This is a genomic window from Burkholderia sp. Bp9031 (genome assembly GCF_003857965.1).
Classification (GTDB): domain Bacteria; phylum Pseudomonadota; class Gammaproteobacteria; order Burkholderiales; family Burkholderiaceae; genus Burkholderia; species Burkholderia ambifaria_A.
In genome coordinates this window covers 56,728-112,257 of sequence record NZ_QTPW01000004.1, presented here as the reverse complement: position 1 = coordinate 112,257, position 55,530 = coordinate 56,728, and the positions used below count along the sequence as shown (strand labels likewise).

At 68.8% G+C, this 55,530-nt stretch carries 53 protein-coding genes and 1 pseudogene (1 of these 54 only partly in view); 27 read left to right on the top strand and 27 right to left on the bottom strand.

Going from position 1 to position 55,530, the window contains the following annotated elements; genetic code table 11:
• The first annotated feature begins 4 nt into the window (after nt 1–4).
• Nucleotides 5–589: a putative glycolipid-binding domain-containing protein gene (locus DIE15_RS07190; RefSeq protein WP_057923860.1), complete on the top strand. Its 585-nt coding sequence runs from the start codon at nt 5–7 to the stop codon at nt 587–589.
• A gap of 20 nt (nt 590–609) precedes the next feature.
• Here the strand turns inward: DIE15_RS07190 and DIE15_RS07185 are convergent, their stop codons facing one another.
• Nucleotides 610–1,602, bottom strand: coding sequence for a sulfonate ABC transporter substrate-binding protein (locus tag DIE15_RS07185; protein ID WP_057923859.1), 993 nt, complete (start codon nt 1,600–1,602; stop codon nt 610–612).
• 210 nt (nt 1,603–1,812) lie between these two features.
• Nucleotides 1,813–2,220 (bottom strand): DUF427 domain-containing protein, encoded by a 408-nt coding sequence (locus DIE15_RS07180; RefSeq protein ID WP_057923858.1) that lies wholly within the window; start codon nt 2,218–2,220, stop codon nt 1,813–1,815.
• 367 nt (nt 2,221–2,587) lie between these two features.
• Here DIE15_RS07180 and DIE15_RS07175 point away from each other — a divergent pair, with 367 nt between their 5' ends.
• Entirely contained in the window at nt 2,588–4,249 is a 1,662-nt protein-coding gene (locus tag DIE15_RS07175) for an ABC transporter substrate-binding protein (protein ID WP_124832779.1), read from the top strand.
• Between the two features lie 47 nt (nt 4,250–4,296).
• Here the strand turns inward: DIE15_RS07175 and DIE15_RS07170 are convergent, their stop codons facing one another.
• The 6 genes from DIE15_RS07170 to DIE15_RS07145 all read right to left on the bottom strand — a co-directional run bounded on the left by DIE15_RS07170 (nt 4,297) and on the right by DIE15_RS07145 (nt 10,214).
• Nucleotides 4,297–5,244 (bottom strand): TauD/TfdA family dioxygenase, encoded by a 948-nt coding sequence (locus DIE15_RS07170; RefSeq protein WP_124832778.1) that lies wholly within the window; start codon nt 5,242–5,244, stop codon nt 4,297–4,299.
• Between the two features lie 173 nt (nt 5,245–5,417).
• Nucleotides 5,418–6,374, bottom strand: a complete 957-nt coding sequence (locus DIE15_RS07165) for a TauD/TfdA family dioxygenase (RefSeq protein WP_057923855.1) — start codon at nt 6,372–6,374, stop codon at nt 5,418–5,420.
• Between the two features lie 162 nt (nt 6,375–6,536).
• Entirely contained in the window at nt 6,537–7,391 is an 855-nt protein-coding gene (locus DIE15_RS07160) for an ABC transporter ATP-binding protein (protein ID WP_057923854.1), read from the bottom strand.
• A 35-nt stretch (nt 7,392–7,426) separates the two neighbouring features.
• Nucleotides 7,427–8,251, bottom strand: coding sequence for an ABC transporter permease (locus tag DIE15_RS07155; RefSeq protein WP_057923853.1), 825 nt, complete (start codon nt 8,249–8,251; stop codon nt 7,427–7,429).
• Between the two features lie 22 nt (nt 8,252–8,273).
• On the bottom strand, nt 8,274–9,116 hold the full coding sequence (locus tag DIE15_RS07150) for an ABC transporter permease (protein WP_057923852.1): 843 nt from the start codon (nt 9,114–9,116) through the stop codon (nt 8,274–8,276).
• Nucleotides 9,117–9,131: 15 nt separating this feature from the next.
• Complete coding sequence (locus DIE15_RS07145; protein WP_124832777.1) at nt 9,132–10,214, bottom strand: ABC transporter substrate-binding protein; 1,083 nt, start codon at nt 10,212–10,214, stop codon at nt 9,132–9,134.
• Nucleotides 10,215–11,024: 810 nt separating this feature from the next.
• Here DIE15_RS07145 and DIE15_RS07140 point away from each other — a divergent pair.
• The 12 genes from DIE15_RS07140 to DIE15_RS07085 all read left to right on the top strand — a co-directional run bounded on the left by DIE15_RS07140 (nt 11,025) and on the right by DIE15_RS07085 (nt 21,557).
• On the top strand, nt 11,025–11,204 hold the full coding sequence (locus tag DIE15_RS07140; protein ID WP_057923850.1) for a Flp family type IVb pilin: 180 nt from the start codon (nt 11,025–11,027) through the stop codon (nt 11,202–11,204).
• A gap of 88 nt (nt 11,205–11,292) precedes the next feature.
• Nucleotides 11,293–11,772, top strand: a complete 480-nt coding sequence (locus tag DIE15_RS07135; RefSeq protein ID WP_057923849.1) for a prepilin peptidase — start codon at nt 11,293–11,295, stop codon at nt 11,770–11,772.
• 19 nt (nt 11,773–11,791) lie between these two features.
• Nucleotides 11,792–12,808 carry a Flp pilus assembly protein CpaB gene (cpaB, locus tag DIE15_RS07130; protein ID WP_124832776.1) on the top strand — a complete coding sequence of 339 codons (1,017 nt, stop codon included), beginning with the start codon at nt 11,792–11,794 and terminating at the stop codon, nt 12,806–12,808.
• A gap of 54 nt (nt 12,809–12,862) precedes the next feature.
• Entirely contained in the window at nt 12,863–14,245 is a 1,383-nt protein-coding gene (locus DIE15_RS07125) for a type II and III secretion system protein family protein (protein ID WP_124832775.1), read from the top strand.
• Nucleotides 14,246–14,259: 14 nt separating this feature from the next.
• Nucleotides 14,260–14,643, top strand: coding sequence for a CpaD family pilus assembly lipoprotein (locus DIE15_RS07120; protein ID WP_057923846.1), 384 nt, complete (start codon nt 14,260–14,262; stop codon nt 14,641–14,643).
• A 30-nt stretch (nt 14,644–14,673) separates the two neighbouring features.
• The gene (locus DIE15_RS07115; RefSeq protein ID WP_057923845.1) at nt 14,674–15,897 is read left to right on the top strand and encodes an AAA family ATPase; all 1,224 of its coding nucleotides are present in this window, start codon (nt 14,674–14,676) and stop codon (nt 15,895–15,897) included.
• Nucleotides 15,879–17,330: a CpaF family protein gene (locus DIE15_RS07110; protein ID WP_409364292.1), complete on the top strand. Its 1,452-nt coding sequence runs from the start codon at nt 15,879–15,881 to the stop codon at nt 17,328–17,330. The genes DIE15_RS07115 and DIE15_RS07110 overlap by 19 nt, the downstream gene beginning before the upstream one ends.
• Nucleotides 17,327–18,304, top strand: coding sequence for a type II secretion system F family protein (locus DIE15_RS07105; protein ID WP_057923844.1), 978 nt, complete (start codon nt 17,327–17,329; stop codon nt 18,302–18,304). Before DIE15_RS07110 ends, DIE15_RS07105 begins: the two co-directional genes overlap by 4 nt.
• Nucleotides 18,301–19,245, top strand: a complete 945-nt coding sequence (locus tag DIE15_RS07100) for a type II secretion system F family protein (protein WP_057923843.1) — start codon at nt 18,301–18,303, stop codon at nt 19,243–19,245. Before DIE15_RS07105 ends, DIE15_RS07100 begins: the two co-directional genes overlap by 4 nt.
• On the top strand, nt 19,242–20,099 hold the full coding sequence (locus DIE15_RS07095) for a lipopolysaccharide assembly protein LapB (RefSeq protein WP_124832773.1): 858 nt from the start codon (nt 19,242–19,244) through the stop codon (nt 20,097–20,099). The genes DIE15_RS07100 and DIE15_RS07095 overlap by 4 nt, the downstream gene beginning before the upstream one ends.
• Nucleotides 20,096–20,524, top strand: a complete 429-nt coding sequence (locus tag DIE15_RS07090; protein WP_057923841.1) for a TadE/TadG family type IV pilus assembly protein — start codon at nt 20,096–20,098, stop codon at nt 20,522–20,524. The genes DIE15_RS07095 and DIE15_RS07090 overlap by 4 nt, the downstream gene beginning before the upstream one ends.
• Nucleotides 20,517–21,557 (top strand): TadG family pilus assembly protein, encoded by a 1,041-nt coding sequence (locus DIE15_RS07085; RefSeq protein WP_124832772.1) that lies wholly within the window; start codon nt 20,517–20,519, stop codon nt 21,555–21,557. Before DIE15_RS07090 ends, DIE15_RS07085 begins: the two co-directional genes overlap by 8 nt.
• On the opposite strand, the gene DIE15_RS07080 is transcribed toward DIE15_RS07085, so the two are convergent.
• Together DIE15_RS07080 and DIE15_RS07075 are read right to left on the bottom strand one after the other, a co-directional pair.
• Nucleotides 21,521–22,801 (bottom strand): glycosyltransferase family 87 protein, encoded by a 1,281-nt coding sequence (locus DIE15_RS07080; RefSeq protein WP_409364291.1) that lies wholly within the window; start codon nt 22,799–22,801, stop codon nt 21,521–21,523. The two genes, DIE15_RS07085 and DIE15_RS07080, sit on opposite strands and share 37 nt — an antisense overlap.
• A gap of 16 nt (nt 22,802–22,817) precedes the next feature.
• Nucleotides 22,818–23,894: a glycosyltransferase family 2 protein gene (locus DIE15_RS07075; protein WP_057923838.1), complete on the bottom strand. Its 1,077-nt coding sequence runs from the start codon at nt 23,892–23,894 to the stop codon at nt 22,818–22,820.
• 288 nt (nt 23,895–24,182) lie between these two features.
• On the opposite strand from DIE15_RS07075, the gene DIE15_RS07070 reads away from it, so the two are divergent.
• Nucleotides 24,183–24,557: a phage protein NinX family protein gene (locus DIE15_RS07070; protein WP_057924128.1), complete on the top strand. Its 375-nt coding sequence runs from the start codon at nt 24,183–24,185 to the stop codon at nt 24,555–24,557.
• 28 nt (nt 24,558–24,585) lie between these two features.
• On the opposite strand, the gene DIE15_RS07065 is transcribed toward DIE15_RS07070, so the two are convergent.
• Nucleotides 24,586–25,575: an ABC transporter substrate-binding protein gene (locus tag DIE15_RS07065; RefSeq protein ID WP_124832771.1), complete on the bottom strand. Its 990-nt coding sequence runs from the start codon at nt 25,573–25,575 to the stop codon at nt 24,586–24,588.
• A gap of 233 nt (nt 25,576–25,808) precedes the next feature.
• Nucleotides 25,809–26,687, bottom strand: coding sequence for a LysR family transcriptional regulator (locus DIE15_RS07060; RefSeq protein WP_057923836.1), 879 nt, complete (start codon nt 26,685–26,687; stop codon nt 25,809–25,811).
• A gap of 100 nt (nt 26,688–26,787) precedes the next feature.
• Between DIE15_RS07060 and DIE15_RS07055 the strand changes: the two genes are divergently transcribed.
• Both DIE15_RS07055 and DIE15_RS07050 read left to right on the top strand, forming a co-directional pair.
• A complete protein-coding gene (locus tag DIE15_RS07055; RefSeq protein WP_124832770.1) occupies nt 26,788–28,356 on the top strand; it encodes an MFS transporter in 1,569 nt (522 codons plus the stop codon).
• Between the two features lie 88 nt (nt 28,357–28,444).
• A pseudogene (locus DIE15_RS07050) lies at nt 28,445–28,675 on the top strand (AEC family transporter); the annotation flags it as partial.
• 57 nt (nt 28,676–28,732) lie between these two features.
• Here the strand turns inward: DIE15_RS07050 and DIE15_RS07045 are convergent.
• The 4 genes from DIE15_RS07045 to DIE15_RS36895 form a co-directional block, all read right to left on the bottom strand.
• Nucleotides 28,733–29,905 carry a LysR family transcriptional regulator gene (locus DIE15_RS07045; RefSeq protein WP_124832769.1) on the bottom strand — a complete coding sequence of 391 codons (1,173 nt, stop codon included), beginning with the start codon at nt 29,903–29,905 and terminating at the stop codon, nt 28,733–28,735.
• Between the two features lie 24 nt (nt 29,906–29,929).
• Nucleotides 29,930–30,658 carry an aspartate/glutamate racemase family protein gene (locus DIE15_RS07040; RefSeq protein WP_057923832.1) on the bottom strand — a complete coding sequence of 243 codons (729 nt, stop codon included), beginning with the start codon at nt 30,656–30,658 and terminating at the stop codon, nt 29,930–29,932.
• A gap of 26 nt (nt 30,659–30,684) precedes the next feature.
• The gene (locus DIE15_RS07035; protein ID WP_124832768.1) at nt 30,685–32,217 is read right to left on the bottom strand and encodes an NCS1 family nucleobase:cation symporter-1; all 1,533 of its coding nucleotides are present in this window, start codon (nt 32,215–32,217) and stop codon (nt 30,685–30,687) included.
• 329 nt (nt 32,218–32,546) lie between these two features.
• Nucleotides 32,547–32,756: a hypothetical protein gene (locus DIE15_RS36895; protein ID WP_162492260.1), complete on the bottom strand. Its 210-nt coding sequence runs from the start codon at nt 32,754–32,756 to the stop codon at nt 32,547–32,549.
• Nucleotides 32,757–32,929: 173 nt separating this feature from the next.
• Here DIE15_RS36895 and DIE15_RS07025 point away from each other — a divergent pair, with 173 nt between their 5' ends.
• Complete coding sequence (locus DIE15_RS07025; protein WP_124832767.1) at nt 32,930–33,478, top strand: DUF3005 domain-containing protein; 549 nt, start codon at nt 32,930–32,932, stop codon at nt 33,476–33,478.
• 51 nt (nt 33,479–33,529) lie between these two features.
• Here the strand turns inward: DIE15_RS07025 and DIE15_RS07020 are convergent, their stop codons facing one another.
• Entirely contained in the window at nt 33,530–34,294 is a 765-nt protein-coding gene (locus tag DIE15_RS07020; protein ID WP_057923830.1) for a DUF4397 domain-containing protein, read from the bottom strand.
• A gap of 456 nt (nt 34,295–34,750) precedes the next feature.
• On the bottom strand, nt 34,751–36,058 hold the full coding sequence (locus tag DIE15_RS07015; protein WP_124832766.1) for an MFS transporter: 1,308 nt from the start codon (nt 36,056–36,058) through the stop codon (nt 34,751–34,753).
• A gap of 535 nt (nt 36,059–36,593) precedes the next feature.
• On the opposite strand from DIE15_RS07015, the gene DIE15_RS07010 reads away from it, so the two are divergent.
• Nucleotides 36,594–37,040 carry a MarR family winged helix-turn-helix transcriptional regulator gene (locus DIE15_RS07010; protein WP_057923828.1) on the top strand — a complete coding sequence of 149 codons (447 nt, stop codon included), beginning with the start codon at nt 36,594–36,596 and terminating at the stop codon, nt 37,038–37,040.
• A 36-nt stretch (nt 37,041–37,076) separates the two neighbouring features.
• Here DIE15_RS07010 and DIE15_RS07005 read toward each other — a convergent pair whose 3' ends face one another.
• From DIE15_RS07005 to DIE15_RS06985, 5 genes are all read right to left on the bottom strand, one after another.
• Nucleotides 37,077–39,344 (bottom strand): molybdopterin cofactor-binding domain-containing protein, encoded by a 2,268-nt coding sequence (locus DIE15_RS07005; RefSeq protein WP_124832765.1) that lies wholly within the window; start codon nt 39,342–39,344, stop codon nt 37,077–37,079.
• A gap of 216 nt (nt 39,345–39,560) precedes the next feature.
• A complete protein-coding gene (locus DIE15_RS07000) occupies nt 39,561–40,208 on the bottom strand; it encodes an isochorismatase family protein (RefSeq protein ID WP_124832764.1) in 648 nt (215 codons plus the stop codon).
• Nucleotides 40,209–40,227: 19 nt separating this feature from the next.
• The gene (locus tag DIE15_RS06995; protein ID WP_124832763.1) at nt 40,228–41,268 is read right to left on the bottom strand and encodes a 2,5-dihydroxypyridine 5,6-dioxygenase; all 1,041 of its coding nucleotides are present in this window, start codon (nt 41,266–41,268) and stop codon (nt 40,228–40,230) included.
• Nucleotides 41,269–41,314: 46 nt separating this feature from the next.
• Nucleotides 41,315–42,145, bottom strand: coding sequence for an alpha/beta fold hydrolase (locus tag DIE15_RS06990; protein ID WP_124832762.1), 831 nt, complete (start codon nt 42,143–42,145; stop codon nt 41,315–41,317).
• 27 nt (nt 42,146–42,172) lie between these two features.
• Nucleotides 42,173–42,925, bottom strand: a complete 753-nt coding sequence (locus DIE15_RS06985) for an Asp/Glu racemase (protein WP_057923824.1) — start codon at nt 42,923–42,925, stop codon at nt 42,173–42,175.
• 298 nt (nt 42,926–43,223) lie between these two features.
• Between DIE15_RS06985 and DIE15_RS06980 the strand changes: the two genes are divergently transcribed.
• The 4 genes from DIE15_RS06980 (at nt 43,224) to DIE15_RS06965 (ending at nt 48,098) form a co-directional block, all read left to right on the top strand.
• Nucleotides 43,224–44,399 (top strand): FAD-dependent monooxygenase, encoded by a 1,176-nt coding sequence (locus DIE15_RS06980; RefSeq protein WP_124832761.1) that lies wholly within the window; start codon nt 43,224–43,226, stop codon nt 44,397–44,399.
• A gap of 199 nt (nt 44,400–44,598) precedes the next feature.
• Entirely contained in the window at nt 44,599–45,105 is a 507-nt protein-coding gene (locus tag DIE15_RS06975) for a (2Fe-2S)-binding protein (RefSeq protein WP_057923821.1), read from the top strand.
• Entirely contained in the window at nt 45,095–47,533 is a 2,439-nt protein-coding gene (locus tag DIE15_RS06970) for a c-type cytochrome (protein WP_124832760.1), read from the top strand. The genes DIE15_RS06975 and DIE15_RS06970 overlap by 11 nt, the downstream gene beginning before the upstream one ends.
• Before the next feature lie 232 nt (nt 47,534–47,765).
• Nucleotides 47,766–48,098 (top strand): hypothetical protein, encoded by a 333-nt coding sequence (locus DIE15_RS06965; protein ID WP_124832759.1) that lies wholly within the window; start codon nt 47,766–47,768, stop codon nt 48,096–48,098.
• Nucleotides 48,099–48,210: 112 nt separating this feature from the next.
• Here the strand turns inward: DIE15_RS06965 and mmsB are convergent, their stop codons facing one another.
• From mmsB to DIE15_RS06950, 3 genes are all read right to left on the bottom strand, one after another.
• On the bottom strand, nt 48,211–49,101 hold the full coding sequence (gene mmsB, locus DIE15_RS06960) for a 3-hydroxyisobutyrate dehydrogenase (protein WP_057923818.1): 891 nt from the start codon (nt 49,099–49,101) through the stop codon (nt 48,211–48,213).
• A gap of 14 nt (nt 49,102–49,115) precedes the next feature.
• On the bottom strand, nt 49,116–50,642 hold the full coding sequence (locus DIE15_RS06955) for a CoA-acylating methylmalonate-semialdehyde dehydrogenase (RefSeq protein ID WP_124832758.1): 1,527 nt from the start codon (nt 50,640–50,642) through the stop codon (nt 49,116–49,118).
• A 122-nt stretch (nt 50,643–50,764) separates the two neighbouring features.
• On the bottom strand, nt 50,765–52,084 hold the full coding sequence (locus tag DIE15_RS06950) for an MFS transporter (protein ID WP_057923816.1): 1,320 nt from the start codon (nt 52,082–52,084) through the stop codon (nt 50,765–50,767).
• Nucleotides 52,085–52,240: 156 nt separating this feature from the next.
• Here DIE15_RS06950 and DIE15_RS06945 point away from each other — a divergent pair, with 156 nt between their 5' ends.
• The gene (locus DIE15_RS06945) at nt 52,241–53,200 is read left to right on the top strand and encodes a LysR family transcriptional regulator (RefSeq protein WP_057923815.1); all 960 of its coding nucleotides are present in this window, start codon (nt 52,241–52,243) and stop codon (nt 53,198–53,200) included.
• An 87-nt stretch (nt 53,201–53,287) separates the two neighbouring features.
• Here the strand turns inward: DIE15_RS06945 and DIE15_RS06940 are convergent, their stop codons facing one another.
• Nucleotides 53,288–54,010 (bottom strand): haloacid dehalogenase type II, encoded by a 723-nt coding sequence (locus DIE15_RS06940; protein ID WP_124832757.1) that lies wholly within the window; start codon nt 54,008–54,010, stop codon nt 53,288–53,290.
• Nucleotides 54,011–54,322: 312 nt separating this feature from the next.
• Here DIE15_RS06940 and DIE15_RS06935 point away from each other — a divergent pair, with 312 nt between their 5' ends.
• The 3 genes from DIE15_RS06935 to DIE15_RS06925 all read left to right on the top strand — a co-directional run.
• Nucleotides 54,323–54,550 carry a hypothetical protein gene (locus tag DIE15_RS06935; protein WP_057923813.1) on the top strand — a complete coding sequence of 76 codons (228 nt, stop codon included), beginning with the start codon at nt 54,323–54,325 and terminating at the stop codon, nt 54,548–54,550.
• Between the two features lie 67 nt (nt 54,551–54,617).
• Nucleotides 54,618–55,061 (top strand): LysR substrate-binding domain-containing protein, encoded by a 444-nt coding sequence (locus DIE15_RS06930; protein WP_260428203.1) that lies wholly within the window; start codon nt 54,618–54,620, stop codon nt 55,059–55,061.
• Between the two features lie 256 nt (nt 55,062–55,317).
• On the top strand, nt 55,318–55,530 hold the beginning of the coding sequence (locus tag DIE15_RS06925) for a bifunctional diguanylate cyclase/phosphodiesterase (RefSeq protein ID WP_124832756.1). 2,037 nt of this gene lie beyond the right edge of the window; the window shows 213 of its 2,250 coding nt (coding positions 1–213); its start codon is at nt 55,318–55,320; the stop codon falls past the right edge of the window.

The window sequence follows — 55,530 nt, the reverse complement described above, 5'->3', positions numbered from 1 at the left end:
CGACATGGCGCAACCGGACGAAGCGGCGCATACGCGGTGCGTCGCATGGCAGATCACGCAGACCTGGCAGGCGGCCGAATGGTGCAGGCTCGTCGAGACGCGCGCGGGCATCGATCTGTCGGGGGCGGTCGCGGGCGCGATCGACGGCACGCCGTTTCGCGTCGACTATGCGATCGTGTGCGGCGCCGACTGGCTGACACGCTCGGCGCGCGTGACGCACTGGCTCGGCGCGGCGCCGCCCAGGCAGCTCGAGATCGAATGTGAAGCGGGGCGCTGGACGGTCGGCGGCGCCGACGCGCCGGCACTCGCGGGTGCGACCGACATCGATCTCGGCTTCAGCCCGTCGACCAATACGCTGCCGATCCGGCGTCTCGGACTTGAAGTCGGCGCGTCGGTCGTCATCCATACCGCATGGCTGCGTTTTCCGGAGTTCGAGATCGTGCGTGGCGAGCAGCGCTATGCGCGCACCGCGCAGCGCGTGTACCGCTACGAGAGCGGCACGTATGCGGCCGACATCGCGATCGACGGCGCGGGCCTCGTCACCGATTACGACGAATGGCGGCGGATCGGCGCGACGCGTGAGCCGTAACGCGTCGCGGCAGCGGTGCGTCAGCGCGCGTTGGCGACCGTCACCTTGCCGGGAATCAGCTTCAGCGTGCTGAACGCGTCGGCGATGTTCTGCTGGTAGGCGAGCGTCGCATCGGTAACGGGCTGCACGCCGTAGCCGGTCCGCTTGAGCGCGACTTCGAGCGTCGGCGCGTCGAGGCCGACGAGCGGCGACAGTTGCGCGGCGACTTCCGGAATGTGGTCGCGTCCCCAGCGATCGACCGCGTCGACTTCCTCGAGCAGCGTGCGCAGCACCTGCGGCTGCGCGGCCGCATACTTGCGCGCGGCGAGGTAGTACTGCGTGTTGCGCACGAGTCCGTCGCCGTTCGCGACCACGCGCGCGCCGAGCTGCCGTTCGGCGGCCGCCAGATACGGATCCCAGATCACCCACGCATCGACGCTGCGCTGCACGAATGCGGCGCGCGCGTCGGCGGGCGTCAGGTAGATCGGCTGGATGTCGGCATACGTGAGGCCCGCATGTTCGAGCGCCTTCACGAGCAGGTAGTGGACGTTCGAGCCCTTGTTGAGCACGACCTTCTTGCCGCGCAACTGCGCGACGGTGCGGATCGGTGAATCGGGCAGCACGACGATCGCCTCGCCGTGCGGTGCGGGCGGTTCGTTGCCGATATAGACGAAATCGACGCCTGCGGCCTGCGCGAAGATCGGCGGTGTCTCGCCGACCGTGCCGACGTCGATCGCGCCGGCGTTCAGCCCTTCGAGCAATTGCGGGCCGGCCGGGAACTCGAGCCATTGCACCGCCACGCCCTGGCTTGCGAGCCGCTTCTCGAGCGTGCCGCGCGCCTTGAGCACGACGAAGTTTCCGTACTTCTGGAAGCCGATGCGCAGCCGCTTGTCGCTGCCCTGGGCCCGTGCGGGCAGGCCCGCGAGCGGGCCGAGCGCGAGCCCGGCCAGCCCGGCGGCCGCGCCGTGCAGCCAATGGCGGCGGCGCGGGTTTGCCGGGGTCGTTTCAAGGTCTGCGTGCGGTGTGTCGTTCATCGAGGCGTCCTGCTGGCGGGTTCACGGGTCGCGCTTGCGGCGCGATCGGCGCAGGACACGGCCGGATGCGGGCGAGGCGCGCGACCGGCCGGCCCGCGCCGGATTCACGACGATACGGCCGCGCGGGCCGGCGGCCAACCAATGAATCCGCATATGCAAATCAGCGCCCGGACGATACGCGAACGACAGGCCGGCAGGGCGCCGATGCGCTCAATCGGTGCCGAGCGGGCTTTCCTCGATCGAGTCGACGCGGTCCGGATAGAACGCGAGATGCGCGCGGATCGATTCGACGGCCGGGTACGGATGCTCGTACGTCCACACCGCGTTGATCGAGCGTTCGCCGCCGGCGGGGATCGAGTAGTACGCGCAATCGCCCTTGTACGGGCAGTACGTCGCATGGTCGGTGCGTTGCAGCAGCGACATGTCGGCGTCTTCGCGCGGAATGTAGAGCACGGCCGGATAGCTGGCTTCGCGCAGCGCCAGCGCGTGGCGCGTGTCGGCGACGGTCTTGCCGGCCACCTTGACCACGACGCGCGACGGATGCGGTTCGATCGTGATCGGATGATCGGGGCCCGGCGACTTTACGGGGCGAGAGGGCGTATCAGGGCTGATCGACATCGTGGGTCCTCCAGGAAGGGGCGGCGCGCGGGCTGGCGCGCCGTGCCGGAACGCGCGCCGGGCGGATCCCCGCGCGCCGGTGCTGGCGTCGGCCAACCGATACGATGCGCCAATTCCCGAGAACCTGCAGGGGGCCGGAAGGCGGCGCGCGGTGCCGGACGAAGGGTGTCGATGTGCGACGCAGGGTGGGCCGCCGCTGCGGTGTTCGCCGGCATGTCCGCGGCGCTCGCATGAACATTTCGATGCAGTGGCAGCGAGATGTATCCGCCGCGATAAGCAACGCGGAATTAATTGGTAAGCGATCGGCGGGTGGCGCGCGAAGATCGGCAGTCGTCATTTGCATGACAGTCCTTCCTCGACCACCACCATGAAGATTCCATTCTCCTCATCCGCCGCGCATCGCGCGCGGCGCACGTCCGTTGCCGTCGTGGCGTTGCGCGGCATGGCCGCGTCGCTGCTATTCGCCGGCGCGCTCACGCACGCATTCGCGGTACCGGCCGGCAAGACGCTCGTGTACTGCAGCGAGGGTAGCCCGGCCGGCTTCGATCCGGGCCAGCACACGACCAGCACCGATTTCGACGCGAGCACGTACACGATCTACAACGGGCTCGTGCAGTTCAAGCGCGGCACGCTCGATCTCGTACCGTCGCTCGCGACGAGCTGGGACGTGTCGTCCGACCAGCGCGTCTACACGTTCCACTTGCGGCGCGGCGTGAAGTTCCAGACGACCGCGTGGTTCAAGCCGACGCGTCCGTTCCAGGCGGACGACGTCATGTTCACGTTTCGCCGGATGCTCGATCCCGACGATCCGTTCCGCAAGGCATACCCGGTCAGCTTCCCGTATTTCAGCGATCTCGGTTTCGACCGCAATATCGAGCGCATCGAAAAAATCGACGACGATACCGTGCGCTTCGTTCTGAAATCGCCCGACGTCGTGTTCGTGCGCAATCTCGCGATGGCGTTCGCGTCGGTCCTGTCGGCAGAATATGCGTCGCAGCTGGCGGCACGCCATCGCGAGGCCGACATCAACCAGTTCCCGGTCGGCACCGGGCCGTTCCAGCTGCGTGCGTACCAGAAGGACGCGGTGATCCGCTACGACGCGAACTCCGATTACTGGAAACCGGACGACGTGAAGCTCGCGCATCTCGTGTTCGCGATCACGCCCGATCCGGCCGCGCGCCTGCAGAAGCTCACGGCTGGCGAGTGCCAGGTGTCGGTGTTCCCGCGGCCGGCCGATCTCGAGACCGTGCGGCGCGATTCGAAGCTGACGCTGTTTTCGGGGACGGGCTTCAACGTCGGCTTCGTCGCGTACAACACGCAGCATCCGCCGCTCGATCGCGTCGACGTGCGGCGCGCGCTCGACATCGCGGTCGACAAGACGGCGATCGTCAAGACCGTGTTCAACGGCGATGCGACGATTGCGACGAACCCGATGCCGCCCGCGCAATGGTCGTACAACCCCCGCCTGAAAGACGCCCCGCGCGATCCGGCCGCCGCGAAGGCGTTGCTCGCGCAAGCGGGGTTCCCGAACGGCTTCGACCTGACGCTGTGGGCGATGCCGGTGCAGCGACCGTACAACCCGAACGCGCAGCTGATGGCGCAACTGATCCAGCAGGACTGGGCGAAGATCGGCGTGCGCGCGAAGATCGTCAGCTACGAGTGGGGCGAATACAATCGCCGCGCGAAACGCGACGGGCAGCACGACGCGATCCTGTACGGCTGGTCCGGAGACAACGGCGACCCCGACAACTGGCTCGGCACGCTGCTCGGCTGCGATGCAGTGCACGGCAGCAATCTCGCGAAGTGGTGCAACGCGGATTTCGAGCGGCTCGTCAGCGCGGCGCGCTCGAACGCGGACGTCGCGAAACGCACGTCGCTTTACGAGCAGGCGCAGGTCGTGTTCAAGGATCAGGTGCCGTTCACGCCGATCGCGACGTCTATCGTGTCGCTGCCGGTCTCGAAGCGTGTGCACGGGCTGACGTTCTCGCCGCTCGGCGGACACCGGTTCGACGGCGTGTGGCTGGATTGAAGCAGGGCAGCCGGCGCGTGCGGGCGCGCCGGCTATCGAAGCGATGGTCAGTTCAGTGCGACTGCGCCCGCTGCCTCGACCGACGAGCCTTCGAGCGCGACGGATGCCCGGCCGTCGGGGCCGACCGGCACGTCGCCGACGAGCGTCGTCCGGTAGAGCTGGCGATCGAAGTCGAGGTCGAAGATGTCGACCGGCGCGAGATGCGCGGTCGTGCGGTTGTCCCAGAACGCGATGCTGCGCGGTTCCCACTTGAAGCGGATCGTGAATTCCGGCCGCGTCACGTGTTCCCACAGCAGTTCGAGCAGGGCCTGGCTCTCGCGCGGCGTCAGCCCGACGATCGACTTCAGGAAACTCGGGCTCACGTACAGCGCACGTTCGTCGGTTTCCGGATGCACGCGCACCAGCGGATGCTCGGTCACGAGCGGGCGGCGCTCGACAGCTTCGTCGAACGCGCCGGTCGCGCGCGCACCGGCCGGCGGCGTGAAGCGATGGATGCCGCGCAACCCGTCGACGAAGCGGCGCAGCGGCGCGGACAGCGTTTCGTATGCACGCACGAGGTTGGTCCAGTACGTGTCGCCGCCGTACGGCGGGATCGTCACGCCGCGCAGGATCGACGCCCACGGCGGATTGACGGCGGCGGTCACGTCGGTGTGCCAGCCCGTCCACGGCCGGCGCACCGGCTCGCCTTCGAAACGCGTCGCCTTGCGATGCTTCGCGATCGAATAGACGGCCGGATGACCTTCGACGTGGCCGAACACCGGGTGGCCGACGGTCGGCTCGCCGAACTGCGCGGAAAACGCAACGTGCTGCTCGTGCGTGAGGAATTGTTCGCGGAAGAAGATCACGCGCCATTTCAGCAGCGCGGCGCGAATTGCGGCGATCTGCAGCGTGGTCAACGGTTGGGTGAGGTCGATGCCGCGAATCTCCGCGCCGATGTGGGCGGACAGCGGGATCACGTCGACCGGCTGGGCGGCGGGTTCGGGTAGTGCGCTCATGCGACGCTCCTGGCGGAAGTGAACGAGACGGACGGGCGGCGACATCGTTGCGCATGAATGCGCTGACCCGGTAGCGGGAAGGTCATGATCGGATCCTCCGGTCGGGAATGCGGGAATGCAGGCGTGGCGGCGCGCACGGCGGCGGCTGACGCTACCACCGTGCGCGGCGAACGTCATTGCAGCGTCGCGCCCGGCCCCTTCAGCACGACGCTGCGGCGGCCGTCGATGCCGACCGGCACGTCGCCGTGGACGGTTGCGCGACGCACGACGCGGCGTGCATCGCCGTAGTCGTTGATCGCATAGTGCTGCGTCGCGCGGTTGTCCCAGATCGCGACGTCGCCTTGCTGCCAGCTCCAGCGCACGGTGTTCTCGAGGCGCGTCACGTGTTCGTGGAATACCTGCAGCAGATGCGCGGAATCCTGCGACGACAATCCCTTGAGCTTCTGCACGAAGTGTCCGAGCACGAGCGTGCGCTCGCCGGTCTCCGGATGCACGCGCACGACCGGGTGCTCGGTTTCGTAGACGGTCGACGTGAACACCTCGCGGTAGCGCTTCAGTTGCGTGTCGTCGGCGTGCACGTGCGTCGACGCGTAGTCGTAGGCGTTCGTGTGCACTGCCCACAGCGTGTCGGCGAGCGCACGCAGCGGCTCCGGCAGATGCGAATAGGCGGCCGCCGTGTTGGCCCACACGGTGTCGCCGCCGAACGGCGGAATCACGACTGCGCGCAGGATCGACACCTTCGGGTACGCGTCGACGAACGTCACGTCGGTGTGCCACGAATTGGCGCGCGCGCCGTGCGCGGAGTCGAGTTCGAGCAGGTGCGCGCTGCCGTCGACGGACGGTACGGTCGGATGCGCGACGGTGTGGCCGAAGCGACGCGCGAATGCTTCCTGAGCGGTGTCGTCGAGATGGCCCTGGTTGCGGAAGAACAATACCTTGTGGCGCAGCAGCGCGGCCTGGATCGCGTCGAACGTCGCGTCGTCGAGCGTGCTCGACAGTCGGACACCGGCGATCTCGGCGCCGATCCGGCCGGCGACCTGGCGAAGCTGAAGCGGAACGGCGGCCGTGCGCGGCGCGGCGGTGTGCGAAGCATGCGATGACGGGTGGGCGGCGTGCTGGACGTCGGACATCGGGAGTCTCCTGGGTCGGGTCGGTCGAGTCTCCATTCAAACAGGGCGCGCGCGAAACCGGAACCGATGAATCGTCACAACCTTAGCGTGCGCCGTGATGATCGATATGTATCGTCATGCTGAGCGATTCGCGAGCGGCATCGGGCCGGCCGCGTCATGGCGTTACCACGCGAGCCGCCATGCGCCGATCCGGTGCGCATCGGACGCATCGACGTGTTTCGCGCCGCCGCTGTCGCTGCCGCTGCCTCCGGGCGGTTCGCGATCGTCGAAGTCGGCGAGCACCGTGTCGCGCAGCCGCGCGAATTCCGGTGAGTCGCGCCGGCGCGGCCGAGGCAGCGCGACATCGACGATACGCTCGATGCGCCCCGGGCGCGGCGCCATCGTGACGACGCGATCGCCGAGATACACGGCCTCGTCGACATCGTGCGTGACGAGCACCATCGTGATGCGCTCCTGCTCCCAGATGCGCAGCAGTTCGTTCTGCATCCGCGCTCGGGTCTGTGCATCGAGTGCACCGAACGGTTCGTCGAGCAGCAGCACGCGCGGCCGGTTCACGAGCCCGCGCGCGATCGCGACGCGCTGCGCCATCCCGCCCGACAGCTGGTTCGGGTACGCATGCTCGAAGCCGTTCAACCCGACGAGTGCGATGTGCTCGGCCACCGCGCGCCGCTTGGCAGCCGCATCGAGCGGCGCGTTGCGCAGCGCGGCCTCGACGTTCTGCGCGACCGTCAGCCACGGGAACAGCCGGTGATCCTGGAACACGATCCCGCGCTGCAGTGACGTGTCGCGCACCCATTCGTCCCCGGCGCGGATCTCGCCCGCGTAGTCGGTATCGAGCCCGGCGATCAGCCGCAGCAAGGTCGACTTGCCGCAGCCGCTCGCGCCGACGATCGTGACGAACTCGCCGGCACGCACGTGCAGCGACACGTCGTCGAGCACGGCGAGCGATGTGCCGCGTTGCGCATAGCGCTTGCTCACGTGGAGGATATCGAGCGAATCGGAAGCGAGGGTCGTCATGGCAGAGAAGGCGGCAACAGGAAAGAGGAGGGCGATCAGCGGCGCAGGTCGCCGCGCCGGGCCAGCACCTTGCGTTCGATCGCGCGCGCGATCGCGTTCAGCGCCCAGCCGGTCACGCCGACGACGATGATCCCGAACAGCACGAGGTCCATCCGGAACTGCTCGCTGCCGTCGATCAGCGTGTTGCCGATCCCGCTGCCCGCGACGAGCAGGTATTCGGCGCCGAGCGTCGCGAGCCACGAGTAGATGAGGCCGAGATACAGCCCGGTGAAGATCGACGGCAATGCGGCGGGCAGGATCACGTAACGCACCAGCTGAAGCCGCGAATAACGCAGCGCGCGGGCGACGTCGACATACGCGCGCGGCACCGCATGGATGCCGTCGCACGTATGCGCGGCGACCGGCAGTAGCGCGGCGAGCGACAGGAACACGACCTTGGCGACGTCGCCGAGGCCGAACCATACGGAAATCAGCGGAATCCACGCGAACAGCGAGATCTGCTTGAACGTGTCGAAGCTCGGGCCGACGACGCGCGCGGCGATGCGCGACAGCCCGAGCGCGGCGCCGAGCAGCAGACCGCCGGTCGCGCCGATCGCGAAGCCGCATGCTTCGCGTGCGAGCGACGCGGACAGTGCGCGCGCCAGCGCACCGCTGGCCGCCTGGGTCCACGCGGTGTGCAGCACGTCGGCGGGGCCGACCAGCAAGCCGCTTTTGACGAGATGCGCGGACGAGACGGCCCACCAGAGCGCGAGCGCGGCGAGCGGCAGGACGAAGCCGCGCCAGTCGGGCACGGGAAAGCGGCGGGCGGCCGCGATGGCAGGCGATGCGGTGTCTGGCGTCGACGTGGAGGCAGGCGGCACGGAAGGGCTCCTTGAATCGGGTTCAGCCGCGGAACGCGGACGGCACGCCGCGGCGCAGCCGTGCCTCGAGCGCGTCGAGCAGCCGGTTGATCGCGAGGCCGACCGCGCCGACGACGATCACCGCCGCCATCACGAGATCGAGCTGGAACAGCTGGCGGCCGTACACGATCAGGTAGCCGAGCCCTTCCGACGACGCGACGAGTTCGACGACGACGAGCGCGAGCCACGATTTCGTGAACGCGAGCCGCACGCCGGTCGCGAGCGTCGGGATCGCGGCCGGCAGCACGACGTGGACGATGCGCTGGCGGCGCGTGTAGCCGAACACGCGCGCGGCTTCGTCGAGCGCGGGCGGCGTCTGGCGGAACCCCTGCAGCGTGCTCATCGTCACGGGAACGAGGGCGGCATGCGCGATCAGCAGGTACTTCAGCGGCTCGCCGACGCCGACGAGCAGCAGCAGGAACGGCAGCCAGCCGAGCACGGGAATCTGCACGAGCGCGTTGAAGCTCGGCAGCACATAGGCTTCCAGCGTGCGCGACAGCCCGAGCGCCGCACCGGTCGCGAAACCGAGCAGCGTGCCGGCCGCGAAGCCGACCAGCACGCGCTGCAGGCTGATCAGCGTGTGGCGCACGAGATCGCCGCTCGCCGCGAGCTCCGCGAGCGAGTCGGCCACCCGTCCGGGCGGCGGCAGGATCTGCGGCGCGATCCAGCCGCGCGCGCTGCCGACGGTCCATAGCACGAACAGCAGCGCGGGCAGCGCCCACGGCGCGAGCCGCCACGCCACGCGTCTCGCGCTCGCCGCGCGGGGCGGCAGCGCGGCGAGCGCGTGCGGGTCGGATGACGGACGCGGAAGCGCGGTATCGCTCATCGGGGGCGGTCCGGGTCAGGAGAGGGGCTTGCCGGCCGCGTCGTAACGCGGCCAGTAGTGTTCGAGGTGCTGCGCGCGCAACGCGTTGTCGAGATACTTCGGCTCGAACCAGCCGTCGACTTCGACCGGCTGACGGATCAGTTTCAGCTTCAGCGCATCCTGTGCGACGGCCTTGTAGCGCGCGATCACGAACGGGTCGATCAGCGGCGACAAGCGGTCTTTCAGGCGCTGGTTCGCATAGTCGGCCTGCCATGACGCATACGGCACGCCGCTTTTTGCCCACAGCTTGAATAGCGCATCGCGGTTCGCCTCGTCGGACGACCATTGCGCGCCTTTCACGAACGCGTTGACGACGCGCTGCACGATGTCCGGATGCGCGCGCTCGAAGTCGTCGAGCACGAGCAGGTGGGTCTGGCGCGTGAACTGCGGGCCGTCGTTTTGCGATTCGTAGATGATCTTCGCGAGGCCGGCGTCGCGCAGCTTGTACAGCTGATAGTCGCCGACCGAGGCATCGATGCCCTTCGACGCGAGCGCGGCGAGCGCACTCGCGGAGTCGAGGTTGATCACGCGCAGGTCGCGTTCGCTCAGGCTGTTCTTCGCGAGCGCGTTGTCGGCGACGAGCTGCAGGTTGGTGCCGCGGAAAATCGATACGCGGCGGTCCTTCAGGTCCGTGATCGAGCGGATGCCGGAGTCGGGCGGCACCGCGATCTTGACGCCCGAGCGCACGCTGGCCGCGAGCAGCAGGCGCGTCTTGATCCCGTTCGCGCGCGCGAGCACGGACGGCAGGTCGCCCTGGTACGCGAAGTCGAGCGCCTTGTCGGCGATCGCCTCGTTGACGGCCGGGCCCGCGCCCTTGAAGAACAGCCACTGCACCTTGATGCCGTCGGCCGCGAATTCCTTTTCGACGAGCTGCTGGAGCTGCACGGTGGCCGCGCTCGATCCGCCGAAGGTCGGCGGATCGCCGGCGCCCTGCTGGGCGACGCCGATGCGGATGGTGGCGGGCTCGCCGGCATGCGCGGCGGCAGCGGGTAACGCAACGAGGGACGCGATCAGCAGCGATCGCAGCAGGCGCAATGGAGAGTGAAATCGGTCGATCATCGAGTGTCGGGCAAGTGAGGGAGGGAAGTCGGGCCAAAGGGCGTCGAACCATTCTGGAGGACGCCTCCGGCGCGGGACAAGCAACGATTTGAACTATGCTTATCGCCGCTTCGCGGGTTGGCGGGGCATGCGAGAGCCGGTTGGAGATCGCGATGCTTTGGGGGAGCGAGGAGGGCGTAATTCGCGTTGGCTTTGCAGCGGATCGATCGTTGCCGGGAGCGGTACCCACGCGAATCAGGCTATTCAATCGGGATACGTAATATTTTCCTCGACCAATCGGCAGGCGCGAAAAAATTGCCGATCAGCGCGCATGAATGGCCGTTTGAATTTTCGGATTGGAATCACCACGCATTTGGAAAAACCGATAAAAATCATTGAACAGTCCGCCATCAGCAATGATGCATCCCGGCATTAACATTCTTACGCATGGTCTCGACAGGCCTCGTGCAGCGGCGCGAGAAAGCGGTAAACGATCTACGTGTATTTCATTGTTGAAGCGCGCCTCCCATAAATACACTCCGACGCTAAATTATTTGAAATCGTCAAAAAAATTGTCTATACCCTAGACGAATTGGCGTGAACCGCATCGTGTCAATGCGGCTACGCAGCAGACGCGCGAATGTAGTGCAGATAGCGTTGCCGTACGCCGCGCGTTGCAGCGATCGAATGGATTCCGGGGAATGCGAACGGCCCGATGCCGGGCTGCCGCATGAGTCGTGAATGGACGAACGCCGTGCGCATCACCGAAACAACAACGCCGCGTCTTTGCATTCAACGGTCGATCACCGACCCCGTCACACGGAGGTTGTCATGCTGCAATACGTCAAGTCCTTGCTGCGCGATGAACGTGGTGTCAGCTCGCTCGAATACGCAGTCCTGGCCGGCATCATCGTGGTCGCGCTTGCGGCAGTTGGCACCTACCTCAGCGGCACGTCAGGCCTGCAGAGCATATTCACGTCGCTGATCAACAAGGTCGCATCGCTGATCTGATCTCCCGAACCGGCGCGCCGCCGACGCACATACGGATCCGCAGCGGTACGACGTATCCAGTCGGGGCGCGCCCACGGACGGCTCTCCGATGCTCTATCTCGTACAGTCGGCGGCGACGCTGGTGCTGGCGTCGCTCGCGATGCAGGATGTGCGCGCGCGGCGGCTGTCCAATCGCGCGGTGCTGGCGTTCGCGACGTTGTACCTGGTCGCGGCGGCGCTTGCGCACGACGGTCTTGCGCAGGTCGCCGGCCACGTTGCGACCGCAACGGCGATGCTGGCGGTGTTCGGCGGCCTGCGTCACGCAGGCTGGATCGGCGGCGGCGACGTGAAGCTGGCGGCGGCGGTGTTTTTATGGGCCGGCCCGACGCTCGCATTTCCGGTGTTGACGCTCGTTTGTGCGAGCGGTGCCGCGTGCGGCCTCGCAGCGCTTGCGATCGTCGCGCGACGGCGTCGTATCGCGCCGGCGACCGCGCTCGCGACGCGCGGCGTGCCGTACGGCGTCGCGCTCGCGCTCGGCGGCGGGTTGGCCGTCTGGGCGCGGTTTCCCCACGCCGTTTCGCTCACTTAGCCGGGGGACGCACGCCGCCATGCCCAAACCGCTGAGAATGGCCGTGTTGATCATCGCTGCAGGCATCGGTGCGTTCATCCTGCGCCAGTTGTACGTTGCCGCGTCGACGCCGTCGGCGCCTGGCGAAGCGACGGAGGCACGCGTGCGCGTCGCGGCCGCGGACCTGCCGGAAGGGCTGCTGCTGCGCGACAACGATCTCGCGTGGAAGCGCATGCCGAGCACGCAAGTGCCGGCCGGCGCGTTTGTCGAGTCGCAGCCGGGCGCGGACCTGAAAGGCGCGCTGCTGCGCAACCGCGTCGAAGCCGGCGCGCCGATCCGCGCGGATAACGTGATACCGGCCGGCGCGCCGGATTTTCTCGCGGCCGCGCTGCAGCCCGGCATGCGCGCGATCTCGGTGCCGGTCGATGACGTGTCGGGCAACGCGGGTCTGATCCAGCCGGGCGACTTCGTCGACGTGGTGCTCACGCAGGAGATCGGCGGTTCCGCGACGGTGCCCGGCACGTTCGAAGCCGAGACGGTCGTGCGGCGCGCGCGCGTGCTCGCGGTCGGCTCGGAGTTCCAGCGTGCGAAGACGCCTGCGAGTGCGCCGGACGTGCCGGTTCGCGCACGCACGGTCACGCTCGAAGTCGCACCGCGCACCGCTCAGGTCGTGCTGGTCGCGACGCGCCTCGGTTCGCTGTCGCTGGCGCTGCGCAGCTTCGCGACGAGCGATCGCCGTCAGGCGGCCGGCGGCGACGAACAGGAGCCCGATACGGCACCGGTATGGGCCGGCGACGTGTCGCGCGCGGCACGGGCGACGTCCGCGAGGACGGACGCAGGCACGCGGCCGGCAGCGCAGGGCAACACGGTCGTGATCTATCGCGGCTCGTCGGTCGACGATGGATCGCGCGGTAGCGGTGGCGGTATCGGCACGCCGGGCCTGCCGCCGCTGCCGTCGGGCTGGCCAGGTACACCGGTTGCGCCGGCCGCGTCCGCGGGCGGTAATGTCGCCGCGGACGCAACGGCGAAAGCGCCGCGGGCGGCGGTGCCGCAGTGACGCGGTGACGATTCGGGCCGGCCGCCCGGCGGCCGGCATTTGACGAGAAAACGCATGGTGCGCACGGTTCGTTGGATCGCTTTCTGGTACCTGGCCTGCATCGTCTTGCCGGGTGCCGCACTCGCGCAGCGCGCGCAGGCGGCGGACGCGGGTGCGGCGTTGTCGATCGCGACCGGCAAGGGCGAGATGCTGTCGCTGTCCGAACCCGCGACCGCGATGTTCGTCGCGGACCCGAGCATCGCGGACATCCAGGTGCCGTCGCCGCGCACCGTGTTCGTATTCGGCAAGAAGGCAGGCACCACCACGCTGATCGCGCTCGGCGCGAACCACCGGCCGATCCTGCGCCGCACGGTGATCGTGCAGGTCGACACGGCATCGCTGCAGGCGGTGCTCGACAGCCGGTTTCCGCAATTGAAGCTGTCGGTGTCCGGCGCGCCGGGCTCGCTGATGGTGTCGGGCAAGGTACCGAGCGCGGCCGATGCGGACGCCGTGATGCAGTCGCTCGCGCCCTACGTGAACGACCGGGAAAAGATCGTCAACCGGCTCACGCTGTCGCGCCCGATCCAGGTGAACCTGCGCGTGCGCGTGACCGAGGTCAGCCGCAACATCACGCAGCAGCTCGGCATCAACTGGAGCTCGCTCGGCGCAGCCGGCAACTTCATCGGCGGGCTGTTCAACGGGCGCACGCTGATCGACCCGACGACCAAGCTGTTCAACCTGTCGCCGACCGGCGCGTATTCGGTGCTGGGCGGCTTCCACGCGGGGCGTTGGTCGATCGACGTCGTGCTCGACGCGCTCGATCAGGAAGGCCTGATCACGATGCTCGCGGAGCCCAATCTCACCGCGATGTCCGGCCAGACCGCGAGCTTCCTCGCGGGCGGCGAGATTCCGATTCCGGTCGCGCAGGCCGGCACCACGACCGGTGCGATCACGGTCGAGTTCAAGCCGTTCGGCGTGTCGCTCGACTTCACGCCGACCGTGCTCGCCGACAACCGGATCAGCCTGAAAGTGCGCCCTGAAGTAAGCGAGGTCGATTCGAGCAACAGCGTGACGACCGGCGGCGTCACGGTGCCGGGACTCTCGGTGCGGCGCGTCGAGACGACGGTCGAGCTGTCGAGCGGGCAGAGCTTCGCGATCGGCGGGCTGCTGCAGAGCCAGACGGCCGATACCGTGTCGCAGATCCCCGGGCTCGGCCGGCTGCCGATCATCGGCCGGCTGTTTTCGTCGAAGAACTTCCAGGACAACAAGACCGAGGTCGTCGTGATCGTCACGCCGTACATCGTGCAGCCCACCGGCCCAGGTCAGCTCGAGCAGGCGCTCGACACCGTCGCGCGGCCGAGCAGCGATCTCGAGTTCGCGATCCAGCACAATCTCGGGCTCGACTTGCTGTCGGGCGACACGCCGCGTCTCGTCGGCGCCGCGGGTTTCGTGTACTGACCGGAGGCGCGCGCATGCGAGTTCGAACCATCGTCTCCTCACTGCTGCCGCTGGCGCTCGCAGGCTGCCTGTCGGCGCCGCCGCCGATCAACCTGCCCGATGCACGCGCGATCGGCTTCGACGGCGTGCACGCGGTGCCGCCCGACTGCGCGAAGCTGATGCAGCCGTCGCATCTCGTCGATGCCGGGTTCGGGCGGCCCGGCGTGCCGTTCGGCTGTGCGACCTACACGAATCTCGCGACGATGCTCGCGCGGCCGGAAGATCTCGTCGCGCCCGTTCCGTACGGCGGCGCCGATGCGCAAGTCGCCGCCGACGCGGTGCGCCGCTACGTCGAGGATCGCGTGAAGCAGCCGACACCCGAGAAGACGCTGACGACGACCGGTTCGCCCGGCCGTTGACCCACTCGACCCACTCCCGATGCGATCGCGATGCCGCCCATGAACGTCCTCGACCGCCAGAACGCCAAGCGCGCCGCCCCCGCCGGAGCGGCGGATCTCATCGCGGTCGTGTCCGACGCGGGCAGCGAAGACGTGATCCGCCGCGTCGCGCAGGACCTGTCGATCACGCGTGCGCACGTGCAGCCGGGCAACTGCGAGGACGCGATCCGGCTGCTGCAGCAGCACGAGCGCTCGCCGCGCCAGTTGATCGTCGACGTGTCGGATTCCGTGCTGCCGGTGTCGGACCTGATGCGGCTCGCCGATGTGTGCGATCCGTCGGTGAGGGTCGTGGCGATCGGCATGCAGAACGATGTCGGTCTGTTCCGCAACCTGCTTGGCATCGGCGTGCAGGACTACATCGTGAAGCCGCTGACCGTCGAGCTGATGCGGCGTGCGCTGACCGCGACGGAATCGGTCGTCCAGGTGCGCACCGGCAAGGTGGTCAGTTTCGTCGGCGCGCGCGGCGGCGTCGGCACGACGACGATCGCGGTGAGTCTCGCACGCTGCCTGACCGGCGAGAAACGCCGCCGCGTCGCATACGTCGACCTGAACCTGCATGGCGGCGGCGCGAACTCGATGCTCGGGCTGTCGAGCAACAACGGGCTGATCGAGTTGCTGAACATGGAGCAGCGTCCCGACGACGCGTTGTTCGACCGCATGGTCGTCCCGAAGGGCGATCGCCTGCATATGCTGTCGGCCGAACTGGCGTACGGCGAAGATGCGCCGTTGCGCGACGGTGCGATCGCGCAGCTCGTCGACATGCTGAAGGACCGCTTCCATTACGTGCTGTTCGACGTGGGATACCGCGCCGGCAAGCTGTTCGAAGGTGCGCTGGAGGCGTCCGATCTCGTCTATATCGTTGCCGACCGCTCCGTGCATGCCGCGTACGAAGCCGCGCGGCTTGCGCGCTTCGTGAGGGAACTGCCCGGCGAGCGGCTGTTGTCGATGGTGCTGAACAATCCGCTCGAGCCGGTCAAGGGACGCGTCGCGCAGACCGATTTCGAGGATGCGTTCGGCGGCGTGAGGTTGCGCGAGCTGCCGCACGAGCCGCAGCCGCTCGCGGTCGCCGAGAACCTCGGCGAGCCGATCGAAGCCGCCAAACGCCAGGGTTTCGTGGACGAGATCCGGCTGCTTGCGAACGGCATCACCGGCGAATCGATGGCCGTCGCCGAGCCGTGGTATGCGCGCTTCGTCAAATGGAGGAAAGGATCGTGACGTTCGGTACCCGCAAACGGCAGGCGCCCGATCCGGTGCCGGCCGCTTCTCCTGCCGCGCCGCGCGACGGCGCACCGGCACCCACGCCGGGGCCGGGGCCGGGGCCGGGGCCGACCGCGAGCCAGGCTTCGGCCTTCGCCCGCGGGCCTGCGGCCGCCGACACCCAGGAGGCGCTCATCCGCTCCGGCAAGTTCGACGCGATTCGCACTGCGGTGTTCGCGTCGCTGAACATGTCGGCGGCGCTGATGAAGACGCGCGACGAAGTGCGCGCGGGCATCGAACAGGTGGCCGCGCACACGGTCGAGCGCGAACGCCTGAAGATCACGGCGGGCGAGCAGGTGCTGATCGTCGACGCGATCCTGAACGACATGTTCGGCGTCGGGCCGATCGAGCCGCTGCTCGCCGACGACACAGTTTCGGACATCCTCGTGAACGGCCCCGATCAGGTGTATGTCGAGCGCGCGGGCCGGCTCGAACTCACGTCGCTGAAGTTTCGCGACAACGCGCACGTGACGAGCGTCGCGCAGCGGATCGCGGCGGCGATCGGGCGCCGCGTCGACGAGAGCAGCCCGATGGTCGACGCGCGGCTTGCCGACGGCAGCCGCGTGAACGTGGTCCTGCCGCCGATCGCGTTGCGTGGCGCGTCGATCTCGATCCGCAAGTTCGCGAAGCGCGACATCACGCTCGCGCGAATGGCGCATCAGGGCAATATTTCGCACGGGATGCTGCAGGTGCTGAAGATCGCGTGCGCGTGCCGGCTGAACATCGTGATCTCCGGCGGTACGGGTTCGGGCAAGACGACGCTGCTCAACGCGCTGTCGCAGCACATCGACGAGCACGAGCGGATCGTGACGATCGAGGATGCGGCCGAGCTGCAGCTGCTGCAGCCGCATGTCGTCAGCCTCGAGACGCGGCCGGAGAATACCGAAGGGCTCGGCGGCATCTCGCAGCGCGACCTCGTGCGCAACGCGCTGCGGATGCGGCCCGACCGCATCATCCTCGGCGAAATCCGCGGCGCGGAGGCATTCGACGTGCTGCAGGCGATGAATACGGGCCACGACGGCTCGATGACGACGATCCATGCGAACACGCCGCGCGACGCGATCAGCCGGCTCGAAAGCATGGTCATGATGGCGAACGCGAATCTGCAGCTGCTGTCGATCCGGCGCCAGATCGCGAGCGCCGTGCATCTGTTCGTGCAGGTCGAGCGGATGCGCGACGGCGTGCGCCGCGTGACCCGGATCACCGAGATCGTCGGGATGGAAGGCGAGGTGGTGATCACGCAGGACCTGTTCACGTTCCGCCAGGAAAGCGACACGACGCGCGATGCAGTGAAAGGCATGTTCGAGGCGTCGTCGTTGCGGCCCGCGTTCGCGCAGCGCGCCGCGGACTACGGCATCGAGGACGCGCTCTCCGAGGTATTCCGGCAATGAGTACGGCAGACCTGTTCGCGCTCGGCGCATTCGTCGTGATCCTCGGGGCCGGCCTCGCGCTGTCCGCGCTGCTCGATCGCGCGCGCCAGGCGCCGGAGCAGCGCATTCGTGCGCGGATGCGGCACCTCGCGCCGTCGCTGGCGGGCCGCGAGGCCGGTGCGTCCGCCGCGCCCGGCGTCGCGCTGTTCAACCTGCCGCGCCGGCAAGGCCGCGCGCGCGCGTGGCTGCAGCGTTACGTGACGCGCGTGCGTGCGGTGGGCGGCGAGCACGGCATGCGGATCGTCGTCGCCAGCACGATCGCCGGCGCGATCGCTGCGATCGTCGCGGTCGAGCTCGTCGCGCTGCCGCGCGTGGTGCATCCGCTGATCTACGTCGGACTGCCGCTGGTCGCCATGCGCGCCAGCTACCGCGCGCTGGTCGAGCGTTTCAGGCTGCGCTTTCTCGAAGCGTTCCCGGACGCGATCGACCTGATCGTGCGTGCGGTGCGCGCGGGCATTCCGGTCACGCAGGCGATCAGCACGGTGGGTGACAACGCGGCGGAGCCGGTGCGCTCGACCTTCCGCACGATGGGCGACAGCCTGCGCGTCGGCGCCGACCTGAAGGACGTGCTGACGCACGCGGCAGACCGGCTGATGATCGCGGACTTCTCGTTCTTCACCGTCTATCTGCTGCTGCAGCGCGAGACTGGCGGCAGCCTCGGCGAGACGCTCGACGAGTTGTCGAGCATCATCCGCACACGCCGCGACATTCGCCTGAAGACACGCGCGTTGACTGCCGAGGGGCGGATCACGACGAAGATCATTTCGGCGATGCCGTTCGTGATGATCGGCGCGTTGTTCCTCGTGAACCGCGCGTACGTGATGCTGTTGTTCGATACGCACGCCGGGCGCGTGATGCTGACGATTGCCGCGGTGCTGCTGACGATCGGACTGCTGACGATCAACAAGATGTCGAAACTGGATACCGCGCGATGACGATCTCGATGCTGGCCGCCCGCGGCCTCGAACTGTTGCTGTTGCTCGCCTGCGTCGCGGTGGCGCTCGCGACGCCCGGCGGCGGCACGCGGCGGCGGATCGCCGCGCGCGTGCAGCAGGCGGCCGGGCAACGCCCGCCGTCGCTGGTGCCGGGGCGCCTGCAGCCCGGCGAGGTGCGCCAGGACCTGACGCGGCGGCTCGCGCAGCTCGGCGAGCGGCTGCCGGTGCTCGATCCGATGCAGCGTGTGAAGCTGGGGCTGCAGTTGACGCGCGCGGGTTTTCGCGACCGGCGTGCGGTGTTGTCGATGATCGGCATCAAGCTGAGCTGCGGCGTGCTGTTCGCGGGCATCGCGATCGTGTTCAGCCCGTACATTCCGCGCCTCGGCGAATACTTCGTGATTCGAGCGGTGGCGATGGTCGGCGCGTTCGTGATCGGCGTGATCGTGCCCGAATACGTGCTCGGCGCGATGATCCGGCGGCGCCGGCGGATCATCGCCGCGTGCTTTCCGGATGCGCTCGACCTGCTCGTGATCTGCACGATGGCGGGAAACAGCCTCGCATCGGGCGTGCGGCGCGTCGCGCGCGAACTCGAGCGCATCTGCCCGCCACTGGCCGACGAGTTGACGGTCTGCGCGGACGAGCTGACGCTGAGCGGCAACGTATCGGAAGCGCTGACGCATTTCGCGAGACGTGTCGACTTTGCGTCGGCACGCTCGCTGGCCACGACGCTCACGCAATCGCAGCGATTCGGCACGCCGATCACGCAGGCGCTGCGAACCCTGTCGCGCAGCGAGCGCACCGAGCAGATCGTCGCACTCGAGGAGAAGGCCGCGAAGCTCGCGCCGAAGATCACGCTGCCGATGATGCTGTTCATCCTGCCGACGGTCGGCCTGATCGCGGCGGGCCCGGCGGCCATCCGTCTGATCGAGGTGTTCAAATGACATGCTCCGTCGTCCGCGCGCTTGCATTCGCGGCCGTGCTGCCGATGCTGGCCGGCGGTTGCGCGCCGGGCATCCAGACGAGGCCGGCGCTGTCGCACAAGAGCGACGACCCGCAGGCCGAACTGCGCATCGCCGATAGCGCGCTCGTCGGCGGCAATATCGATCTCGCGTCGACGCTGTACGAGAAGGTGCTCGCCCGGCATCCCGACTCGCTCGCGGCGCGCCTGGGGCTCGGCGACGTCAACTACCGGGCCGGCGACCTGGAGCGCGCGCGGATTCTCTACGAGCAGGCTCACCAGCAGGCGCCCGCGGAACTCGGGCCGCAGGTCGGGCTCGCGCGCGTCGCGTTGCGGCAGCGTCGGCTCGACGAGGCCGGCCAGCGCTACCGCGACCTGCTGGCCGCGCAGCCGAACCTGCCGCTCGCGGCGCAGGGGCTTGGCACGGTGCTCGACCTGCAGGGCCGCCACGAGGACGCGCAGGCCGTGTACCGGGATGCGCTGCGCGCACATCCGGATGCGCAGGGGCTGCGCGTCGACCTCGGGCTGTCGCTCGTGCTGAGCAACCGCCCGCGCGAGGGCGTGAACGTGCTGCTCGACGTCGCAGGGCTGCCCGATGCGCCGTGGCAGGCCCGCCAGAATCTCGCGTTCGCCTATGGCGTGCTCGGCAATACGGATTCGGCGAAGAAGCTGCTGTCCGCCGACTTGCCCGCGTCGGCCGTGGCCGACAATCTGCGCGTCTACCAGGCCGTGCGCGCCCGGCTCGCGGCGCGCCCGGTCGCCAATGCCGCGCGACCGTTGACGGGCGCCGCGCTCGATCCACGTGTCGCGCCGCCCGTCGCGGGGGCCGCAAAATGACACGCGGCGCGATGCGCGCCCGCCACGCGCGCGGCGTCGTGTCCCTCGAGTTCGCGCTGATGCTGCCGTTCCTGTTGATGGTGCTGATCGGCATCATCGATACGAGCCTGCTGCTGTGCGACAAGGCCGTGATCACGAACGCGAGCCGCGAAGCCGCACGTGCCGGCGTCGTGTTGCGCGTGCCGATGCTGACCACGACACAGATCGCCAACGTCGCGCTGAGCTACACGCAGAACAGCCTGATCACGGGCGGCACGGCGACGCCGCCGACCGTGACCGTGACGCAGGCGAACGGCACGACGTCGGGCACCGCGCTGACGGTGACGGTGACTTACACGTATTCCGGGATGGTGCTGGGTTCCGCGCTCAGCGCGCTGACCGGCCCGGTGACGGTCTCGGCCAGCGCGGTGATGCTCTATGAATGACGCAGCCGGCACGCGATGCAGCGGCGCCGCGCGCGAGCGCGGCTCCGTCGCGCTGTTCTTCGTGATGTTCCTGATTCCGCTGCTGTCGTTCGGCGCGCTGGCGATCGACATTGCGTGGGTCGCCGCGGTGCGCAACCAGCTGCAGAACGCCGCCGACGCGGCAGCGCTCGCGGCGGCCGACGCGATGATGTCGCCGAACGGCGGCGCGCTGAACTGGTCGCAGGCCGCGCCGGCGGCGAACGGCGTGATCGCGCAGAACGCGGCCGCGGGCGCGCCGTTGTCGACCGGCACGGTGACGACCGGGTACTGGAACGTGACGCGCAGCCCCGCAACGATGCAGCCGACCACCATCACGCCCGGCGCGTACGACGTGCCGGCGGTGCAGGTCACCGTATCGCGCGCGCCGGGCGTGAACGGCGGCTCGATTCCGCTGCTGCTCGGCGGGCTTTTGGGCATCCCCGGTGCGTCCGGCAGCGCGACCGCGATCGCGGTGCTCGCCGCGCCCGGCGGGGTGGCGGCGGGCGGTCTCTTTCCGGTCGCGATCGACCAGTGCGTGTACAACCAGTACTGGAACGCGGCGACCAACCAGCCGCTGATCAATCCGCTGACGGGCCAGCCGTTCGAGTTCTCGATCACCAACGGCCAGACCTATGGCTTGCTGTGCATGGGCGGCCAGTGGACGTCATTCCAGTCGACCGCGACCGACACGACGACGATGGGCGGCCTGATGGTGACCGGCAACCCGACGACGCTCAATATCGGCGACAGCATCTATCTCGCAACCGGCGTGAAGGCGACGCTCTACACGTCGGTGCCGGTCGGCGCGACGGTCGTGCTGCCGGTCGTCACGCAGACATCGAGCAGCACCTACGTGCCGATCGTCGCGTTTGCTGCGTTCCACATCGACGTGTCGCTCGGCAGCTCGTACAAGTACATCCAGGGGCACTTCGTCGCAGGCGTGAAGATGACCGGCGTCGCGACGGGCGTCGGGCCGTACTACGGCGTGTACGTGCCGCCGCGGCTCGCGTTGTAGGTGGTATGAGCGCCGTGAGCGTCGTGCCGCGCGCGGCGCAGCAGCACGAGCAGCGCGAAGAGCGTCACGGCCGGGCCGATCTGCGGTAGCTCCAGCCATGGGTTCAGGTATTCGGCGATCGGCAGCGCCCATATCAGCGCGATCGCGGTCTGTTCGCCGCGCAGCCAGCCGTCGCGCCAGCCGATCGCCAGCATGCAGGCGATCGCGATGGCGAGCCACGCGAGTTCGTAGTGCCACACATACGGGTTCGCCGTGAGCGTCGCGACCGTCAGCACGGCCGCGCGCAAGCGGGTATCGCGCGACTGCGCCCACGCAATGCAGGCGGCTGCGATCGCGATCGCGGCGATACATGCATGTGCGGCATAGGCGGCACCGAGCGGCACGCCCGCCAGTCGGAACGCCGCGAACGGGGTCGGCGACGCGAGCCAGAACACGACACCATGTTCGAGGACGATCGAGCGCGCGAGGCCCGTGCTGGCGACGAACAGGCGTAGCGAGTCGAGGCCGCAGACCAGGACGCTCAGCGCGACGAACGTGCCGGTGGCGAGCCCGGCCCACGCGATCGTGCGCCATGCGCGTGCCGCAACCAGCACGAACGGGAACAGCAACGCCATCTGCGGCTTGACCGACAGCAGGGCGATGCAGAAGCCGGCCCACATCGGCCGTCGACCGGCCCAATGGACGGCCAGTGCCGCGCACGATGCGGTCAGAAACGCGTTTTGCCCGAGCGTCGCGGTGACGAACACGCAGGGTGCGGCGACCAGCGCGAGCGAACCGGAGCGCCATGCGCCGGGAATCGCACCAAGGCCGGATACGCGCCACGCGACGACGCCGAGCACGGCGACGCCGAATGCGACGAACAGCGGATAACCGAGCGCGAAGGGCAACAGCGCCAGCGGCGTCACGAGCAGCAGATAGGTGGGCGGGTACAGCCACGGGGCGAAGACGTCGCGACGAAGGTTCGCGAACAGTTCGCCCGTCAGTCGCGAGAACGCGGAGAAGTCGTATGCCTGCGATGGCGAGCCGTGCAGCATGACGTACGATGCCGACCAGAATATCGAGAAGTCGGCGCCGGCGCGCGACAGGACGGCTCCCTGCGCATGACGAATGACGGATATCCAGATCGCGACGAACAGCACGTAGAACACGAGCATCAGCATGCTGTACAGGGCGATGCGTCGCGGTGTGAGCCACTCGCCGACCGGGCGCTTCGTCGAGTGCGTCGATTGTTGCGTAATGTCCAATTGCCGCGGCCCGGTTTTACTTGAACGATGCTTTGCGGGCGGCAATGCCGGCGGCTGCCGGTGCCGCTGCCCGGCGGCGGGCCGCGGGCGCACGCTTCAGCGGGAACTGCAGCAGCTTCGATGCCGGCTGCGCGGCGGCATCGCGCTCGGCACGGAAGCGGCGCCTGACGAGATAGACGGGGCGCTGCTTGGATTCGTGATAGATCCGGCCGAGGTATTCGCCGATCACGCCGATGCCGATCAGCTGGATGCCGCCGACGAACAGCACGACGGAAATCAGCGACGGGTAGCCGTGCACCGGATTACCGAACAGCAGTGTGCGCACCACGATGAAGGCGCCATACACGAGTGACAGCATCGCGAACGTGAGGCCGACGTAGGTCCACACGCGCAGCGGCACCGTACTGAAGCTCGTGATGCCCTCGAGCGCGAAATTCCAGCGCCGCCATCCGGAAAACTTCGAGCGGCCGCCGCTGCGCGGCGCACGCGTGTATTCGACGATCGTGGTGCGAAAGCCGACCCACGCGAACAGCCCCTTCATGAACCGTCGCCGCTCCGGCAGCGCGCGCAGCGCATCGACGACTTCGCGGTCCATCAGGCGGAAATCGCCGACGTTTTCCGGCATTTCCACCTCGGACAGCGCATTGTGCACGCGATAGTAGAGCGCTGCCGCCGCGCGCTGCAGGTAGGGGTCGCACATCCGGTCGGTGCGTTTCGCGGCGACGACCTCGGCGCCGCCGCGCCAGTGTTCGATCATCGCCGGAATCAGCGCGGGCGGGTCCTGCAGGTCGGCGTCGATCAGGATCACCGCGGCGCCGGCCGCTTCGTCCAGGCCCGCGGTGAGCGCCGCTTCCTTGCCGAAGCGGCGCGTGAGATCCACGACGTGCACGCGCGAGTCGCCGGCAGCGATCGCGAGCAGCCGGTCGAGCGTGCGATCGCGGCTGCCGTCGTTGATGCAGACGACCTCGAAGCGGATCCCGGCGACCGACTCGAGAATGGGCAGCGTTTCGGCAAAGAACGCGTCGATCGTTTCCTCTTCGTCATGAAACGGCACGACGAGCGATATCAGCGGCTTCCTGGCGTGCGTGGACATGCTGCGGCTCCCCCGAGAGATCCGGCCTGCGCTGCACCGTATGGTTCCGGCTGTCGTCTGCCGAACGGGCCTGGCCCGGTTCGACGCGAATTCGATTCCGGCGTGCTGGTCCACCGCAGGCCGGACGACAGGTGTTGCGTTCATTGTAGGCAGGAATCGACGATTCGTAACACGTATCGATGGATTTCCACGGGGGACGGCGCACCGGGGAAAACACCGGTCGGCGATTGTCGGCGAGCCGCGCGCGGCGGCGCTAGGATGGCGTTTTCAATGCCGACGGAGGGCGCGATGCAGGTTCAGGATCTGACAGGTGCGCCGCTCGATTTCTGGGTGGCGATGGCGGAAGACCTCGGCGCGCCGCGCGTCGGCGCCGCGGGATGCACGGTCATTCGCGAACCGGGCGGCGTGCCGGTGCCGTACGCGCCGTCGTCTTCATGGGCGGACGGCGGCCTGCTCGTCGAGCGTTTGCCGTTCGGCGCGTTCGAGCGCGACGGCGGGCATGGCGCGTGGCGCGCGGTGCTGCATCGGGCAGTGCCAGCGGCGGGCGAGCGCTGCACGTTCAACCAGTCGGGGCCGACGCTGCTCGTCGCCGCGATGCGCACGCTGGTTGCGTCGACGTTCGGCGACGACGTGCCGGATCTCGACATGTCGAAGCCGCGCTGAGTATGTGCGCAGCCAGTTATGTGGCCGATTACGCAGCCGACAGGTTGCGCACCGCGATCGATGCGACGTCGACGCGCTTCGGCAGGATCGCGTCCGCGGCTGCCCGATCGGCGACGCGCTGCAGCACGTCGATGTCCGCGCTGGTGACGCCGCGCTGCGCGAGCGCGGCGCGACGGGCGATATCGGCGGCCGCATCGCGCGGCAGGCGCGTGAGCGACGCATAGACGGTCGCATAGTCGGCCGGATGCGCGAGCGCCCACTGGCCGGCACGGGTGAGCCGCGCGAGCACGTCCGACAGCGCAGCGCGCTTCGACCGGTCGTCGAGCGTATCGACCGGCGACGTGAGGAAGGCGAGCCCGGAATTGATCCCGCTGCCGTCGCGCACGATGCGCGCGCCGCGCCGCACCACGTTTCCGTAGTACGGGTCGAAGGTCGCCCAGATGCCGATCTGCTTCGCCTCGAACGCGGCGAACGCGTCGACCGGCAGCACGAAGCGCACGTCGACGTCGCCCGGTGCGAGGCCGTGTTCGCGCAGCGCGCCGTACAGCTGGTATTGCGAGATGCTGCCGCGTGCCGACGATACGACGACGGTGCGCCCCTTCAGGTCGGCAACCGTGCGCACCGGCGAATCGGGCTGCACGACGATGCCGAGCGATGCCGGCGAGCCGACGCGCGTCGCGACGATCCGCAGCGCCGGATCGCCGAGCGCGGCCGTCAGCACGGGCAGGTCGCCGGCCGGCGCGAGATCGATCGCGCCCGCGCGCTGCGCTTCGAACAGCGGCGCCGCACCCTGGAAATTCGCCCAGCGAAACCGGTATGGCACGCCGTCGAGCACGCGTGCGGCCTCGGCCAGCGCGCGCAGGCCGCCGGCCTGGTCGCCGAGCACCAGCGTGACGTTCGACAGGTCGGTGCCGGCCGCGCGGGCGGGCAGGGCGGAGGCGCCCGCAAGCGGTGCGGCGGCCAGGGCGGCCACGCGCAGCAGTGCGCGGCGGCGGGCCGGGGCGGGGGGCGAAGTCATCGGCGGCGGGTCCTCGGTAATCCGCGCGCGGGCCGCGCGGCTGCCGGGCAGATTACGAAATCGGTCTGGCGCCGGCAAACATCGAATCGCGAAATGCTTATTCGTGTGAGAGAGGCATGGGGGGAAGATGAGGCGGCGGCCGCCTCGGCGAACGACCGGCAACGCACGTTCCCCTGTTTTGGAAAAATTCGTTCGTGGGGCCGGCGCAAGCCCGTTATCAGCGTGAACAGCCCCTAGCCTGCCGCAGGGACGGTGCGCAGGAACGCGCGCACCGCAGGCGCTTTCTCGAAGCGCCGGTGCGCGAGTGCGAGTTCGGACATGATCGGCTTGCCGGCGATCGGCCGGTACACGACGCCCGGCAACGATACGCAGCCGGCGAGCGCATCCGGAATCACCGCGACCCAACCGTTCACCGACACGCACGCGAGCACCGCGAGCAATCCGCCCGGCCGCGCGGCGATTACCGGCGCGAAGCGGCCGCGGCGTGCGACTTCGAGCGTGCCGCGCTCCTGTTCGGGCACCGCGAAGTGCGCGTCGGCGAGATCGGCGGCACGCACGGCGGTCATCGCCGCGTAGCGCGAATCGGCCGGCACCGCGGCGACGAACACGTCGCGCTGCAGCGTGACGATCCGCAGCGCGCCCGGCAGCGGCAACGGCGGGCGCACGTACGCGAGGTCGAGCCGGCCCGCGTCGAGCTGCTTCGCGACGTCGTCCATCGGCACTTCCCGCAGGTTCAGTTCGATGCGCGGATGCGCGGCGCGGAACGCGCCGACCGTACGCTGCAGCGTGCCCGAATAGACGGCCGACGACACGTAGCCGATTTCGATGCGGCCGAGTTCGCCGCGCTCGGCCAGCGTCGCGAGTTCGCGGCCGCGCTGCAGATGCTCGAACGCGGCAGTTGCCTCGGCGAGAAACGCAACGCCTGCCGCCGTCAGCGTGACCGCGCGGCGCGAGCGCTGGAACAGCCGCACGCCGAGCAGCCGCTCGGCTTCCTGGATCTGCCGCGTCAGCGCGGGCGGCGCCATGTCGAGCGCGTCGGCCGCGCGGGCGAAATGCAGGTGCCGCGCGACGCTCAGGAACGCGCGTACATGACGGAATTCGAGCGGATTCATGGTTGCAATTTTCGTTAATAAAACTGCATGGATGTATCAATGACGGGCAATACGGCCGCAGCCTAGCATACGGCTCGTTCCTCTTGCTCTGGAGCCGTCGATGTCCCAGTCTTCCCCCGCCCCGCGCGCAGGCGCGCGCGCCGCCGTGCGTGCGGGCACCCGCCTGCCGGCCGCCGCGACGCTCGCGGTCGCATCGGCGACGTGCTCGCTGATCGTGCTCGACACGAACGTCGTTGCCGTGTCGCTGCCGAGCATCGCGCGCGGCTTCCATGCGAGCTTCGCCGACATCGAGTGGGTCGTGAGCGCCTACATGACCGCGTTCGCCGCATGCCTGTTGCCGGCCGGCGGGCTCGCGGACCGCTTCGGGCGCAAGCGCATGCTCGGCGCGGGGCTCGCGCTCTTTTCGCTCGCGTCGCTCGGTTGCGGGCTCGCGCCGTCGGCCGGCTGGCTGATCGCCGCGCGCGCCGTGAAGGGCGGCGGGGCCGCGCTGCTGCTGACGGCCGCGCTCGCGGTCATCGCGAACCGTTTTCCGGACGGGCGCGAGCGGGCCCGCGCGTGGGCGATCTGGGGGATGTGCATGGGGATCGCGACGGCCGTCGCGCCGCTCGTCGGCGGCGCGATCACGCAGTGGATCGGCTGGCGCTGGGTGTTCCTGCTGAACCTGCCGGTGTGTGCATTGCTCGCGGCCGGCGCGCGGGTCGCGATCGACGAATCGCGCGATCCGCATGCGAAACTGGTGGACGCCGCCGGCAGCCTGCTGTTCGGCGCGGCCCTCGCGTGCGCGATCGCGGCGCTGATCGGTGCGCCGGCGCACGGCTGGCTGTCGGCCGCGACGCTCGGCCGGTTCGCGCTCGCCGCCGCGCTGCTGGCCGCGTTCATCGGCGCGGAGCGCTGGCAGGCGCGGCCGATGATCGATCTCGCGCTGTTCCGCCAGCCGCGCTTCGTCGGCGCCGTGCTCGCGATGTTCGGCTATGCGGCATGCGCGCAGGTGATGATGACGTTCCTGCCGCTGTACCTGCAGAACGCGTTCGGCATGTCGGCGATCGACGCGGGGCTCGGAATGCTGCCGTTCGCGATCGCGATGATCGCCGGGCCGTCGCTCGGCGGCATGCTCGCCACGCGCGTGTCGTCCGGCGGCGTGCTGGCGGGCGGGCTCGCATTGATCGGCGCGGGCAATCTCGCGACCGCGGCGCTGACGGCCGCAGGCGACTACCGGCTCGTCGCGCTCGGCATGTTCGTGACGGGCTGCGGCGCCGGCATCATGAACGGCGATACGCAGAAGGCGATCATGGCGTGCGTGCCGCCGAACCGTACCGGGATGGCGTCGGGCATCAGCACGACCACCCGCTTCTCGGCGATCGTGACGGCCGTCGGCGTGCTCGGCGCGGTGCTGGCCGCCAGCACGCACGCGCATCTCGACCGGTTGCTGTCCGCCGCGCCGGGCGCACAGGCATTCGTCGATGCGCCGTTCATGTCGAGCCTGCTGGCCGGCGATCTCGCGCAGGCGCTCGCGCACGTGCCGCCGTCGGCCGCGCGCACGCTCGCGGACGCGGCGCCCGCGGCCTTTGCGAGCGGATTCGCCGCCGCGCTGACAGTGAGCGGCGTGCTCGCGCTCGCTGCCGCTACGGTTGCATACAAGTTGCTTACGCAACCGATGCGCGATGCGTGATCCGCGCGGCGGCGCGTACGCCGCCCATTGCACGCGAAGATACGGCGCCGTTAAGCTTGCGCGTTTCGGTCTTACGCAGCGTGTTCAAGACGTGCAGCCCGCGCTCGCGTGGTGGCTCGGCGTGCGCGTGTTCGCGATGCCGCCGGTACTCGCGCAGATCGTGGTCGTGCTCGCCGCGCTGCCGACCGGCACGGGGCCGTACATGCTGGCCGAGTTCTACGGGCGCGAAGCGCATGTGACGTCGCGCACGATCCTGTTGTCGACGCTCGGGTCGATCGTGTCGCTGTCGGTGCTGCTCGCGATCGCGCGGCACGTGTGACGCCGCGCCCGGTGCGGCGCGAGCGGTTCGGCACAATTCAGCGCAATTCCGCGTGATTCAGTGCGACTTCGTCGCGATGCGATGGATGCGCGCCGCGCGCGCGACGCGTGGCCGCTGCGACGTGCCGCAATGCGTCGCCTGCCGGCGACGGGGGCGTCGCGCGGGTTCGAGCGGGTCGCTGGCGGTCGGCATGGTCGGGCGCGTGGGTGCATCCGCATTCGCGGCAACCGCCGCGACGGCCGGCCGAGCGGCCTCCGTATCGAGCCAGCTGCGCGTCGCTTCGGCGATCAGCGCGCGCAGCCAGCGCACGCCGTCGACGCACGAACCCGATTCGTTCCACGTCATCCGGTACACGATGTCGGGCGGCTCGGCCGGCAGCGCAACCGCGCCGAGCGGCAGCAGCTTCGCGTAGTGGCGCGCGAGCCGGTACGTGGTGGTCAGGATCAGGTCGGAGCGCACGAGCGTATGCGCGGCGAGTTCGAAATGCGGCAGCGTGACGACGATCCGCCGCTGCAGGCCGACGCGTTCGAGCTGCCGGTCGATCGCGCCGGACGCTTCGAGCCACGACGGTGTCGGGCACAGCTGCGCTGCCTGCGCGAATTCGGCGGCCGTCATCGCGCCGCGCCGCGCGATCGGATGCGTCGCGCGCATCAGGCACACGACGCGGTCGTCGAACAGGTCGTCCTGCCGGAACCGCGATGAACGGGCAGGGCGGTTGTCGATCACGACGTCGAGTTCGCCGTCGGCGAGCGCACGTTCGTCGTCGAAGCCGTCGCCGAGCGGATGGAACACGAGCTGCGCGTTCGGCGCGCGTTCGCGGAACAGCGCGACGAGCTTCGGCACGAACAGCACGTTCAGGTAATCGGGGCAGCCGATCCGGTAGGTACGTACGGATGTGCGTGCGTCGAACGTCGGCTGCTGGATGCGGATGAAGTCGATCACGCGCAGCGCATTGCGCAGCGGGTCGATCAACCGCGCGCCGAACTCGGTCGGCACCATCCCGTAGCGGCTGCGCACCAGCAGCGGATCGCCGAGCAGCGTGCGCAGGCGCTTGAGCGCGGCACTCGTCGCCGGCTGCGACATGTTCAGCCGGACGGCCGCGCGCGACACGGTGCGCTCGGTGAGCAGCACGAGCAGGATGCGCATCAGCCGCGCGTCCAGTACGTCGAGCGCGCCCGTTGCGTCGGACGCGTCGAGGGGAAGGCCGTTCGGCGCCGGTGCGTCCCGCATGTCGCTACGCGTTCCCGCGGCCCGTCATTTGACGAAGGTGCCCGGCCAGCCGACGATCCGCTTCGGACGCGGTGGCGCATAGGTGCGGACCTTCGAGGTCTTCAGCTTCAGGCGCACCAGCGATTCGGCGAGCGCGACGGCGGCCGATACGCCGTCGACGACGGGCACGCCCGTGCATTCCTCGATCTGCCGGTCGAGGCCGGCCATTCCGCCGCAGCCGAGGCAGATCACTTCAGCGTGATCGTCCTTCACCGCGCGTTGCGCCTGGCCGACGATCGACTCGATCGCGCGGGCCGGATTCTCCTCGAGCTCGAGCACCGCGAGGCCGCTCGCGCGCACCGACGCGCAGCGTGCGTCGAGCCCCGCGAGCTTCAGGCGATCCTCGATCAGCGGCACCGTGCGGTCGAGCGTCGTGACGACCGAGTAGCGGTGGCCGAGCAGCATCGCCACGCTTGCGGCCGCTTCGGTGATGTCGACGACGGGCACCGTCAGCAGTTCCTGCAGCCCTTCGCGGCCGTGTTCGCCGTAGCCGGCCTGGATCACCGCATCGTACGGCTCGTCGTAGCTCAGCACGCGGTCCATGACCGCGATCGCCGCGAGGTAGCTCTCGAAGTTGCCTTCGACCGACTCCGCGCCGAAGCGCGGCGTCAGCCCGACGATCTCCGTGCCCGGCGACGCGGCGGCCTGCGCCTGCGCGGCGATGGCGTCGGTGATCGATTCGGTCGTGTTGACGTTGACTACCAGGATTCTCATCGGTGCACTCACTCCGTATGCTGCGTTCAGTGTTGGGCGCAGGCGACCGCGATGGGTTCGCCCGAGCGCTCCTCGTATTGCCGTTTGCGATCGGCCGTCAGCCAGTACACGCTGCCCGCGATGGCCGCGCCGAGCAGCCAGGAGAACGGCGTCATCGCGCTGAAGGCCGGCACGACGGCGAGCGTGATCGAGATCAGCGCGGACGGCACGAGTGCCGCGAGCGCCTTGCGGTTCACGCCGCGCGTATAGAAATAGGCGCCGGTCGGCGCTTCGGTATAGAGATCGGGCACGTTCACGCGCTGCTTGCGCACGAGCCAGTAGTCGACCGTGATGATCCCGTACAGCGGGCCGAGCAGCGCGCCGAGGCCGGACAGGAAGTAGACGATCACGATCGGGCTGTTGTACAGGTTCCACGGCAGGATCAGCACCGCGACCGTCGCGCTGATCAGGCCCGCGCGGCGGAAGGTCAGGCGATGCGGCGCGAGGCTCGTCAGCACGAAGGCCGGCGCGACGAAGTTCGCCATGATGTTCACCGCGACCGTCACGATCAGGAATGCGAGGCAGCCGAGCACGAGGAACAGCTTGTTCGGCACCGTCGCGATGATTTCCGTCGGGCTATGGATGATGTGGCCGTTCAGCTTGAACTGCGCGCCCGCGAGCACGAAGCTGATCGTCGCGAACACGAGGATGTTCACCGGCAGGCCCCAGAAGTTGCCGACCCGCACCGTCTTCGCGCTCGGCGACGAGCGCGCGAAATCGCAGAAGTTGAGCACCAGCGTGCCGTAGATCGCGAGCCACAGCGCGCCGCCCGCGAACACCTCGGTCCACATCTTCAGGCCGGTCATCGGCTTGCCGATCGACATCGCGAGATGGCCGCCGGTGCGGCTGAACATCCACGCGGCGAGCGACAGCGTCGTGACGAGGATGATCGGGCCGGCGAGCCCCTCGTACTTGCGAACCATCTCCATCCCGTAGGTGAGGATGCCGATCTGCACGAGCCAGATCGCGACGAACGTGATCCAGCCGAGCGTCGACAGCCCGAGGATCGCGTCCTGGTCGAACGCGGCGAGGCCCGGCCAGATCGCGGTGAGCAGCACGCGCAGCACGACCGATGCGAGATAGGTCTGGATTCCGAACCACGCGATCGCGATCACCGCGCGGATCATCGCGGGCAGGAGCGCGCCGTAGATGCCGAAGCTCATCCGGCTGATCACCGGGAACGGCACGCCGGTCTTCTGGCCCATGTAGCCGGTGAGGTTCATGAAGCAGTACACGAGCACGGCGCCGATCGCGAGCGATGCGAGCATCTGCCAGCCCGACAGGCCAAGCGCGAACAGGCCGATCGCGAACGAGTAGTTCGCGATGTTGTGCACGTCGTTGGTCCACAACGCAAAGATGCTGTAGCGGCCCCAGGTCCGGCCCTCGGCCTTGGTCGGCGCGAGGTCGGGATTGTGCAGCCGCGGGCTCAGCGCGGGATCGCGCGCGGCCGTGTCGGTTCGATGCAGTGCGTCGTCCGCGCCGAGCACGATGCTCGCGCGGTGGGTGGCTTCCAGTTGCACGCCTTGTCTCCTTCCATGTATGGGGCGCGAACCGGCAGCGTGTGCACGCAGCGCGGGTCCGGCCGCCGTGGACGTTATGTCTCGGATTTATTCGCGAGTATGGGGGGCCGCCGTGGCGATGGGAAATTAAATATTCGGTTGGGCGTCATTTGAAAAATGAATGGGGTGCGATCGTCGGCGGCGATGGCGAGGCACGCGAATTGCTGGTCAGGGGTCTCCATCCACATCGACATTAGCGGAGGTGTCATGCAGCGATATTCCATTCGTCACGTATCGCGAGCCGTCTTCGCCGGCATCCTGATTGCCGGCCTGGCGGCGGGTGCGGGCTGTCAGAAGAAGAGCGAGACCGACACCGGCACGAGTTCGAGCGCCACGGGCGGCATGGCGCCGGCGCCGTCCACCGCGCCATCGGGCATGCCGAGCAGCGGTGCGGCCGGCAGCGGCGCCGACAGCGGCGCGGCGAGCATGCCGGGCGCGGCATCCGCGCCGGCAGGCGCGAGCGGCGGCTGACCGGCGGAAGCGGGCGGCGCCCGCGGCATACGCGGGCGCGTCGCCCGGTGCTGCCGTGGTGACAGGCCGGTGCGGCACGTGCGTCGCAGGGCGCACGTGTGCGGCGCCCTGCGCGTGAAAGATTTGCAAGGACCGTGTAGCGATTCCCGGATCGGCGCCCGCCGGATCATGCCGGCGCACGCCGTCCGGAACAGGAGGTGCGATGCAGAACGCGGAATCGAACCCAACCCCCAAACAGCAGCGGGAACAGATCGAGAAGCGCCCGGTGAAGACGCCGGCGGCCGGCGACATGCCCGATGCGGCGACCCAGGCCGCGGAGGTCGCGAAGCGGCCGCTGACGCCGGAGGCGGTCGCGGCGAAAACGCCGACCGGCCTGCCGCCGATCGACGTCGACGCCTATGCGGTCGACAGCGGCGACCCCGTGCGTCGTGCCGCCGGCCGGATCGTGACGCTCGACAACGCGAACATGGCGATGACGGACGACACCGTCGACGTCGACGGCAAGGGCATGGAGGCGCGCACCGGTGCGACCGAGTGGCACGACAACGTGATCTACTCGAACGCGTCGCTTGACGACGCGGTCGATACGCCCGACGAAGGGCTCGGCGGCATCGAGAGCCGGCCGGGCGGCAATGTCCCGCAGATCGCGACGCGGCCGGGCTGGCGGGTCCGGTATGTCGGCGACGTCGATGTCGAGCACGGCGACGGCACGCGGGCCGAGCACGTGATCCGCCTCGAGCGGACCGACTGACGCAGCGATCATTGCTTTGGCGGACCGCCGGCCGGCAGTCCGCCGAGGTTCTTACTGCGGGCCGAGTTCCTGCGCGGACGTGTCCGCATCGTTGCCCTGCGCGACGAGCACGTGGACGTCGTTCGGCGTCACGTCGCCGATGCCGCCCGACGGAATCGTCACCAGCAGCCAGTCGGCATTGTTGTTGATCGCGACCGGTGCGGTCCTCAGGATAGGCGTCTTGCTGCCGGCCGTCGTGACGACCACCTGGTAGTTGCCGCCGTTCAGGTACACGGAGTCCTGGCCCGTTGCTGGTACTGCGTTCTGGTACGCCGCGCCGGCCAGCGTCGGACTTTGCGTGTTGATGTCGGTGCCGGGAGGCACGACGTACACGTCGACGTTCTGCGCGTTCGGCGACGCGTTGAAGCTGCGCACGCGCGCCTTGTCGGACAGCAGCTTCTTGTCGAACGGATCGTCGATCACGGAGATCGCCGACGACGTGCTCGGCAACGCGATCGTCGTATAGTGATGGCCGTTCGCCGCGCTGAACGATTGCGACGCGACGGTCGCGGTCGTGCCCGAGACGTCGTAGCTGGCCGTCTGCGTGCCGGAGTCGATGTCGTGATAGCGCGTCACGCCCTTGTACGCGACGGCCGATGCATCCACCTTCGCATTCAGGTAGTAGTCGAGATTCGGGCCGGCCGGCACCGCGTTGATGAAGCGCGCCTGCGGTTTCGAGATGCCGAGTTCGGTGCCGACGTCGTTGCCGTCGCCGCCGCATGCCGCGAGTACGGAAATGACCGAGCACAGGGCCACTATCGTTCGAATGGATTTCATTGTCGTCCTCTCGTTCAGGGAACCTGCTTGCGATGCGGTGTCGCCGCGCGAGGATCCGCACGGTACGCAGCGCCGGTTGAGGGAAGGATGGTTGTCCGCCGGAGTTGGCGGGCGCAGGAATAGCGCAAGCGATGTGCCTGCGCGGCGTGGAACGCGGCGATGCCAGTGCGGCGGCGTGTGCGGCGCGCGGAGGCCGTTGCATGCCGTGCGCGATCGTGCGCGTCGGTGGATGTGCTTGTAAAAAGGCAGCGCGGTGACGGACGTGACTGCTTGCGCGTGCGGCGTTCCTGCAAAGGCGTTTCAAACGGCAATCGATACGCGCTGCGAAAATTCTTACGATTGTCGCGACCCGGAAGCGGTGCGGCACATGACCGCATATCGTTGTGTACGCATCGACATGCGGAAAATCGTTCTATCGCGCGCGACGGCGTTGCGTCGCCGCGCGCATGAATGACATCAGCGGTTCACGAGCTTCGGCGGATACGCGAGCGCGAGCGTGCAACCGACCAGCATGCAGGCGGCGAAGCCATACAGCCCCGCGCTTTGCGAATGGAACGTGTCGCGCAGCCAGCCGATGAAGTAGGTGCTGCCGAAGCCGCCGAGGTTCGCGATCGAGCACGCGAACGCGATCCCGCCGGCTGCGGCCGAGCCCTTCAGGAACGTGGACGGCAGCGCCCAGACGACCGGCATCGCGGCGGCCGCGCCCGCGTTGATCAGCGAGAACAGCAGCACGGTCGCGAGCGTGCCGTGCGACGACCCGGCCGCGAGGGCGAGCGCGACGGCCGACACCAGGAACGGCACGACGATATGCCAGCGGCGCTCGCGCGCGCGGTCGGAGCTCGCGCCGCAATACAGCGTCGCGAGCACGGCCGCGGCATTCGGGATCACCATCAGCCAGCCGATGTGATACGCGTCCTTCACGCCGGTGTCGCGCAGGATCGTCGGCAGCCAGAAGCTCACCGCGTACAGCCCGAGCAGCACGCACAGATCGATGAGGCCCAGCGCCCACACCTTCGGATCCGAGAACGCGCGGCCGAGCGCATGGCTCTTGTTGCCGGCCGGATCGGCGTCGAGATTCGCGCGCAGCACATGCTTCTCGTCGGCGTCCAGCCAGCGCGCGGTCTCGATGCTGTTCGGCAGCCAGCGCAGCACCGCGAAGCCGAGCAGCACCGATGGCAATGCCTCGAGCAGGAACAGCCACTGCCAGCCGCCGAGCCCGTGCGCGCCGTCGAACGCGCGCATGATCCAGCCGGAGATCGGGCTGCCGATCATGCTCGACAGCGGCAGGCCGACCATGAACAGCGCGACGATCCGCGCGCGGCGCGCATCGGGATACCACTGCGTCAGGTACAGCAGCACGCCGGGCAGGAAGCCGGCTTCGGCGGCCCCGAGCAGGAAGCGCACGATGTAGAACTGCATCGGCGTATGCACGAACATCGTCGCGCCCGACAGCAGGCCCCACGTGATCATGATCCGCGCGATCCACAGCTTCGCGCCGACGCGTTGCAGCACCAGGTTGCTCGGGACTTCGAACAGGATGTAGCCGCCAAAGAACAGGCCGGCGCCGAGCCCGTACACGGTGTCGCTGAACTTCAGCGCATCGAGCATCTGCAGCTTCGCGAGCCCGATGTTGATGCGGTCGAGATAGGCCGCGAAATAGCACAGGCAGAACAGCGTGATCAGGCGCAGCGTGACCTTGCGGTAGAGCGCGCCGTGGAGCGTGTCGTCGGCGGAGACGGCGGCGCTCGGGTGTGCGGTAGACATGGGATTGCCCCTGTTCGAATGTGACGGATGAGTGGGTGGCCGTTCGACGCGAGCGAAGGTTCGCCGCGCGCTGGAGTCTGTATAGCACGCCAATTACATAGCGTACACACTAGAAAATACGGAATCGCACAGGCATGAAAAAGGACGCGTCATGATCGACTAATAAACCGGATAAACCGCGTATTTTTTGGGGATTTTGACGAAACGATGCGCATATCGGCACGGTCTTCCAGAGCGACGCGAGATGCACGAATTTCGTGCGTACGCACTTAAAAGTGGAGTGTGTGCATGCAATGCCTTCGACGGTGCGGAAACGTGTGTTCAGCCGGCTGCCGGACGGCGCGAGCCGCTGGCACCGCAAGGACGATGTCCGCGCGCGGGTCGACACAGTCAGGCGATCGTCAGGCACGACGCGAGAAGGGCGCGACGAACCCTGATGCACCGCAATGAAGCGGCGGCCGCGCGATCGATCGCGCCGATTTGAGGGTGTACACTGCTTGCCTTTCCCATTCATGCCGCGCGAGCCTTCATTTTCATGGCGTCTTCCAAGGATTCCTACGACTTTCACGACCAGGTCGGGCACCTGCTGCGCCGTGCCTATCAGCGGCACGTTGCAATCTTCCAGGAAGCGATCCCCGATTCGGACCTGACGGCCGCGCAGTTCGTCGCGCTGTGCGCGGTCAAGGAAAAGCAGGCGTGTTCGCTGAACGACATCGTGAAGGCGACCGCGATCGACCAGGCGACGATCCGCGGCGTGGTCGAGCGGTTGAAGACGCGCGCGCTGATCGAGGTGCTGCCCGATCCGAGCGACGGCCGCAAGCTGATCGTGCGCGCGACCGCGGCGGGCCTCGCGCTGATCGACCGCACGGTGCCGTTCGCGCGGCAGGTGACCGAGCGGACGTACGGGCCGCTCAACCCGGGCGAACGTGTTGCATTGCAGTACCTGTTGCGCAAGATGATGGAGGCCGACGGCGACGCGTGACACGCGGCGCCGTTCGGCCCTCGATGCCGGCCCGTGTTATGCGGCGGACGCTTCCGCGTGCATCAGCCGGCCGGCGTCGCGCAGTGCGGTGCGCACCGTCTCGGGCGTGAACGGCGGCGCGTAGAAGCGCACGCCGGTCGCATCGAACAGCGCATTCGCGACGGCGGCCGGCCCCGGCACCGACGCCGATTCGCCCGCGCCGAGCGGCGGCTCGCCTTGCCGCTGCATCAGCACGACGTCGACGTCCGGCACTTCGTCGAACGTCAGGATCGGGTAGCTCGCCCATTCGCGCGACGCGACCTTGCCGTCGGCGAACCGCACGCGCTCCTTCAGCGTGCGGCTCAATACCTGGATCACGTTGCCGTGAATCTGGTGACGCACGCCGTCCGGGTTGATCATCGTGCCGGTGTCCTGGCCGACCGTCACGCGTTCGATGCGGATCTCGCCCGATACGCGATCGACGCTCAGGTCGACGATCCAGGCGGACCATGCCGCGCCGAAACCGGGGAAGCGGCTGTGGACGTAGCGCGCGTAGGCGACGCCGCGTCCGCGTACGACCCGCGATGCGTCGCGTTCATTTCCACGGCCCGCGCGCGGCGTCCAGCCCGCGCGATCGGCCACCGCCTGCAGCAGTTCGGCCGCACGTATGTCCTGCAGATGCCGAAGCCGGAACGCGAGCGGATCGATGCCGGTCAGTGCCGCGCATTCGTCGACGAACGCGTCGTGCGCGAACGAGTTCGGTAGCGCCGACACGCCGCGCAGCCACGATGCGCGCACGAGCGGCGCGAGATCCTCGCAGACGAAGCGGCGGTTCGGGCTTTCATAGGGGGATACGGCCGTCCGGTCGCCCATCTCGAACACGCGCGGCTCCGGCGCGATCGCGCCCGTCAGGAGCGTCGCGAGCAGCGGCGCGTCGTTCGACGGATAGCGTGTCGCGAAGTCGTAGCCGAGCAGGCGGCCGTCACGTGTCACGGTGCCTGTCACCCGCATCAGCTGCCCGGCACCCTTCGGTTCCCACAGATGCTCGTCTGCGCGCGACAGTTGCACGCGCACCGGGCGGCCGACCGCGCGCGACAGCAGCAGCGCGTCGCCGCAGACGTCGTCCGCACCGTTGCGGCCGTAGCAGCCGGCCGCTTCCATCCGCACGATGTCGAAATCGGCTTCGTCGCGTGCCACGAGCGTCGCGAGGTCGTAGCGCAGCGACACGGGGTTCTGCGTACCGGACCATACGGTGATCCGGCCGTTGCCCGGCGCGCGATAGTCGGCGAGCGCGCACGACGGACCGATCGATCCGTGCATCTGGAACGGCCACGCATAGGTGCGCGACAACGTGATCGTGTCGGGTTGCGCGCGCGCCGCATCGACGTCGCCTTCGTCGAGCAGCACGCGGCGCTGCGCGGGCGCGGCGGCGATCGCGGCGGCGGGGGTGTCGAGCGACGGCAGCGCGGGATGCGGCCGCCACGTGACGCGCAGTTGGCGCGCCGCGCGGATCGCATGTTCCTCGCGCTCGGCGACGACACCGACGAAGTCGCCAAGCGCAACAACCGCCACGAGCCCCGGCACGTCGGCGACGGATGCGCGATCGATGTCGACCAGCGACGTGCCGACGAACGCGCCGCTGTCGTGGCCGGCATACGGCGGCCGCACGACGCGGCCGTGCAGCATGCCCGGCACGCGCATGTCGTGCACGAACGTGAGCTGGCCGGTGGCTTTTGCGGGCAGGTCGACGCGCGGCGACGATCGTCCGACGATCCGGTAGTCCGAGGGATCCTTCGTGCGCGTATTCAGGTCGAGCGTCAGCGCGATGCGGCGCGCCGCGACCAGCGCGGCAAACGTCGCGGTGTGCCCGTGTGCCGACGCGCAGATTGTTCCGTCGTCGATGCTCAGGTTCGCGAGGTTGACGCCGAATTGCTCGGCGGCCAGCGTCAGCAGCGCGTGGCGCGCCTGCGCGGCCGCGCAGCGCAGCGGCGTCGCGGAAATCTGGATCGTCGCGCTCGCGATGGTCGGACCCTGGTTCGGCGTCGCGGCCGTATCGCCGAGCACCATCGTCACGCGCGCGGCAGGCACATCGAGCTCCTCGGCCACGATCTGCGCGAGCGACGTGCGAATGCCGGTGCCGAGATCGACGTGGCCGTTGAATGCGAGGATGCGCCCGTCGTCGAGAATCGCGACGAACACGTCGGGCAGCGCCGGCACGTACGACGACAGGCTGCCCGGCTGGCCGGGCGCCGGCTTGACGGGCGGCGCGGGCGGCCGGATCACGGTCAGGCAGCCGTCGCGCGCAAGCAGTTCGGAGCGGTTCACGGTCGAGGTGTCCTGTCGGGGAGGGCGCGGCCGGCGGTCGGTCGCACCGCGTGCGGCGCGCGGGCTTCGCTTGCCGCGCACGGGATGATGGCCGGCGGTTGCGCGACGGCGCATGCGGTCACGATCAATCTAGGTCGCCAAAACCGCAGCGTCAATCGCGTGCGGGCATGGGCACGGCCGCCGCCGCCGCTCGTGCCGCCCGCGCGGCACGGCTGCTCAGCGTGCGTGCATGGCATCGATCGCCGCGATCGCATCGTCGAGCGGCATCACGGCCGCGTATTTCTGCTGCATGTCGAACAGGTTCGCGTCGTGCGGCGCGATCGCGCGGTCGCCGACGCAATCGGCGAGCACAAGCGGACGGAACCCGTGCGACATCGCGTCGACCACGCTCGCGCGCACGCAGCCGCTCGTCACGGCGCCTGCGACGAGCAGCGTCTGCACTGCACGCTGCGCGAGCCAGGCGCTGAGTTGCGTGCCGAAGAACGCCGACGGCACGGTCTTGCGCACGACGAGTTCGCCGGCGGCAGGCGTGAGTTCGGGCACGATCGCGCTGTTCGGATGGTGCTCGGTCAGCGTCGCCATGCCGGGCACCTTCAGCGAGAATACGTTGTCGTCGCTGCCGTCGTCCGCGTACACGATGCGGCTGTGCGCGACGGGCCAGCCGCGTTCGCGCGCGAGCGCGAGCGCGCGCGTCGTGCGTGCGATCGCCGGTGCGATGTTGCCGCCGCCGAACGTCGCGGGATCGGCGAAGCCGACCACGAAGTCGACGATCAGCAGCGCGATGTTGCCGTGCGGCGGCAGCGGCGTGCCGAAACCCTGCTGGCGGTAGACGTTCGCTTCGGCGTGGCGGGAAAGATCGGTCATGGTGTCGGGCACTCGTCGGTCAGGCAGGTTGGTCGGTCACGCGGCCTTCGCGCACGACGGTCTCGCCGTCGAGCTCGACCGTGCAGCTGCGCAGCGGAATGTCGATGTGGCAGGTGGTCGTACGGTTGCCGCCGCCTTCGTTGTTCGGGCCGAGCGAGAACAGGAAGTTGCCTTCGAATGCGCGCGCATCCATCCCGATCGTCGCCTCGCGGTCGTACAGGCCGAGCGTCGACCAGCGCGCGCGCGGCTGCAGCCCCCAGCCGATGTGCGAGATCGCATAGCCTTCCGGGTCGGCGAACGTTTCCATGTAGTCGCGCAGCAGGTCGGCATCGACGCCGCCTTCGATGCGCGTCGCATAACCGCCTTCGACGGTCAGCGCGATCGGCTCGCTCACATAGTGTTTCTGCGGCAGCAGGATGTCGCCGCGATCGATCACGATCGTGCCGCGCGCGGTGCGGTCGTTCGGGTAGGTCAGCGCGAAGCCGCTCGGCCAGTGGTCCCAGCGGCCCGGCGCGTCGACGAAGCCGTATTCGGCGGTCGGCGGAAAATCGCCGAGCGGGCACACGAGCGCGGTGCCGGCCGCGGAGGTCACGCGCATCTCGCGTGCGGCGGCGATCTTTTTCGCGGCGCCGAGCACGCGCGTGCGGTCGGCCAGCGTCGGCACCATCCGCACCAGCACTTCGGGCGGCTCGACCGCGAGCAGGATCTTCGTGCCGGACTTCAGGATATCGTGCTGCTCGGGCGAGAACAGCAGCGTCATCAGGTCGAGCACGAGATCGCTCTCGCGCAGCGCGGCGATCGCGGCGCGGTTGCCGGTCAGTGGCGTCGTGCCGAGATAGGCGAGCGGATCGCGGCTGAACGCTTTCTCGCCGTTTACCGGCGGCAGGTCGAGCCGATTGACGACCGCGCCCATCGATTGCGTCGCGATCAGCGCGCACGACAGCGTCTGCGGATGAGTGGCCGCGCTCGTCAGGATCGTGACGGTCTGGCCCGGTTCGAGGCGCGACAGCGTGAGCACCTGCTTCCACGCGTCGATCAGTTGATAGTCGCTGACTGGCATCGTCGGCTCCGGTAAAGGCGTGAAGGAAAAATGGCGAAAGGCGGAATCAGGCCGCGAGCGGCGCACCGAGGAAGTCGCCGAATGCCGCGTAGAAGCCGGCCGCGTTGTCCCACGGAATCATGTGGCCGGCATCGGGCACGCGCACGTGGCGCATCGACGGCGTCGCGCGCTGCAGTTCGGCGACGTCGTCGTCGCGCACCACGTCGCCGCGCTCGGCCGTGATCAGCAGCGACGGCACGGCCAGTCGCGCGGCGTCCGCGTAGAAGTCGTCGGTGTGGAAGCCTTCGTACGTCGTGCGCACCGCGCGCTCGTCGCAGGTGTGCAGCCATTCGGCGCGCAGCTGCAATTCGGCATCGGTCCAGGTCGGGCAGAACGCGCGCATCCCTTCGGCATCGGTGCCGGCGCGCGCGAGCGCCATCGAGTCGATGTACCACGGCAGCTTGCCCGGATAGTCGCGGCGGTTCGGGCCGGACACCGGCGGGTCGACGAGCACGACCGACTCGAGCCCGCGGATGTCGCGCCGCGCCGCACGCGCGGCGATCCGCGCGCCCATCGAATGACCGACGAGGCTCGCGCGCGGCAGGCCGAGCGCGGCGACGAACGCCGCGATATCGTCGGCCTGCGCGTCGAGGCTGTAGTCGAGCGACGGCGACGCGTCGGACAGCCCGCGGCCGCGCACGTCGAGCACGTAGGTATCGAACGCCGCGCCGAACACTTCGCCGACGAAACCCCACGTGATCGCGGGGCTCGTGATACCGGGAATCAGCACGATCGCGGGGCGCGACGCACGCGCGCCCGATGCGCCGCCGTAGCGCAGGTAGTGCTGGCGGATGCCGTTTGCGCGGACGTTCGCGCCGTACAGGAAAGTCGAGGGCATGGGAACACTCCGAAGTAGCGGCGGCATTCAGTACGCGCCGGACAGCAGCGCACCGGCGCCGGGCACGATCGGTTCGAGATCGAGTTCGCGCAGCATCGCGTAGGTCGTCGCGATCGCGGCGGTGATCACGGGCTTGCCCGTCATCGCCTCGACCTTCGCGACGGCCGGCAGCGACGGCATCTGCACGCACGCGGACAGCACGATCGCATCGGCGTCCTGGTACGGCAGCGTCTTCACGATGTCGGGCAGGCGCGCCGGATCGTGGCGGCCGACGTCGAGGTTGTCGGGAATCTCGAGCGCGCGATAGTCGAGCACGTCGAAACCTTCGTTGCGGATGTAGTCGACCACGAGCTCGGTGAGCGGCTTCATGTAGGGCGCAACCACCACGATGCGCTTCGCGCCGATCACCTTCAGCGCATCGACGAGTGCGCCCGCGCTCGTCAGCACCGGCGCCTGCGCGCCGTTGTCGGCCGTGTGCTTCGTGAGGCGCGCCTGCGACACGCGGTGATAGCCGTGGCCCATCGCCATGATCGCGACGAGGCACGCGTAGCCGAGCACGTCGACGCGCGCATCGCTCAGTTCCACCGCGCAGCGGTCGGATTCGGCATCCATCGCCGCGAGTTCTTCCTTGACGACCTTCTTCATCCGCATCCGGCTCGAGTGATACGTGAAGCGCTCGGGCCTGATCGCCTCGCGCAATCGCAGCATCGCGGGAATTTCGGTTTCCATCGTCGTGTTGGAACTCGGCACGATCTGGCCGATGCGGTAGGTCTTGCTCATGACGGGAGGCTCCGTGTCGGTAAGGGTGGGGCGGCACGCTGGTGCGCGATCGCCTGATGTCGAGCAAAGTCTAGTGTGTACATTTGAAAATGGCAATGGATCAAAATGGTCGATACGAGACGGTGCTCGTTTTTGTGCATGAATTACAGAGGATTTATTAGTGTTTTCCCGAATGTGGCGGCCATGATCGACAATCCGCTTGTCCTGAATAAATTGAGTGTGTACGCTACATAAACGCCATTCAATCCGCCCGTTCTCGCACCGCATTCGGCGACGGGCTCACGATCAGGAGATCCGCATGAGCAAACCCCGTATCGCAATCATCGGCGCCGGTCTCGGCGGCACGGCCGCTGCGGCGCTGCTGCAGCGCGGCGGCTACGACGTCGCGCTGTACGAGCAGGCACCGGCGTTCTCGCGCCTCGGCGCGGGCATCCATCTCGGTCCGAACGTGATGAAGATCATGCGGCGCATCGGCTGCGAGGACGCGCTGGAGACGATGGGTTCGCATCCGGATTTCTGGTACAGCCGCGACTGGCGGACGGCCGACGTGCTGTCTCGGATTCCGCTGGGCGACTATGCGCGCAAGACCTACGGCGCGCGCTACCTGACCGTGCATCGCGGCGATTTCCACGCGCTGATGACGCAGGCGGTGACGCCCGGCACGATCCGCTTCGGCAAGCGGCTCGCGTCGGTGGAGGACACGGGTGGCGCGGTGCGCCTGACGTTTGCCGACGGCAGCGTCGAGACGGCCGACATCGTGATCGGCGCGGACGGCGTGAATTCGCGGATCCGCGAGCACCTGCTCGGCGCGGAACCGCCGCGCTATACGGGCTACGTCGCGCATCGCGCGGTGTTCCCGGCATCGCTGCTCGGCAACAAGCCGTACGACATGTGCGTGAAGTGGTGGTCGGAGGATCGTCACATGATGGTCTACTACGTGACCGAGAAGCGCGACGAGTACTACTACGTGACCGGCGTGCCGCAGGCCGAGTGGCCGGAAGGCGTGTCGATGGTCGACAGCAGCCGCGACGAGATGCGCGAGGCGTTCGCGGGTTTTCACGCCGATATCCAGCACCTGATCGACGTGTCGCCGTCGATCACCAAGTGGCCGCTGCTCGAGCGCGACCCGCTGCCGCTGTGGAGCCGCGGCCGTCTCGTGCTGCTCGGCGATGCGTGCCATCCGATGAAACCGCACATGGCGCAGGGCGCGGCGATGGCGATCGAGGATGCCGCGATGCTCGCGCGCTGTCTCGACGAAGTCGGCATCGGCGATTACGCGGGTGCGTTCGCGCTGTACGAGGCGAATCGCGCGGCGCGCGCGTCGAAGGTGCAGTTCGTGTCGCACAACAACACGTGGCTGCGCACCAACGAGGATCCGTCGTGGGTGTTCGGCTACGACGTGTTCGACGTGCCGCTCGTGTCGGCGTCGGCGTCGGCGTCGCCGTCGCGCGGCAACGTGGCGGCCGTCGCCTGACGCGCAAGCAGTGTTCGCACCGGATGCCGCGCCGCCGTATCGGTGATCGATGCGGCGGTACGCGCGCATTTCGGCGTGTTATACGTGAGCGGTGTGCGCGGCGCCAGCCGTCGCGAGCCGGCGGCCATGCCCGCCGCCGGCCTCAGGTTCCGGCTTGCCGGTCTCCGGCCGGCCCGCGCCCCGCATTCCGGATTCATTCATGTCCCATCCCGCCCCCCCATCGCGGCCGCTCGCGTTTCGCGTGAACGGCACGCCGCACACGTTCGACGCCGCCGCGCCCGACGCGCCGTTGCTGCTGGTCCTGCGCAACGACTGCGCGCTCAACGGCCCGAAGTACGGCTGTGGGTTCGGGCAGTGCGGTGCGTGCACGGTGCTGGTCGACGGGCAGGCGACGCGCGCGTGCGTGGTGCCGGCCGCCGCCGTGAACGGGCGCGACGTGACGACGCTCGAAGGGCTCGGCTCGCGCGATGCGCCGCATCCTGTCCAGCGCGCGTTCATCGATGAGCAGGCCGCGCAATGCGGCTATTGCCTGAACGGGATGATCATGAGCACGAAGGCGCTGCTCGATCGCAATCCGTCGCCGGACGATGCGGCGATCCGCGACGCGCTGCGCTTCAATCTTTGCCGCTGCGGCACGCATCTGGAGATCATCCGCGCGGTGCATCGGGCCGCGCGCTATCTGCGGGGCGACGGCGATGAAGCATGACCTGAGCGTGCCCGCGCTGGCCAATGACGATGCGAACGATGTGCGGCGCGACGACGTGGTTGCCGGTTCGGCGCGACATGCGGACGACCCCGCGCGCATGCACCGCGCACGTTACGAATGGCCGATCGGCGATGCGCGCGCGCAGGCGTCGTTCGATGTCGAGACACGGACCGCCGCCGACGGACGAATGACGACCTGGCGATATCGCGCGCAGGCCGGTGCGGTGCCGGATGCGGCTCGAACGGTGGCGGAGGGCGGAGCATGCGTGCCGTCGTCGCCGTTCGTCTATCGGCACGCGCAGACGTCGATCGAGATGGCCGACGCCCACCATGCGATTCCCGGTCACGCACACGCGTTCGCGCGCGAATCGTTCTTCGACGAACTTGCCGGTACGCTGAGGCGCGATCCGGTCGCATTGCGTTTGCAGCATCTCGATGCGTCGCGCGATGCGGGGCCGCGCGAGATCATCCGGATGGTCAGCGAACGTGCCGCGTGGGGCGAGCCGGCCGTGGCTCGCGGGCAGGCGCCTGCGCATGGGCGCCTCAGCGGGCGCGGTTTTGCATTCGACGGCGCAGGCGCGCCCACCGCGCCGTCAGGCGAGGACAACCCGCACGCCGACGCGAGCCGCGACCGCGAACCGCACTGGTCCGCGTGGGTCGTCGATCTCGACGTCGATCGCACGACGGGCAACGTCGCGGTGCGCCGCGTCGTCGCCGGACAGGGCGCGGGCGAACCAGGGCAGCCGTCGATGGCGGGGCTGCCGGCATGGCAGATCGAGGCGGCGATTTCGCGCGTGATGGGCGCGCGGCTGTCCGCGCGGCCGGCGCATGACGAGTCCGGCGGCGATGCGGCGCCGGACGCGATCGCGCATGAACTCGTCGCGTTCGACGACGCGGCGCCCGGCGCCAATCGCGCGCAATCGCTGTCGGCCTTCGATGCGCAACGAATCGAGCAGGCAGCCGCTCCGGCCGCGGCAGCGATCGCGAACGCACTGCATGACGCGACGGGCGTGCGTTTTCGCGCGCCGCCGTTCGACGCCGCGCGTATTCGTGAGGCGCTGGCTCGGCCTGAGCCGGTCGATTCGAGCGAAAGCCGTTCCGGCGCGCCGCGCCGCCCATCGTCGCGCTGGCGCCGCTGGCTGGCGGGCGGCGGCGCGGGTGGAGTGGTCGGCGGGCTGATCGGGCTCGCCTGCGCGATCCTGCCGGGCCCGGCGCCGGTCGCACCGGGCGGCGCGGACAGCGCGATGTGGAGCGCGGCGACACTCGAACGCGGCCGCCTGATCGCACTCGCCGGCGATTGCGCGGTGTGCCATACCGCGCCCGGCGGCGCGACCAACGCAGGCGGTCTCGCGCTCGACACGCCGTTCGGCACGATCTACACGACCAACATCACGCCCGATCCGGAAACCGGCATCGGCGCATGGTCGTATCCGGCGTTCGCGCGTGCGATGCGCGAAGGCATCGGCCGCGACGGCGCGCATCTGTACCCGGCGTTTCCGTACACCGCGTTTGCAAAGCTGAGCGAGCCTGACCTGCTCGCGCTCTATGCGTACCTGATGTCGCAGCCGCCGGTGACGCATGTGCCGCCGAAGACGAAGCTGCCGTTCCCGCTCGACCAGCGACGCCTCGTGGCCGGATGGAACTGGCTGTTTCACGACGCGCGGCCGTTCGCGTCGGACCCGGCGCGCTCCGCGATGTGGAATCGCGGCAAGTATCTGGTCGACGGCGCCGGGCATTGCGGCGCGTGCCACACGCCGCGCAACGCGCTCGGCGCGGAAAAGGGCGGGCGCGCATACCTGGCCGGCGGCGAGGCCGAGGGATGGATCGCGCCGCCGCTCGTCGCATCGCCGGCGTCGCCGGTGCCGTGGACCGAGGGCGCGTTGTTCGACTACCTGCGCACCGGCTTCTCCGCGCAGCACGGCGTCGCCGCCGGACCGATGGCGCCGGTCGTCGCGGGGCTCGCGGCGCTGCCCGAATCGGACGTCCGGGCGATTGCCCACTATCTGGCATCGCTGTCGCCGCCCGTCGACGCGGCCGCGGCCGCCGACGCGGCGACCCGCCATGCACACGGTGCTCGAGCCGTCGCGACACTCGGCCTCGAGAGCGGCCGGCGCGCGTTCGACGCCGCGTGCGCGGTCTGCCATGCGGAATCGGGCGGGGTCGGGCATTTCGGCGTGCGTCCGCTGATGGGGCTCAACACGAGCGTCAGCCAGGCGGCGCCCGACAACCTGCTGCGCGTGCTGCACGACGGGATCGACCATCCGGCCACCGACGCGCTCGGCTACATGCCCGGCTTTCGCGACGCATTCGACGACCGGCAGATGGCCGAGCTCGCCGCGTACATCCGCGCGCGCTACGCACCCGGCCAGCCGGCGTGGCGGAGCCTGGAGGAGGCATCGGCGAGAATCCGGCAGGAGCGCCCGCATTGACCGGCGTGCCGGCCATGACGGTGCGTGGCACGAAACCGCGCGCCGGCCGGGAAAAGCGACACGGTGCGCGACGACGGGCGCGACGCGAGCCGTAAATCTTGCCGGCGGCGGCTCATCGTTTAACCATTCGAAACAATGTGTTCACCGAAAAGGGCATGATCTCCGGCGATCGGGCAGGCATACTGTCGCCTATGTTGCTCAATGCCGTCGAATCGACGTGCGCTTGCCTCCAATGTCCATCCCTGTACCTTTTCGATCCCTGCGATGGTTGACCATCACGGCTGCTGCATGCTTGCTCGCCGCGTGTTCGACCGCTTCCGACGTGACCACGACGTCGAACCCGAACGTCTTCACCGTGACGACGCGCACGCTTGGCGTGTCGACGACGTGGGCCGACGCCCATGAAAAAGCGGTCAACGAAGCGACCAGCTATTGCACCCAGCGCGGCATGCGCGCGAGCCTGAAGCAGGAGTCGGTGACCGGCGGCCGCCGCGTCGACGCGCGCTCCGAACTCGCGTTCGAGTGCCATCCGACCTTCGACACTGCGTCGAATCCGCGCGGGTAAGCGCTGCGTCGCCTGCGCGGTCGCGGCTCTCGCGATCGCGCTGCTCCGGATGTAAAACGACCCGCGATGCCGTTGACGGGCATCGCGGGTCGGCGCACGCCCGTCGCTCGCGTTACGCGGGTTGCGCCTCGTACAGTTTCACGCATGCGGAGAAGTCGAGCGTGCCGAGCCCCTGCTGGCTCATCGACTGATAGAGCTGCTGCGCGAGCGCGCCCATCCACACCGGCTGCCGTGCGCTGCGCGCGGCTTCGGTCGCGAGCCCGAGATCCTTCAGCATCAGGTTCGCGGCAAAACCGCCCGCATAGCCGCGCGCGGCGGGCGCCGCGTCGTTCACGCCCGGGTACGGGTTGTACGTATCCGAGCTCCAGCAGCGGCCGGTCGACGTGTTGATGATGCCGGCCAGCACGGCCGGATCGATGCCGAGCGCGGCGCCGAGCGCCATCGCTTCCGATACGCCCATCATCGAGATCCCGAGCAGCAGGTTGTTGCAGATCTTCGCAATCTGCCCGGTGCCGGTGCCGCCGCAGTGCACGACGTTCTTCCCCATGTCGAGCAGCACCGGGCGGATGCGCTCGAACAGCGCGCCTTGCGCGCCGACCATGAAGGTCAGCGTGCCGGCCTGCGCGCCGCCGGTGCCGCCCGACACCGGCGCGTCCGCGAGCGGGAAGTCGCGCTGCGCGGCGGCGTCGGCCACCGTGCGCACGGTGCCCGGATCGATCGTGCTGCAGTCGACCAGCGTCGCGCCGGCACGCGCGCCGGCCAGCACGCCGTCGTCGCCGAGATAGACCGCGCGCACGTGCTGCGCGGCCGGCAGCATCGTGATCACCAGCGCCGCGCGGGCGGCCGCGTCGCGCGGAGAGGCGGCCGCCGTTGCGCCCGCGCGCACCGCGGCGTCGACTGCGTTCGCGTCGAGGTCGAACACCGTCAGTGCGTGGCCGGCCTTGAGCAGGTTGGCGGCCATGGGGCCGCCCATGTTGCCGAGTCCGATGAATGCGATTTCCATGTACAGGCTCCCCTTCAGCGCAGCGCGATCGTCGTGTTCACGCCGCCGGCCGTCGCGTCGTCGTCGAACCAGCGCGCGGTGATCGTCTTCGTCTGCGTGTAGAACTGCACGACCTGCTTGCCGTACGGGCCGAGATCGCCAAGCTTCGAGCCGCGCGAACCGGTGAAGCTGAAGTAGGGGACCGGCACCGGGATCGGAATGTTGATGCCGACCTGGCCGACGTCGATCTCGCTCTGGAACTTGCGCGCGGCCGCGCCGCTCTGCGTGAAGAGGCCCACGCCGTTGCCCATCGGGTTGCGGTTGACGAGCGCGATCGCGTCGTCGAGCGTGTCGGCTTCGAGCACGACCACCACCGGCCCGAAGATTTCTTCCGTATAGATCGACATGTCGGTCGTCACGCCCGAGAAGATCGTCGGGCCGACGAAGTTGCCCTGCTCGTAGCCGGGCACCTTCACGTCGCGGCCGTCGAGCAGCAGCGTCGCGCCTTCCTTCACGCCGGCGTCGATCAGCGACAGGACGCGTGCCTTCGCGGCCTTTGATACGACCGGGCCGACGTCCGTGCCGGCTTCGGCGCCCGCGTTGACCTTCAGCGCCTTGGCCTTCTCGACCAGATCGGGCAGCCAGTCGCGCGCACGGCCGACCAGCACGACGACCGAGGTCGCCATGCAGCGCTGGCCCGCCGCGCCGAAGCCCGCGCCGACCAGCGCGTTGATCGCCTGCTCGCGGTGCGCATCGGGCAGCACCACCGCGTGGTTCTTCGCGCCCATCATCGACTGCACGCGCTTGCCGTGCTGGCTGCCGAGGTTGTACACGTGCGTGCCGACGCGCGTCGAGCCGACGAACGAGATCGCCTTGATGTCCGGGTGCGTGCAGAGACGATCGACCACCGTCTTGCCGCCGTGCACCACGTTCAGCACGCCCTGCGGCACGCCGGCCTCGATCGCGAGCTCGACGAGCTGCATCGTCGACAGCGGATCCTGTTCGGACGGCTTCAGCACGAACGTGTTGCCGCACACGATCGCCATCGGGAACATCCAAAGCGGGATCATCCCGGGGAAGTTGAACGGCGTGATGCCCGCGCACACGCCGATCGGCTGGCGCAGCGTGTAGGTGTCGACGCCGCCCGCGACGTTCTCCGCGAATTCGCCCTGCTGCAGCGTACCGATCGAGCACGCGTGCTCGACCACTTCGAGGCCGCGGAAGATATCGCCCTGCGCGTCGGGCAGCGTCTTGCCTTGCTCGGCCGTCAGCGTGTGCGCGATCCGTTCGAGATTGCGGCGCACGAGATCCTGGAACTTCAGCATGATGCGCAGCCGCGCGCCGATCGGCGTCGTCTTCCAGGTCTGGAATGCGCGCTGCGCGGACGCGATCGCGGCATCGACCTCGTCGAGCGTCGCATACGGCACGCGGCCGATCACTTCCTGCGTCGCGGGGTTGACGATGTCGCCCCATTCGGCACTTTGCGATTCGACGAACGCGCCGTCGATCAGCAGCTTGGCGGTGGGCAGGGCGAGGGTGGTCTGGGGAACTGCGGCGTTCATGGATGTCTCCGGGAAACGGTGGTGCGAAGAAAAAGGGCGGCCTGCGTCCGTCGCGCGTGCAGCCACGGCGAACGGCAGGTCAAACGGGAATCGGGGCGATGCGGGCCGGTACTTCGGAGCGCTTACGGGCGCGGCGGACGCATCAGTGCGGTACACGCGAGCGCGAACACGCCGAAACCGACGAGATACGCGATCACATAGTGCGGCTGGCCGCCGCCGGCCTTGAGCAGCGACGTCGCGATCATCGGCGCGAAGCCGCCGCCGATCACGCCGGCGAGCTGCACCGACAGCGAGATGCCGCTGTAGCGGATTTCCGCCGGGAACTGCTGCGCAAACAGCAGCGATTCCGGCGCATAGAGGATCGGGAACACGACGCCGAGGCCGAGCACGATCGCCCACCATGCATACGACGTCTGCTGCGTGCCGAGCATCATGAAGAACGGCGCGGCGAACGCGCACATCAGCACGAGGCCGATCGCGAACATCCGGCGCTGGCCGATGCGGTCGCTGAGGTGTCCGCACAGCGGCATCGTGACGAGCGACAGCGCCGCGCCGGCCGTGATCGCGTGCAGCATCTCGGCCTTCGGCAGATGCAGCTGCTGCGTCGCGTAAGCGAGCGCGAACGTGACGACCATATAGAACCACGTGTTCTCGGCGGCGCGCGCGCCGACGATCGTCAGCACCTCGCGCGGATGGCGGCGCAGCGCGGCCGTCACCGGCGACTTCTCGGCCTTGCCCTGGCGCTGCATCTTCTCGAAGTCAGGCGACTCCGGCACCTTCGCGCGGATGAACCAGCCGAGGCCGACGAGCGCGATGCTCGCGAGGAACGGCACGCGCCAGCCCCACGACAGCATGTCGGCGTCCGGTAGCGCAGCCACCGCGGCCATCGCGACCGACGACAGGATCAGGCCGAGCCCGACGCCCGTCTGCGGCAGGCTGCCGAACAGCCCCTTGCGGCCCTTCGGCGCGTGTTCGACGGCCATCAGCACCGCGCCGCCCCATTCGCCGCCGACCGCCATCCCTTGCAGGAAGCGCATCGCGATCAGGAGTGCGGCGGCCCAATAGCCGATGCGGTCGTACGACGGGATCAGCCCGATGATCATGCTCGGCACGCCCATCAGCAGCAACGTGATCATCAGCATCGACTTGCGGCCGATGCGGTCGCCGAAGTGGCCGAACACGATGCCGCCCATCGGACGGCCGATGAAGCCGACCGCGAACGTGCCGAACGCGGCGAGCGTGCCGACGACGGGGTCCAGCGACGGGAAGAAGATGCGGTTGAATACGAGCGCGGCGGCGGTGCCGTAGAGGAAGAAGTCGTACCACTCGATCGTGGTGCCGGCCATGCTGGCCCAGCCGGCCAGCAGGTAATGCTTCGCGGTGCGGGCGGGTGCCGGCGCTGCGACTGTCGCATGCTCATCGAGGGTGGATCGCGTCTGCATGGTGTCTCCGAATTTATTGCCCGCGGCTCATGGTCCGCAGGTCAGGGTCGAGTATAGTTATGCGCGAATCCATGATGTACCGACAAGAAAACCGGTTGGATATGCATTTATGCATATCGATTGCCGGCCCGGAGACTCCTGCCCTTTTTCCCGCCGATGCGACATGCCACCGAGCCGGTTTCCGGCAACCTGAACTGGGACGACCTGCGCTTTTTCCTCGAAGTCGCACGCACGCAGCGCGCGAGCGGCGCGGCGAAGCGGCTCGGCGTCGACTACACGACCGTCGCGCGGCGCATTCGCGCGCTCGAGGCCGCGATGGGCACGCTGCTGTTCGACAAGTCGCGCTCCGGCGGCTTCACGCTGACGGCCGAGGGGCAGCGGCTCGTCGCGTATGCGGATGCGATGGAGACGACCGTGCAGTCCGCGTGCGACCAGGTCGCGAACACCGGCGAGGCGCTGTCGGGCCACGTGCGGATCGGGTCGACCGAAGGGTTCGGCTGCTTTTTCCTCGCGCCGCAGCTTGCGCAGTTTCGTGTCGCGCATCCGCACGTGACGGTCGACCTGCTGCCGGTTCCGCATTTCGTCAACCTGCCGAAGCGCGAGGCCGATCTCGCGATCACGCTCGAGCGCCCCGAGCGCGGACCTTACGTGGTCACGAAGCTGTGCGACTACCAGTTGCGGCTTTATGCGACGCGCGACTATCTGGCGAACCATCCGCCGATCGCCTGCACCGCCGATCTCGCGCAGCATGCGTTCATCAGCTACGTCGACGATCTCGCGTTCAGCAGCGAACTGCTGTACCTGGAGCGCGCGGTGCCGGGCGCGACGGCCGGGTTGCGCACGACGAGCGTGATCGCGCAGGTGTTCGCGGCGCTGCAGGGCGGCGCGCTCGCGATCCTGCCGTGCTTCATGGCGGCCACGCAGCCGGCGCTGGTGCCGGTGCTGCCGGACGACGTGATGGTCACGCGGTGCTTCTGGCTGACCTGTCGCGAGGATCTGCGCAAGCTGCGGCGCGTGACGGCGCTGTGGGACTACCTGCGCGCGGCGGCGGACGCGAACCGCGCGTTGCTGATGGGGGAGTCGGAGCGGCTTCGGTTCGTCGGGGATCCGGAATAGCGGATCGGCGGTTTGACGGACGACCGGCGCGGCGGCGGTGATTCGCCCGGCGGGCCGACGCGTGGCGATCAGGCGGCTGGCCGGCCCTCAACCCGGACAACCGAGCCGATCCGCGAGCTCATTCAGGTCCTTGACGTCGAAGTCCCACGCATCGTCGGCTTTCAGGTCCGTCGTCTGATGGGGCCCGTGTTCGGTCGGCCGCAGCACGAACGCGGTCGACAGTCCGAGTTGCCGCGCGGCGGCGAGGTCGCCGTTGTGCGCGGCGACCAGGCACAGCTCGGCCGGCGCGACGCCGAGAATCTCGACCGCATCGGTATAGACCTTCGGCGACGGCTTGTACGCGTGCGCGACTTCCGCGCCGAGGATCGCGTCCCACGGCAGGCCGCCGTGCTTCGCGACGTCGACCATCAGCCGGATGTTGCCGTTCGACAGCGGCGCGATCACGTAGCGCTGCTTGAGCCGCTGCAGCGCCGCGACGGAATCGGGCCACGGATCGAGCCGGTGCCACGCGAGGTTGAGCGCGTCGATCTCTTCATCGGGCGCACCGTCGATGCCGTAGCGGTCGAGGGTGCGCACGAGGTTCTCGCGATGCAGCACGTCGAGCCGCACGTAGCGCCTGCGCCCGCTGCGGATTTCCTCCATCGACGGCGAATATTCGCGGCGCCACGCATCGGCGAATTCGAACGGATCGAGATCCGGCGCATGGCGTGCCAGGAACGTGGCGGCTTCGCGCGCGACGCCGTTTCTCCAGTCGACGATCGTTCCGAACACGTCGAAAACGAGCGCCTTGATGTCGGCAGGGTTCGTCATGGGATTTCCGTGCAGGTCGGTGGAAGGGGGGCAATGCGCTGCGCGGCGGCAGCGCGCGACGCCGGTTCTAACGACATTGAAGCACGGTTCCGCCAACGCGGCTGGCCGCGGCGTCGCGATGAACCCCGGGGGTAGCTGGAGCGCGTCGCGCCGCGTTGGGAAGGCGGGTTGGGGAAGCCGGTGTGGCAACGCAAGTCACGGGCCTTCGGCACTGACCTTCGGCACATTCTCGCTCGCGTGTGCGGCGCCTACGCTGGCCTCGTTGCCGGTGCGTGCCGGCGGCGCCCCTCAACCAACCGGGAAGGACATGCCATGCCAACCATTTCAGTCTACGGGTTCAGGCCGGACGGCGGCCCGAGCCAGCTCAGCGCGCAAGCCACGCGCGACAACCTCAACCAGGACCATCCGACGTGGGCCGTGACGCTGGCCTATACGGCGAGCACCACGACGGCTGCGTTCACGTCGGCCACGGCGTCCGACGCGGATCTCAGGGCCGCGCTGGAGACGGCTTACCCGTCGGCGAGCTACCACGTGGTCTAGCTTCACGAGCGCCCGCCGGGGCGCTCAGTGATGCTTGCGGATCCGCACTTGAACTTTCCCGTCGCGGATCGGCATCACGCCGCTCTATCGCGACGACATGATCGTCGTGTGCGCGCCGCGTCATCCGCTGCTGCTGCGCCCGCGCGTCAGATGGCGAGACGCGGCGGCGTTTCCGTGGATCGCGCCGCCGCTCGGTTCGCCGGCGCACGCGGCGCTCGACGCCGAGTTCGCGAAGGCATGCCTGCCGCCGCCGGCCGTGCTGATGGAATCGGTGTCATGGCAGACCAACCGTGCGGTCGCCGAACAGACGCCGTGCCTGTTCGCGCCGTCGGCCCGCGCGTTCGCCATGGCGGCCGACGCCGGCGAGCGCGTTCGCCGCCTGCCGCTGAAGCCGTCGACGATGCCCGACACGGTCGGCGCGCTGTACGCGGCGCCCGCGAGCGGGTCGGTGACGGCCGCGATCGACGCGCTGAAGGCCGTCACGCGCGAGCCGCCCGGCGCGAATGCGTGAGCGGTGCGACGCGCGGCAACCGTCTGATGAATCGCGCTGCGGCACGCATGGCGGCCGCAACCGCGCGTAAGCCCTGATGCGCGCGGATGCGCGGGGCGGCGTGGATTGGTGTTAAATGTAACTTGGTGCGCGTTGCGGCGCGCACGCATGGGGACGCCCCGGGCTAGCGTAAACCCGGGGCGACAAAAAACGGCACGAAGGATCGCTAACGAATCGGGCGCATCAGAACCCGGTCGAACTGACGGCAGGATTCATCTTGAATACCGAACCGCAAAGTTCTCGCTACAGCCTCGGTCTTGCGGCGGAAGTCCTCGCGTCCGAGCAAAGCGTGCTGAGGCTGATCACGCGCAACACACCGCTGCCGGAACTGCTCGTCGAGGTTTGCCGGCGCGCCGAGGCGCTGCTCGGCGACGGCGCGTCGTGCACGATCCTGCTGCTCGACGCGGACGGCGTGCATGTGCACGTCGGC

What these genes read in the sequence shown, in the direction of transcription:
- DIE15_RS06950 (WP_057923816.1), bottom strand. Translation starts at nt 52,084, where the DNA reads ATGCAGACGCGATCCACCCTCGATGAGCATGCGACAGTCGCAGCGCCG.
- DIE15_RS06990 (WP_124832762.1), bottom strand. Translation starts at nt 42,145, where the DNA reads ATGCCCTCGACTTTCCTGTACGGCGCGAACGTCCGCGCAAACGGCATC.
- DIE15_RS07070 (WP_057924128.1), top strand. Translation starts at nt 24,183, where the DNA reads ATGCAGGTTCAGGATCTGACAGGTGCGCCGCTCGATTTCTGGGTGGCG.
- DIE15_RS07170 (WP_124832778.1), bottom strand. Translation starts at nt 5,244, where the DNA reads ATGAGCGCACTACCCGAACCCGCCGCCCAGCCGGTCGACGTGATCCCG.
- DIE15_RS07135 (WP_057923849.1), top strand. Translation starts at nt 11,293, where the DNA reads ATGCTCTATCTCGTACAGTCGGCGGCGACGCTGGTGCTGGCGTCGCTC.
- DIE15_RS07045 (WP_124832769.1), bottom strand. Translation starts at nt 29,905, where the DNA reads ATGCGGGACGCACCGGCGCCGAACGGCCTTCCCCTCGACGCGTCCGAC.
- DIE15_RS06945 (WP_057923815.1), top strand. Translation starts at nt 52,241, where the DNA reads ATGCGACATGCCACCGAGCCGGTTTCCGGCAACCTGAACTGGGACGAC.
- DIE15_RS07160 (WP_057923854.1), bottom strand. Translation starts at nt 7,391, where the DNA reads ATGACGACCCTCGCTTCCGATTCGCTCGATATCCTCCACGTGAGCAAG.
- DIE15_RS07010 (WP_057923828.1), top strand. Translation starts at nt 36,594, where the DNA reads ATGGCGTCTTCCAAGGATTCCTACGACTTTCACGACCAGGTCGGGCAC.
- DIE15_RS07105 (WP_057923844.1), top strand. Translation starts at nt 17,327, where the DNA reads ATGAGTACGGCAGACCTGTTCGCGCTCGGCGCATTCGTCGTGATCCTC.
- DIE15_RS07020 (WP_057923830.1), bottom strand. Translation starts at nt 34,294, where the DNA reads ATGAAATCCATTCGAACGATAGTGGCCCTGTGCTCGGTCATTTCCGTA.
- DIE15_RS07115 (WP_057923845.1), top strand. Translation starts at nt 14,674, where the DNA reads ATGCCGCCCATGAACGTCCTCGACCGCCAGAACGCCAAGCGCGCCGCC.
- DIE15_RS07120 (WP_057923846.1), top strand. Translation starts at nt 14,260, where the DNA reads ATGCGAGTTCGAACCATCGTCTCCTCACTGCTGCCGCTGGCGCTCGCA.
- DIE15_RS07085 (WP_124832772.1), top strand. Translation starts at nt 20,517, where the DNA reads ATGAATGACGCAGCCGGCACGCGATGCAGCGGCGCCGCGCGCGAGCGC.
- DIE15_RS07040 (WP_057923832.1), bottom strand. Translation starts at nt 30,658, where the DNA reads ATGAGAATCCTGGTAGTCAACGTCAACACGACCGAATCGATCACCGAC.
- DIE15_RS06955 (WP_124832758.1), bottom strand. Translation starts at nt 50,642, where the DNA reads ATGAACGCCGCAGTTCCCCAGACCACCCTCGCCCTGCCCACCGCCAAG.
- DIE15_RS07075 (WP_057923838.1), bottom strand. Translation starts at nt 23,894, where the DNA reads ATGTCCACGCACGCCAGGAAGCCGCTGATATCGCTCGTCGTGCCGTTT.
- DIE15_RS07190 (WP_057923860.1), top strand. Translation starts at nt 5, where the DNA reads ATGGCGCAACCGGACGAAGCGGCGCATACGCGGTGCGTCGCATGGCAG.
- DIE15_RS07125 (WP_124832775.1), top strand. Translation starts at nt 12,863, where the DNA reads ATGGTGCGCACGGTTCGTTGGATCGCTTTCTGGTACCTGGCCTGCATC.
- DIE15_RS07065 (WP_124832771.1), bottom strand. Translation starts at nt 25,575, where the DNA reads ATGACTTCGCCCCCCGCCCCGGCCCGCCGCCGCGCACTGCTGCGCGTG.
- DIE15_RS07110 (WP_409364292.1), top strand. Translation starts at nt 15,879, where the DNA reads ATGGAGGAAAGGATCGTGACGTTCGGTACCCGCAAACGGCAGGCGCCC.
- DIE15_RS07175 (WP_124832779.1), top strand. Translation starts at nt 2,588, where the DNA reads ATGAAGATTCCATTCTCCTCATCCGCCGCGCATCGCGCGCGGCGCACG.
- DIE15_RS06935 (WP_057923813.1), top strand. Translation starts at nt 54,323, where the DNA reads ATGCCAACCATTTCAGTCTACGGGTTCAGGCCGGACGGCGGCCCGAGC.
- DIE15_RS36895 (WP_162492260.1), bottom strand. Translation starts at nt 32,756, where the DNA reads ATGCCGCGGGCGCCGCCCGCTTCCGCCGGTCAGCCGCCGCTCGCGCCT.
- DIE15_RS07185 (WP_057923859.1), bottom strand. Translation starts at nt 1,602, where the DNA reads ATGAACGACACACCGCACGCAGACCTTGAAACGACCCCGGCAAACCCG.
- DIE15_RS06940 (WP_124832757.1), bottom strand. Translation starts at nt 54,010, where the DNA reads ATGACGAACCCTGCCGACATCAAGGCGCTCGTTTTCGACGTGTTCGGA.
- DIE15_RS06980 (WP_124832761.1), top strand. Translation starts at nt 43,224, where the DNA reads ATGAGCAAACCCCGTATCGCAATCATCGGCGCCGGTCTCGGCGGCACG.
- cpaB (WP_124832776.1), top strand. Translation starts at nt 11,792, where the DNA reads ATGCCCAAACCGCTGAGAATGGCCGTGTTGATCATCGCTGCAGGCATC.
- DIE15_RS07145 (WP_124832777.1), bottom strand. Translation starts at nt 10,214, where the DNA reads ATGATCGACCGATTTCACTCTCCATTGCGCCTGCTGCGATCGCTGCTG.
- mmsB (WP_057923818.1), bottom strand. Translation starts at nt 49,101, where the DNA reads ATGGAAATCGCATTCATCGGACTCGGCAACATGGGCGGCCCCATGGCC.
- DIE15_RS06970 (WP_124832760.1), top strand. Translation starts at nt 45,095, where the DNA reads ATGAAGCATGACCTGAGCGTGCCCGCGCTGGCCAATGACGATGCGAAC.
- DIE15_RS07090 (WP_057923841.1), top strand. Translation starts at nt 20,096, where the DNA reads ATGACACGCGGCGCGATGCGCGCCCGCCACGCGCGCGGCGTCGTGTCC.
- DIE15_RS07055 (WP_124832770.1), top strand. Translation starts at nt 26,788, where the DNA reads ATGTCCCAGTCTTCCCCCGCCCCGCGCGCAGGCGCGCGCGCCGCCGTG.
- DIE15_RS07165 (WP_057923855.1), bottom strand. Translation starts at nt 6,374, where the DNA reads ATGTCCGACGTCCAGCACGCCGCCCACCCGTCATCGCATGCTTCGCAC.
- DIE15_RS07150 (WP_057923852.1), bottom strand. Translation starts at nt 9,116, where the DNA reads ATGAGCGATACCGCGCTTCCGCGTCCGTCATCCGACCCGCACGCGCTC.
- DIE15_RS07140 (WP_057923850.1), top strand. Translation starts at nt 11,025, where the DNA reads ATGCTGCAATACGTCAAGTCCTTGCTGCGCGATGAACGTGGTGTCAGC.
- DIE15_RS07025 (WP_124832767.1), top strand. Translation starts at nt 32,930, where the DNA reads ATGCAGAACGCGGAATCGAACCCAACCCCCAAACAGCAGCGGGAACAG.
- DIE15_RS07180 (WP_057923858.1), bottom strand. Translation starts at nt 2,220, where the DNA reads ATGTCGATCAGCCCTGATACGCCCTCTCGCCCCGTAAAGTCGCCGGGC.
- DIE15_RS06965 (WP_124832759.1), top strand. Translation starts at nt 47,766, where the DNA reads ATGTCCATCCCTGTACCTTTTCGATCCCTGCGATGGTTGACCATCACG.
- DIE15_RS07000 (WP_124832764.1), bottom strand. Translation starts at nt 40,208, where the DNA reads ATGACCGATCTTTCCCGCCACGCCGAAGCGAACGTCTACCGCCAGCAG.
- DIE15_RS07095 (WP_124832773.1), top strand. Translation starts at nt 19,242, where the DNA reads ATGACATGCTCCGTCGTCCGCGCGCTTGCATTCGCGGCCGTGCTGCCG.
- DIE15_RS06975 (WP_057923821.1), top strand. Translation starts at nt 44,599, where the DNA reads ATGTCCCATCCCGCCCCCCCATCGCGGCCGCTCGCGTTTCGCGTGAAC.
- DIE15_RS07060 (WP_057923836.1), bottom strand. Translation starts at nt 26,687, where the DNA reads ATGAATCCGCTCGAATTCCGTCATGTACGCGCGTTCCTGAGCGTCGCG.
- DIE15_RS07100 (WP_057923843.1), top strand. Translation starts at nt 18,301, where the DNA reads ATGACGATCTCGATGCTGGCCGCCCGCGGCCTCGAACTGTTGCTGTTG.
- DIE15_RS06985 (WP_057923824.1), bottom strand. Translation starts at nt 42,925, where the DNA reads ATGAGCAAGACCTACCGCATCGGCCAGATCGTGCCGAGTTCCAACACG.
- DIE15_RS07015 (WP_124832766.1), bottom strand. Translation starts at nt 36,058, where the DNA reads ATGTCTACCGCACACCCGAGCGCCGCCGTCTCCGCCGACGACACGCTC.
- DIE15_RS06995 (WP_124832763.1), bottom strand. Translation starts at nt 41,268, where the DNA reads ATGCCAGTCAGCGACTATCAACTGATCGACGCGTGGAAGCAGGTGCTC.